We start from the raw sequence: 57,671 nt of genomic DNA, 5'->3' as shown, positions 1-57,671 counted from the left end.
GTTGGCGTATTTGGACACCGCTGCAAGCGACGAATCAAAGTTTCCGGAAACGACAGCGAGTCGTGCCTTAATCGAATCTTCAATGCGATCGACTTCCCGCGATGCTCGAATGTACTCGGCTCGGGCGGCGGAGATATTACCTTGGTTCTTGTTGAACACCGGGATGGGGGCGCCGATCTGAACGTTGATCATCCCGGAGTCCGTGCCGTTGTCGTAGCCCGACGCAAACTGCAAGTCCAGGTTCGGGATCGGCTGGACTTCTTGACGGCAAATGTTTGCTTTCGCCTGGGACACGCGGGTTTGAGCAGCCTGGTATTCAGGGCTTGAGCAAACGATCGTCGACGCCACGCTTGCCCAGTCCAGCGGTTCGGCTGTCGTGGGAAGTTCGCCCACAAGCAAAGCAGGCTCCATATACGGCACTCCAGCTATCGCGACCAATTCCCGCCAGGCCGCTTTGTACCGAATCTCGGCCTGCTGGAGTGCTAGATCGATTTCGTTTTTAAGCACTTTCGCTTGCACGACTTCCAGTTGAGAGCCCTCTTCGGCTTGTTTCCGAAGTTCGGCAAATTCTAATCCTTTGTCGGATACCGAACGGAACTCTTGGATCAGCAAAACGCGTCGCTGCGCCGCGAGAGCGTCGTAGAACTTGGTGCCGATATCGGTAGCGATCCGATACTTTTGGGCTTCCAGTTCAAGTAGTTGCGCTCTCAATGCTTCGTTTTGGACTCGGCGATTGAGCTGCAATTTGTCCGCGGTGATGATTGTTTGCGAGATGAACACCGTGTGTTGATCCGTCCCACGATCAGCAAATTGCGATCCGGCATAGCCGACAACGGGATTGGCTCGCAGAGATACCTGGGTGCGGAAGCCGGCCGCCTTTTGAGTCGTTGCAACCAGTTCTTGGATCGTGGGGTTGTTGGCGAGTGCCAACGCTTCCATCTGGGCCAAGCTTATTCCAGAGGCCGCCGCATCCGTGGTCCCTATCTCGCCGGTTGAATGAATCGGGGCCGAATGGATTGCGGTGCTGGAACCATCGGTCCAAACCGAGTTCTCGGAGCTTGATGTTGTCGTAAGCGACTGGGATGACGTCGGGGGATCCAGTGACATCAAATGGCCTAACGAAGTCTCGGACGCTCTTCGCAGCATCGACTTGTTTGGATCATCGACGACAACCTCATCAAACACCACTTGGCTGACCGGTGCGTCGGAGACGTTGGTCGATTTACCAGATGCAGCGAACTCGCCACCGCTAGCAGTTGGGCTAGCCGTTGTGGTTGGGTTGAGCAGGTGTTGATCGGTTTGTTGTTCGCTGTCGAGTTTCCCGCTCACTAGTGAGTCGTATTTCTGCCCACCGATCGGCTGCGCCGGCGATATTTCCCGAGATGCGAACATCCCTGGTGTTTGGCACCCTACCGTGAAACCCAAGGCTGCTAATAGCAACAGACGCCGTGCTCGGCGGGAATGGATACCAGCCTGATTGTTCGCGATCACCGCGTGTCCCTCCATGATTTAATAGACCAGCCTGCGTTTCTCTTCGGTCTATTACATCGGGAAGATCTGCTTCAAATCGCATAACCAGTCTTGGATGCATCCGCCACCGGTTCAGTCGTGACGATTATTCGGCATGTGCGGTGAAGCACATTTTTCACGACTGTCCGGTGAAACTGCAAAACAGGCTCACACGCACGAACGCCTGGTCAACAGGACTTATTTCGTCCTTTTGATATCAAATTGGTAATGACCGCTTCCTACCTTCAGACGGCGACCGGGAACCAAGATCTCAATCCCATCGACTTTGTCTAAAGTCAGGCCGCTTTCAGTAACCGTCTCTGAAGCGATCGGTAATTCGACGATTGCGAGCGTATCAGGCGGTATCGTGATATCAAGATTGATCGCTTCGGGCGTTGATTTCCAGTTCGACTCAACCAGCCCACGGACGGTTTGGTGCGAGCACTTGACCCAGTCCAGGTTCGATACAACTTGAGGGCTGATGACCAAACGATCTGCACCGACCGCATCCGGCGAAATTTGGATGCCACCGAGCCAGCGGAAGAACCACGCCGAGATCGAACCGAACATGGGGTGGTTGTTCGAGAACGTTCCGTCGCTACCGGCCCAGTGTTCCCAAAGAGTGGTCGCATCGTTGTCCAGCATCCATCCCCATGATGGGAAAGTGTTGCGATCGGCCAGAGCATATGCCAAGTCGGTTCGCCCGTTCTTGGACAACTCTTCCAACACCATTCGTGTGCCGAAAATCCCCGTTGTCAAATACGGGCCCGTGGGTTGATCGGTGCCGGCTGTCTTCAGTGGAATGGGAGACTGAATTGCCGAAACCAATTGCCCGAAGATCGCTGGTCGTTTGGCAACCGGAGCGGCACCGAATCCTAAGGCCAGTGATTGTCGGGTTTGTGACCCGTCTTCCACCTTCCCTGTTGAAGGATCCAAGAAGGAGTCAGCCCACGCTACGGCGGCATCGTCTGCCATCGCGTCAAATCGATCCGCGTCCGATGTCTGTCCAACGATGCGTGCGAGGCGTGCGACCCGGCGTGCCGCGTCAATAAACATGGCAGTCGTGATCACAGGGCCGCCCGAACGGCTTAGTGCTTCGTGATCGCCCAATCCCTTGGTGACCAATCCCTTTTTGCGGGTTGAGTTTTCCAGTTCGAGCCACCGGATCGCAACGGGCAATTGTTGTTCGATGAGCGATTGATTGCCGTAATGTTGATAGAGTTGTTCCATCAATAATGGGTGTGCCATTGCCCAACCCACACCGCAGTACTGGATCCCAACAAACGGTGCCGTGTCGGTTAAGTTTCCGTCCGGGCGTGCGGAATCGGCCCAGTCGCGAACCGTCTTAGCATAGAAGCCAGACATGTCAAAGTTCATCAGAAACGCTTCGCTGGTCGCGGCGATATCCCCGCCATATCCGAACCGTTCGCGGTGCGGGCAATCCGATTGCACACCGACGACGTTGGCCAGGAAGGTTCGCCGAGTCATTTCCTGGATCGCATTAAGCTGGTCATTGGAACAGGAGAAGTCGCCGACCGACGCAAGGTCGCTGCGTAGTGGAATACCTTTGATGTTCGCTAGCGAAACGGCTTCGCCTGACTGAGGAAGTCCAGTCATTTCCATGAACCGAAAACCATGGAAAGTGAACTTTGGACGATACGTTTCTGGTCCATCGCCGCGACAGATATATTGATCCGCTTGCCATGCGATGGTGGGTGCGCCGGGACCCCCTTTCGAAACAACCGAACCATCAGCTAGTTTGCGAGATCCCTTGATTTGGCCGCTAACGCTTGTCATCGGATTGAGCGTTCCGTCGGGATACAGCAATTCACCAAAACGAAATTGAACTTCGGTTCCGGCCGGAGCATCTAGTGTGATCTCGGGAACACCGGTAAAGTTTTCGCCGAAGTCAACGATTGACACTTCTGGTTTAGGCTGGGTAATGGCAACGGCATTAATCGATTTTCCAGCGCGGATCGGCGGGGTCGTTAGCGGTTGCAGTGGTTCCATCGGCGCTTCCACAACGTGAACTGGTTTCCAGTTTTGGGCGTCGAACCCAGGCGTATCCCATCCGGTTTGGTTCAGTCGAGCGTCGCGTTTTTCGCCGAGATAAACACTGTTGAATTGCGTAGGGCCTTCAATGAACTTCCAGTCCGGACCTGTCGTGATCGTCGCTTGGGTTCCATCGTCGTAGTCAACAATCAAACAGGCGATCGCTCGAGGACGACCGGTTTCGACACTGCCGCGAATATTGCGGTGTCCCCACATGCGAAGCGGTAACGGATTGAACCAACCGTTGCCCAATTCCACGCCAATGCAATTATCGCCAGGTTGAAGTTGCTCGGTCACGTCAAAGGAACTGAACAGGATTCGTTTCGCGAATGCGGTCCAAGCGGGATCAAGTTCGTGATCGCCGACTCGGTCTCCATTCAGTGAAGCGGTGTACCATCCCAAACCGGCAATATGCAATCGAGCACGTTGAATAGGTTTGTCGACTGCGAACTCGTAACGTAATCTTGGTGCAGGATCGTTGTCATAAAATGCGGCATCCTCAGTCGGCATCGCTTTCCCGTCGTCTATCCAATTTGCCCCGAGCCAATCCGATGGCGTGCTGGGAGCCGTTTCGAAGTAAGCCGGTTCACTCCACGATGTCGCATCGATCTGGTCAGTGTCTTGGGTGTCACCCTGGTGGTAGCCGGTCGCCCAACATCTGACTTGCCAGTGGCAACGTTGGCCCGCGGCCAGTGGATTGCCTGCGTACCGAATTTGTGGCGAGCGACTGGCGGTGACCTTGCCGGAATCCCAGAGGTCGCCATTGCCTTCGCGAAGTCGTTCGGCGGTGCTTGCCACGATGACCTGCCACGCGGTTTGGGTGACGTTACGTTCGGTTGAATCAAGACGCCACGATAGGATCGGTGCGGGCCCCGTTCCGATGGGGGTGATGTTGCCATCGACTCGCAAGTCCATCGGCCGCAGTTCGGTTGGCTGCAAATTTTTAGGGGCCATCGCCTGGATGGGCGATGTTACCAGAGCGAATGCGGACACTACTAAAACAAGCGTTCTTAAAACCATCGTGATCCAGCTTTGCGTTTCGAAGATCTTGTGAGCCTGATCGGATGCCATGAAAGACTTCGATCTGGTTTTTGATTGAACCTATTGCATGCCTCTGCGACACGCAACTATTAAGGTCTACCAAAACATTCTATGTAAGATCCTGTCGCAACAATCAAATTCATGGTTGTGAATTCAAGCGTGAGACCTAACAGCCCGCCAAGGTTGGACTCGCTCCCGTTGAGCAATTGGATGTTGTGTTCGCTTGCGAGGAAGGCGACTTGTTGTTCTTATTCAAAGCAACCACGGCGGGAATGCTCAATGTCACATATGGCTAAGTGAAAATGCTTGTGCGCATTAAGTATGTTTGAACGCGTTGAAAATACAAAACAGCACTCGGTGAGAAAACTTATGAGTTTTTTAGTTGGTCGATTCGTGGAATGGGATTCGAAAAGAGTTCGGTCAATCGGAGTGCCGCTGTTAGTTTTAAAAGCCTTTTGTTGCTTAATCGACGTTGCTAGACCGCTGGGATCGCGAGTCGGTTCGTTTGGGATGACGAGAATGCATTGCAGGAAGCCCACAGTGCTGTTGTGGCTTTTGCAGGCCTGTTTGGTGGGGGTGTTTAGCGTCGCTGCGCTAGCCGCTGAGCAATCTGGTTACACTCGGCATTCGGATAGCCCCCGAACCCGCGAGAACTTCGATCAAGGCTGGGATTTTCATCTAGGTGAACTAAGTGGTCAGTCCATCGAAGAAAAGAGGCAGGATCAAGAGGGTTGGGAATCGGTTGACCTGCCACACGATTTTGGAATCGCCGGACCTTTCGACAAGGCCAACCCCAGTGGCGGGCCGGGCGGCTATCTGCCGGGCGGTATTGGGTGGTACCGAAAGTCGTTTCGATTAGCTGACGACGCTATCGGTAAGTCGGTTTCGATTTGCTTCGACGGCGTCTACATGAACAGTGAAGTTTGGATCAATGGGCACCTTTTGGGAAAACGTCCGTATGGCTATATCGGATTCCACTATGACCTGACTCCGTATCTAGTTGCTAATGGTGACAACGTCTTGGAAGTGCGTGTCGACAATGCCAAGCAACCATCGTCACGCTGGTATACCGGGACGGGGATCTATCGACACGTTTGGTTGACCACAACCGATAAGTTGCAAGTGGCACCGTGGGGCGTTCAAGTGAGCACGCCAAGTGTCACGCCTTCTCGTGCCACTGTCGCGGTCAACACCACGGTCAATAATGGAAGTTCAAGTTCGAAGAAGGTGATTGTTAAGCAGCAGATTGTTGGTGCCAATGGCGAAATTGTGACCGTCGACAGCGATGTGGTGAACTTGGTTGCTGGAGCGAAGGAGGTTGTGTCGCAGATCGTCGAGCTGCCGGACCCCCAGTTGTGGTCGCCGGATGCTCCGGATTTGTACACATTGCGAACTCAATTAGTCGATGCTGGCGAAGCAGAAGCGGGGTCAGATGACGAAGGTCGAGAGGGGCGATTGGCTGATCAATATGACACTGCCTTTGGCGTCCGTGAGATGCGGTTTGATGCCGATAACGGCTTCTTTCTAAATGGAAAGAGTTTGATCTTCAAAGGAGTTTGCAACCATGACGATCTCGGGCCGCTCGGCGCTGCGTTATGGGATCAGGCACTCGAACGTCGTTTGCGAATGCTCAAAGAAATGGGATGCAATGCGATTCGGACCGCACACAATCCACCGCCACCGGAGTTGCTCGATCTATGCGATCAAATGGGATTTCTGGTTATCAACGAAACGTTTGATAAATGGCGTTTCGGGTGGGGATTCGAAGATGGTAAGTTGGTCTGTGGTCGTCGGACGAAACAAGGTTACGCGGGTTACATCGACGAGTGGCAAGACAAAGACTTGACCGACCATTTGCTGCGCGACCGGAATCATCCATCGGTGATCATGTGGAGCATTGGCAATGAATTGCCCGAAGCTCAAAAGAATGGTGAGTTAGAAACCGTCAAACGAATGAGTGATCTTTGTCACCAGCTCGATCCGACTCGGCCGGTCACGGCGGGGTGTAACCAGATCTCCGGCGTTAACGAGACTGGCTTTGCCGAACTGTTGGACGTTGTTGGTTACAACGGTGGTGGCCGTTCTTGCTTCCAGTACGAGGCGGATCACGAGCGATTCCCGAACCGATTCATTTACGCATCGGAAGTTCCGCATTCGCTGCAAACTCGAGGGGAATACCGAACCCATTCGCGATTCCGTGAAAAGCAAAGTCAGCCCGCACCACTGACGCCTGACGAAGTCTTTACCGAAACGAACGGTCGCTATGAATCTTCGTACGACAATGCTGGTGTGCGGATCACGGCAAGGGATTCTTGGAGATTGACGAAGACATTGCCATTCGTTGCAGGCGAGTTTCGTTGGACGGGATTTGACTACATCGGTGAATCAGGCGGTTGGCCGCGAGTGCTGGGCAACTTCGGGATCATCGACTTGTGCAATTTCCCGAAAGACACCTACTACTTCTATCAAAGCCAATGGACTGACGAGCCGATGGTCCACTTGCTACCGCATTGGACTTGGCCAGGAAAGGAAGGCACGGAGATTCCGGTCTGGTGCTACACGAATTGTGACAGCGTTGAGTTGTTTCTTAATGGCAAGTCGCTGGGAAGTCGTGAGTTCACCGTCGAACACGACATGCACATGGAATGGCTCGTGCCTTACCAGCCTGGCGAACTGAAGGCGGTCGCGACGAAGGACGGGAAAGTCGTTCGCACGTCGGTTAGGCACACCGCCGGAGACGCCGAATCGATGACGGTCTCGCCGGACCAAGCTGAATTGGTTGCTGGCAACAGCGATCTTTCGTACGTCACGATTCGCGTCGATGATGCGAACGGTCACTTTGTTCCCAAGGCGGCCGCGAAGGTCACGTTGGAAGTGGAAGGTCCTGGACGTTTGCTAGCCGTGGGCAGCGGCGATCCGATGAGCCACGAAGACTTTCAAGGAAACGTTGTCACCACGTTCAATGGCCTAGCATTGGCGATCATCGCCGGTACGGGCGAACCTGGCGAGATCGTGCTGAAAGCTCACGCCGACGGATTGCCATCGGTCCAGTGCCAGATCACGGTGACAAACGCGGAACCGCAAGCTAAGTGAACTCAGTTTGCGGTTGGAGGCAGGTGGATGCATCCCGAGGCGACCGCTCCGGTGGAACAGGATGAGAGCGTGTGAGGATGATCGGCCGCAGGCTGACGTTTATGGATTGGATGCGAGCCAGCGGTCGCTAGTCACGCACCGGACGCCCGCTTGTTTCATTTTCGCGATGGCTACGTCGCAGTCGCCCTTGTGCAGATCGACTCCGCGGCACGCGTCTTGGATCAACCAAGTGCGGAAGCCCAGGCCCACTGAGTCTAAGGCGGTAGCGCGAACGCAGTAGTCGGTGGCTAAGCCGACGATGAAGGTATCCGTCACGCTGTGTTCGCGAAGGTAAGTTCCCATACCCGTGTCGTGGGTTCCGCCGTTATCAAAGAAACCGCTGTAACTATCTAGACGCGGATTGGTTCCTTTCTGGAATACTTGCGTGATTGACGCGGTGTGCAGTCGATCGTCGAACGCCGCTCCATGACTGTCTTGCACACAGTGATCTGGCCACAAGACTTGATCAATGCCTTCGAGATCAACAACGTCGCCGACGGAACAGCCCGGGTGTTGGGAGGCAAAGCTCATGTGGTTTTGCGGGTGCCAATCTTGCGTGGCGACGACGATCGGAAAGAACGGCTGCAATTGATTTGCGATTTCAATCACCTCGTCTCCTTGTGGGACCGCTAACGCACCACCGGGCAAAAAGTCGTTCTGGATGTCGACAAGGATTAACGCGTTCACGATTGGTTTCTCGCATCGAGGATCATCGCAGCTTTCGATTCGTAAAGTGATCGTTCCAGTCCGACAGGGTACAAGTGTGGGTTATCAAAGCGTTTCACTGCCGCTGGAGTTCGGCTTAGTTGGTCGCTCACACGTTTCCGGATTTCATCAAGGGACGGTTGTGAATGGACGTTGGCTCCGTTTCGAAAAGTGGGTATCAACAGATCGGATGATCGGGATTCAGCACCGAAGTGTTTTTGGCGAGTTGCGTCAGCGGGATCGACCATTGTCGCACCCGACGATATGCCCTTGACCGTGTCGATGTTGTAGATCATGTCACCGCGATGTTCGGTTGCGTTTTCAAAACGCCGGACCTGCAAGATGCCAGGGTTGCTGACCTTGATGGATTGTTCCGACAGTTTGATTCGGTACTGCCATTCGCCGTGTTCGTCTTGGATTGCACCCAACTTGTACACACCGCCAAGGGCCGGTTGATCGAAGGCGGTGGCGAGCTTCGTACCTACACCCCACGTATCGATTTTGGCACCTTGGTGCTTCAGGCTCACGATCAATCGTTCGTCGAGATCGTTGCTGGCGACGATCGAAGCGTCTGGGAAACCACCTTTATCCAGAATCTTGCGTGCCTCGATACTCAGCCAAGCTAGATCGCCCGAATCGAGACGAATGCCCAACATTTCATGCCCCGACGCTCGCAAGGCTGTTCCGATTTCAACTGCGGTGCGTACGCCTTCCAGGGTGTCGTAGGTGTCAACAAGAAAGACGCAATTGTTGGGCATTGCTTGGGCATAAGCTTCAAATGCTTCTCGTTCACTGGGGAAGGTCATCACCCAGCTATGGGCATGAGTTCCGACAACGGGAATTCCAAAATGCTTGCCTGCGAGTACGTTGGACGTCGCCGAGCAACCACCGATATAAGCGGCACGCGAAGCAGATAGCGAGCCATCGATGCCTTGGGCTCGTCGCAAGCCAAATTCAATCACCCGGTCACCGTTCGCAGCGGCGCAGATGCGAGCCGCTTTGGTCGCGATTAGCGTTTGGAAGTTGATAATGTTCAGCAGCGCCGTTTCCAAAAGTTGGCACTGCAGAATCGGGCCCGTCACTCGCACCAGCGGTTCGTGAGGGTAAACGACCGTGCCCTCGGGAATCGCGTCAACTTGGCAAGTCAAACGCAGTTCGCTGAGATAGTTTAGGAAGGCCTCGTCGAAGAGCGGCTTGCCATCGGCACCGGATAGAGAGCCTAGGTACACCAAATCGTCAGAGCGAAATTGGAAGTTTTCCAAGAACTCAATCGCAGTCTGCAAACCGCATGCGATCGAGAAGCCGCCTTCAAACGGATTCTTGCGAAAGAACAGATGGAACACCGACTCACGTTCAGCTAGACCTTGTTTCCAATAGCCGTACGCCATCGTGAGTTGATAAAGGTCCGTCAGCATCGCCAATGATGGACGATAGAGTTGGTCGAGGTGATTCATGGCATCGATTCTTGCTGGCGAGACCCGCGGATTGATTCGCTTCGATAGAAGTCCGCGCGGGCCGAGCCCTACCCGTGCATGATTCAGCTTATCCGATCGCCGCGAGCGATTGGAGCGTTTCGCCAGGCTGCTCGCTTGGCGGATGTTTGTCACCTCGATGATGTAGGTGCGGCACGTCCGAGCTATAGGTGCATCGGCAAGAAGCGTCTTTGCTCGTCGTCACGCTTTTCTAGGGGAGGATCAATCCAGGGTAGCTTTTCACCGGATTGGACTGCGGCTTGCAAAACGGCTTTGCACATCGGGACCACCTTGCCCAATACTGCGGGCTCGGATGCACCCTCGGCGGTCAGGTCTGGCAGGTTTGCAACGCGAGCACTGACGTTCCCCTCAAGCGACTTGGATAGGTAAACCACAATGCCAAAGGAAGGTGGCGGGGCTTCTGAATCAGTCGTTGGCAGCATTCGGTTGGACTCTGGAATGAATTGAAGAAAGGAAGCCTGTAACGGCGAACTCGCAACGTAACCGACCGGACGCGGAAGCAGAATATCACGACCAAATGGTCAGCCTGATTGGGCTTTGGCTTACCAGGTTTGTTAGCCTGCATCGAGGCTGACTGGGGTGCCTGTCAGCGTTCCGAATGTCAGTGTTTCGGCAATGCTATAGGTTGGTAAGAAGAATCTGTCGCCGATGTCATCGGGTTTGCATCACGATCAGTGAACAGCTTCGCTGGTGTAGCCGTTTGAGGTGAAGGTGCTGGTTCCAAATCCGTTTCTCCATTTTTGGGACATGATCTTTTCAGGGAACGTGATGTTCTCAAACAGCCTGTAGTTTTCGTCTTCGCATTGTTTGACCTCTGCCACCACCGAGCCACCCTCTCGAAACGAGACGAATGAGGGCATTCCTCCGCTACGCATGTGCCAGACCGTCGAACCTTCGGCTTCAATGCCAAGGCTTTGAATCCACGGGGTGGCGGTCACAGTCGTTTCGGATCCATCGGATGAACCAAACGATCCAAAGCGAGATTGGACATAAGTTTGCGTTTGTGATTTACCGCGGGAAGCGGATGCGTTGATGATCAGCGAACTGCTGGCATCTTCGGTCCAACCGGACTTTGTGATTGCGCTACGAATGCCCTGCAGGATGTCAGGGTGGGTGATACTAGGATCGATGCGAACGGAGATCCCAGGGCGGATGATATAGAGTTGTTCGTCGCTCACGTTAGCCATGGACGATAGCGTGGTTTGGCTCGGCACAGTGATCACACCAACGTGTATCTGAGTCGAGTCGGTCCCCTCGACGGCGGCCACGTTTAGCAATTGATTGCCAACCGGTTGCGTTAGCAGAGGCTTCAACGATCTGTCAATCTTGTAAGACCAAGTCAGTAGTCCTCGCTCGAGGTCCCAAATCTTCCTTCCGTTGAAACACCAGCGATTATCGATGACCGATGCGTTTGGGGTGATGCCCGCGCTTCGGATGTCACCGGACGTCAGCGAGATTTTTGTCACGTTTGAGCGAAGGGGAAGCAACGAGCCTCCGAAGTTGCCCTGTGACAGAACATGACCACCGTCTTGTGTGTAATAAGCCGACGGATTCCCCAGCGACGCGACGGGTTTGCCGGAGTCGGTGCTGACCAAAACGGCGCGATTGAATTGGTTGGTGCTGACGAAACGTTCGTCGGGGCTAAGTCCAATTACGTTGGACGAGTTGGGGACGACAAATTCAGCGCGTCTTGCGTCGAGATCCCACATTGTCAGTGATTTGCCGAGGTTTGTCAAAACGCGGTTGTCGCCTACGAAGCTAGCGGCAAGTTTCGGATCCAGGCTGACAAACTTGAGTGTCGGCACCGACCACTTCAGTTCAGGGATCGCCTTCTTGTCACCAGGTGCGAGTCGGTAAACGCAGTAACGACTTGCCGATCCTCTGACTTCCATCCCTTCGGCGGTGATCAATCGGTTTTGTTTGGCCGAGTATGCGAGGATCTGTTCGCCCATCACAAAGTTGGGGCCGGGCCGGACCGATTGCGTGGCCAAGTCGATCCAGTACAACGAAATCGGGTTGTTGGCATCTTGGGTTTTGGGGGTCAAGACGAAGCCCAGCAGCGACGACGAAGGGTCCGCTAGGAAGGTGGGGCTGATCGACCCGGTTCGCGGGATCGAAACACTGAAGTGGCCATCCGTCAGTGATGCGGCGATCGGCGAGGGCTCGCTCGCTTCAGCGGACGAGGCGTCGTCTTTATTTCTACCGAACTCTATCCACGACGGGATGTCTTCGAAGTCGACGCCAGCGAGGTTGAATTCCACCTCGTCGGGGCGACGGGTGAGTACCGCACGTTTGGCAAGCTCGGATTCGATGGACGGATGCAAACGTGTGCGAGGTAGGCGGGTTCGCTTTTTGCTTTCTAGCAACAGTTCGACATACTCTTCATCGTGCGTGATGTAGCGAGCTTTAACTTTGTGTTTGCCGGTGTTGTCTTTCCAGTCTGCCCAGGGGCCTTCGCCGTTGGGGTACCGCAGGTCTTCGTATTCAGCTTCGGTTTCTTCCGGACCTCGTGTGTAGGTATAGGTAATGATCGCCCCTTTGGGCGTTAGCTTGTTGACGGTGGCGGGATACCAGGTTCGGAAGTATTTGTATTCCACCTCATCTCCCACCCGCACAAAGGCCGAGTCCACGAACTCCTTTTCCGCCTTGGCGACCTTGCCGATCTGGGTTTGCAGCGATCTGGAAAGACTGGCGATGGGAACATCGACGACGGTGCCGTCTTCTTTCTTCAGCTTGACGTGAGTCTCGGATCGCTTGATCAATCTCGCTTCGATCTTGAATTTTCCGGACGCATCGCTCCAGACCATCCATGAGCCCTCATCGTTGGGGAAACGCATCTGATCGAGCGAAAAGTTGCCTTCCGTCTCGCGAACAAAGGTGTACCGAACTCGCGCCGTCCCTTTCTGGTATTCCAGGACTTCCCCCGGGATCCACTTTCGAAATTGGAGGACTTCGATTTGGTCTCCTGGCCGAACAGGATCAATTGCGAGCACCGAGCTCGATAAGACGAGCGTGTTGGCGAGAGATAGGACGCAGAAAAACAGGAGTCGCGAATGACAACGGCTGGTCTGATGCATGGGGCGGGTCCAACTTGGGGGAGCAGGCGGGAGGTCGGTATCGACCGCATTTTACGCTCCCGCACCGGTACTGTGTTGCAGTAGCTGTCGAAGAATCCGACAACCACAGTCTCAATTCGGGGGTGTTTTTGAAGCGGCCACGATCCCGAGGCTATCCAGCCCCACTGTTTCGGCAGCCAGTTCACCGGGGCAACGGTTGGCAGACCATCGTCCATGCGAATTCGCCGTTAGAAGACTGTTCTTGGGGGCAGGGGCATTCGCAGGCAGAACCCTCGGATCCTAAATTGGATTGTCGCAAAGGATAACTCGCTAAGTCCCTGGAATGTCAGGGGGTCGGCGGGTGGAAGTGACCGGCCGGGATCCGCTTTTCGCTCTGCGTGCATCGGAATGATTTTTTGGCATAATAAGCGTCTGCGGGTTTGGTCGCCCGCTATTTTTATCGTCGCCTCACCCTCAGCGGTTTCAAAGGTAGGCCGGTAGCTCCGGCCGCACGATTCAACCGGCCGTTTGCGATCCCTTGCAGCAGCAGCCAATCGAATCGGCCATTGGTGAAAGGTAGAGATTGTGAAGAGAGCGTTTGGCGACAAATTCGAGCAGGGGCCCAGCACCCTAAACACATGTTTGCAGCTGAGACCAATTTTTGTTGATCTGCTTGTCCTGTATCAGTCCAAATCGTTTGACCGACGAGGTCCTGCGGAGGTGCCAGCGACTGATTGCTATAGAACACCACGATCCTCATGCCATCGGTGTGGTCGACGGAACCGGCACTGCCAATAGCGGCAGCCATACATTCGGCGTCAAATGCCACTACAACGGCGAACGTGGCAAGGTTGAGAACGCTGTTGTTGTGGTCGCAACCTCGTACGCCACCGTGACATTTACTAGCATTGATAAATGCTGGCATATTCCTGTCCAAGGATTGGTCTGACGATCCGGCAGGTGATATAAAAGCTTCGTTCCCAATGATGTTTAGTTTCCGACCCTACAACAAATCGATTTTGACCTGAACGGGAAGACCAATCGGCAATGGTGGTCCGTCTCGAGATAAGTCCACCCACACACGACGACTGAACGTGTCGTTGCGTTCGCCAGCCCACTGCCCAAAAATCTCCTTGTGCTGCATACGCGGCTCGATCTCAACGATCTCGCCGTGTGAAATGATGCCATCAAGACTATCACTTGTGACTTGGCATTTCTGGCCACATGCCACTTTTAGTGCATCAAACTCGTCAACTTCGACAATGGCCCGTTGGTGAAGTGTGTTGCACATAACAATCAAAGGAGGCGCGTTTGGGGTTCCCGCCAACTCACCTGTATGCCCGTTTATTTTGAGCACGACTCCGTCAACCGGCGATCTGAGTTCTCCTTTACTCAATCTTTCCTTTGCAAGCATTTCATTCGCATGGGCAGCTCGCAGCAGCGATACCGCAATACTAATATCTTCTGGTCTTGCAGACTCGACGAGGGTTTTTAGTCGATTGCGAGACGCTTCAGCAAGCGCGCGTTGGGAAACGAAATGAAATCGAATTTCCTCTTGCTCTTGATCACTGATAGCGGCCCCGGCCCTAAGTTTTAACGCACGCGACAGTTTGGCCCTCGCGCTGTCTAGGCGGGCTGTCGCCGCTTCAAATTCGAGTTCAGCTGTCGCAATTTCGCTCTTCCTGGCTCCATTGCGGAGGCGATCTAATTCCGCCTTACGCTGCTGCACCATTGCCGACGCGAGTTCCAGTTCATACCGCATCGATCGCTGGTCGAGGGTCACAAGCAAATCACCCGTTTTGACTTGATCGCCCTGTTGAACGTGGATTTCAGCGATGCGTTCAACCAACTGGCATTGCAACTCAATTTCCTCTGTCAATCCAGCGATTCGTCCCGGAGCACGAATGGTTGCCTGACTCAACGATTGCTGACTGTTGGTTACCAGCGTGGGTAACGTATCAGGTTTTGTTCGATTCGTTTCGGCAACGGCCACGCCGATACAACAAATGAACATCGTAATTGTCACTACTTTGACTTGGCTCATTTCAGCCGCCCATTTTCAATCTCACAAATGCGGTCGGCAAAATCTGAAATTCGTGGATCATGAGTGACGACAACGGTCGCTGAGTTAGTGGACTGCACTAATTCACGCAGCAACACCATTACCTCGTAACCTGATTTTCGATCGAGTGCCGCGGTGGGTTCATCCGCAAGCAACAAGCGTGGTGACGTCACAACCGCCCGAGCCAACGCAACTCGCTGGCATTGCCCAGGACTCATTTGAGTCGGCAGCTGATCACGATGCATTTCTAAACCGACTTTGCCTAACATCTCCGACGCTTGATCGCGTGCATCTCTGAGAGAATGACCTTGTAGTGTCAACGGAATAGCAACATTGTCTTTTGCGGAGAGGCCGCGGATTAGCTGAAATCGCTGAAAAACAAAGCCGATGTGGCTTCGACGAATCGCAGTTCGCTCTGCGACGCTCAATTGTTCTGCTGACTGCCCAGCAAGGGTGACCTCTCCTTCGTCGCACTCCAGCAAGCATCCGATGATCGAAAGCAGCGTACTCTTGCCGCTTCCCGAAGGACCTGAAAGGAAAACACACTCACCGGCACCCACATGAAAGTCAACCCCATCCAGCACCCATCGCTTCTCGCCGCCAATGGAGTAACTCTTGCGGATTCCTTTCGCTATTAGAACCCTTTCAGATTCGCCAGTTTGAGCGGAAAGATTGCTGATGGACGACAGCGGATCGCGACCTGGCTGAACGACGGGACATTGCGGCACGTCGCCAAGGCCGCTCGATGTAGATCCAATAGCGTTCTGCATTGAATTTCTCATTGCCCTTTTTAACCTTGCAATATGGTATGAGGATCGACTTGACGAACCCGCAGGTACGGCAAGCCAGATGCAGCTAAGCAAATTACAAAGACGAGCGCCGCACTACCGGCGTAGAGACCCTGCGAGAACATGATTTCCGCTCGTGGAGTGCTGAACAGCCACTGGATTATCCAACTCATCACCACTCCGATCGAGATCCCAACAACGGCGACTAGCGAACTTTGGGCTCCTAGCAAGAGCAGCAGTTCGGATTCCGTCGAGCCGATCGCTTTTAGTGTCGCGAACTCGCTGATCCGATCCAATACCATTGCATACAGCGTTTGCGCTACCATCACTAAGCCTACGAGCAAACCAAGCGCGGTGGCGGCGCCAAAGCTGAGCCCCAGACCTGTGCGTGTCAGCCAATAGTTGACGCTCATGTCGGCAAATTGATTTGCAGTCAGCGCTGAAACGTTATCCAGTCGTCGGTTTATTTCGTCGCATACGTCTTGCGCATCGACCCCCGGTTTGGTGCGTACCAAGAAATAGGACGCCATCGATGGATTGCCACCGGAGAACTCAACCGATCGGTCATAAGTGGTGAAAACGTAGGGAGTCACGAGGAAGCTAAGAATCCCGTAACATTTCCCACTGATGACAGCTCGACGGCCGCCGATCTCGCGAATGGAACCGATTTCGGGAATTAGCAACTTGTCATCATCACACGCGTCTACGATCACGCCGTCGACATGCTCCAAAGCATCCAAGGGACCTTCGAAAATCTCGTAGGCTCGCCCGAGATCCGAGGATGGCTTTAACCCGATAACCATCGTCCCTTCATGACCACCGCCAGGAAGCGAGATCTCAGAAAAGCTAATTCGCATCGGTTGGGCTTCGGCAACTCCTTCAATGCTGCGAATCCGATGGACCCAACGTTCGGGAATATCATGGGGAAAGTCGACATTGTGCATGCCACGATGCCCCACCCAGATATCAGCGTTTCCTTGATCGACTAACAGGCTCGCCTTTCGTATCAAACCGAAAAACAATCCCCCCTGCACGTTTACTAGCACAACGGAGAATATCACTCCGATGAGCCCAGCCATCAGTTTTCCACGATCGTGAAACAGAGTGCGGAACGCAATATTCCAAAGCATGGCACTCAACTAAATCGAAACTGAACACGGATAAGACCACCATTGGAGTGGTATCGGTTGTTTCAACCTCGAACTTCATTCCGTTTACTTTGGCACTTTTCTTAAACTGGGAAAGCTACTGTTGAATTCTAGCCTCGAGCTTCTTCACTTTCGCTTCCAGAAATTTAATCCGATCATGTAAGCGAAGCACCAACTGGTGTAGATCGCCTAGGTCTATCCTTGAATTTCGGGGGCGTACCATCTCAACGCCTCTATCGACGGTGGATTCTTTGAGATCCAAGAAAGGGTTTTCGCCTTCCGATTCTTCCGAGCTCCAAGCACGCAGTTCCCGGAGCGTGTCGTCGATCTGTTTATCGATGGCAGGAATTGTTGGGTGCCTGTCTCCCAGCGTCGCGCGTGTGCGGCGGAGATTCTTAAGATCATTGGCCAAGCGATGCCCACGGTCTGTCAGCAGTGCTGCAGGCGGAACTTCATCCCCCTGTTGCAACTGACGACTCTGTACTCCCAAACCAGCGCCGGATCGTGCCGCTTGAGGGGACTGGGCGTGCGCTGAAAGTACAGACGAGATTAGCATCGCAACGAGAACGCAAAAACCAATCCCACGAGACACGATCTGGATGATGGAACGATTCATTTCACTATCAGAGGATTTGCAGATTTCTCAAACCAAAAACCAGTAGACAATCAGTTTGCAGTACTCGATCCAAATCGGATAGTGGGTCTCTGCACTCTCGGAAGGGCTTGATGCAGAATACACCGTCACGGTTGCGGTCTCAGCAAACACTCTCTCAAAACACATTAGACTTCGCCTTGTGTGTGGCGCAGATGTGACAACGACGATTCGTCGCAATTGCGGTTGCTCACGGCGCAAACCAACCGCTTCGCTGTGTGAACTAAGTAGGTCACCGGGAACGGGACTGACGGCGATAATGGCTTCATCAGGCACGCCCAATAATCCGAGGTAGTCGATCTCTCGCTGTATCCGTGTGTTACTCTGCTTCTTAACGAAGTTGTAGCTATCGGTTCGTTGCTCATCGAGCAACGCGATGTTCTTGACACGGTGCAAGTGATACAGATCCGAAGCCGCATGCAGCCTCTCCCAAACCGCGGGCCCATCTGCCATCACATACGCTATCTCGCCAGAAGCTTGGCCATGGTGAACACACAATGGCTCTATCAACCAGCCGCGGACGGTCGCGAATGAAGTCGCAATCCCAATGGAGATGAACAGGAAGCTCGCCCACCAAAACCGTCGTCGCCACGGCACGACTGCGGGGCTGACAATCATCGGTTCCGGTTTACAGTCGGCCACGTCAAAGCAATTGGTAAGGGTGGGGTTTCGGCCAAACGAATGTCATGAGACGACCTGCCTGACTTAGCATACTTGCCAATGTCCCGTTGGCACGTTGATAACCAAAACCGATGCAAAACAAGTCCGCCGACGTTCTCACGAGCGATCAACGCTTCATTCAGCTGTGACAGCCGTAGCAATGTCTGACATCCGCCCAATCATAAAAAGTGATTCAGCTCTCTGGAATCACAGCCCAGAATCCTACTGACGGAACAGCTGCTGGATGCCGTACGTGAAGAATGAGAGTATGCTGAAATTCAAAGCTTCCTCACAGCAACTGTATCGCAGTAAAAGCTTGTCTCCAGATTGAACCAGCAACCGATCGCGGTCGCACTTGACCGCCCGTTCGAGGTCGACCCGAATGCTGTACTCACGTCCGTCCTCGCATTCGCGGAATATAAAAAGTTCAGTTGGGATAACGCCTGTCGATCCTGGTCCGATGCTCCCACCGCCGGAACTGGCGCTATTGCCATACGAATACCCCGCAATCGCCATCGCCTCAAAGATATCAACGTCGTAGTCGCGTGGCAGCAAATGTTCGCCCCCCGGTAGCATCCCCGCCGTGTAGAACACCTCCGTATCGCGGTTGGCGATATAGACGATATCTCCGTCATTAAGAATGACATCTTGTGGACTAATCATGACCTCGGTTCCGCGTTCGACTCGCAACGGAATCGTTCGAGCTGGTCTCGCTAATTTCTCGTCGTGTCCCAACTCCAGTTCTGCGTTAGGAGGAAACATATCCGAATCAATCACATAGCCAGGTTGATATTGGTCGGCGGAAGGACGACGGTAAATCCGAACTTCGTTCTTAGCTTGCAAACCCGGCAATCCACCGCTAACCAATAAAGCATTCAGAACGTCGTTTTTATACGCAGGTAGCTGATAGATGCCACCATGGGAGTCCTGGAAGTTCACGCGTTCGCTGCTCTCGCCGGTATCCTCGCGGATGACCATCACACTGGTCTGCCTCGAATGAATCAAGGTCACGATGGGCTGGGTTGCTTTTGCACTCAGCACTTCTTGTGCTTCGTACTTTTCTTTCAACCGGTCAGCTGCCTCGATCATGGTTAGCCCGGCAAGATTCACCCGGCCGATAATCGGCAACGTGACGATTCCGCCTTCCTGAACCATCACTGGAACACCTAAAGCAGGAGCGAGGTCTTGGTCCCCTTCCCGAAAGTGCACCGGAGGAATTTGCGGCGGTTCACCTTTGGCGTAAAACGGCAACACCCCATCGATGACAAGACCGAGTACATCGCCTTCTTCAATGCGGTAGGCGTCAGGCCTGGGCTGACTCAATAGAGAAACGTCGATGGGCACTAGATTACGTTTCGACTTGGCAAAATAGGCTTGTGAAAGCTTGTGCGAAGGCGTTGCATCAATCGAAAACGTGAAAGAACTGCATCCAGAGGCGAAAACCATGCAAACAAGAAGCAGAAATCCGTTCCATACGTGCGAGCGGCCGAGATCGCTGGGTGCAATCAACATGTCTACTTCCCTGCAAGTGTATTGAGTCGGAGAATCAATGCCTGGAAAATCCTTTCTCAGGCCAGCTTGATATCCCCCCGCTTAGTGATCGACAGTGAGGCAGAGATGTTTGCGACCAATCATTTGTCGCGGTAAATCTAGATCAACCTGCAGAACCGGCACCATTCAATCCGGCGGTAAGCCCGTTTGCTTTAACGCATGTCAATAGACGGTCGAGTTGAGGGAAAAGGCAGCCCAGACATAACGGGTTGCGCGATGAGCGTTGAACGTTCAATCATTCTCGCAATCGAAGTCCCTGCAACTAAGAATTGCTGGCCAGACGCTGATCCGTTCAAGGAATACCACGCACGATGCTGGGGCCAATTATCTTAGTCAGCCACACCGGCAACCGCTGCCAGACTTGCACTAGTCTCTGCTTACCACCCGCGTCCGGTCGCATGTCGTTGGGATCTCCTTTCCGCACGTAATATTGCCAACACGCAGGATGCGGGGTCGCACCCCATTGAGCCTTAAATTTGTAGGTGCCGCTACCCTCGCTACTGCGTCCAAAATCAAATACGCGGCTCCCCTTAGCAATGGCTCGCTGTAGGAGATGTCGGTACATCAACATGTTCGCATTGGTACGATTGAATTTACGCAGGCAACTCGCACTCGGGACCTCGGTACTTCCTTCACAATGGACAAGCAATCCGCCCGCAATTGTTTTGTCTTCCTTGCGAACGACACAAAATTCAGCGTCTCCTGCGAAGTGCTCGATAACACAACGAAACAATTGTTTCGAGAATACAGGCGTCCCCAGATCTCGCATATTGTGAGCGAACACCGAGTAAAAATCATCGAGAAACTCGATTCCGCCCAATTCGACTGCTAGACCGTGCTCATTGGATTTCTTGATCTGGCTTCGCAATTTAGACTTGAAAGATCGATTCAGCTCCTCGTCCGTCTCAGGCAACGAAAGCCGCATGTGTACCTTTTCGGTACGTTGGAAATTCAGCCTTGTGTGCTCGATAGGTTGTTCGTGCCGTAGTTCCAAATACTTGACATCGAGTTCATCTGCCAAATGGCACGCATGGTCGATCAGGGCGGTCGCAGCCTGTGACGTACTTGCCCAAACGCCTCCCGTATTCAAATAGGGAAGACTAACCAAAAACTTACCGAAGATCGGACCACTCACCAACATCAGCGGAAGCATCCCTACCCGCTCGCCGCAAAGGTTCGCCTCCAGTATGAAGGCAGAATGATTCAGTCCGCCGGTCAAACTCCGCAACCAAGTTTCTCGGTGTCCGGCAAGGCGTGAATGTTCAAGTTCACTTGCTGCCAAGTGAGCAAGACAGGGCCAATCGCACGGCCATGTGCTGCGAATTACTTCCACGAGATCTTCTCCATCGAAGACGCAGGAAACCAATGTGGATTATCACCTTGCGTTTGTTCTGTTGCGAGAGGGTCCAACGCCAACTCTCTTGCCGAAATTATGGTTGTGGCTGTTTGACTAATCAAGCACTTCTCGCATTGGAAATAAGTCCATCAGCGAAGATTGCGACTGTCCACGTAAAAACAAACACTTTCTATCGAATTGTCCGACGAATCCCCGGGAAGGCAATCGGCGGTGACCGTCGCAGCGATTTTAGTCTTGTCTTTGTCGGCTGAAACGAGACCAGCTTTCGTCGTGAAAATAGCCTTTCAAATCGGTGCCAAAACAAATGCCAGCAAAAGAATGCGACTGGAGCCGCGCTGCCACTTTGCGAAGTCGCTAACGCAACAAATCCGGTATGACATTCACGCTCCGGATACCAGCAATACGCAATTGTGCTGCGTCAATCTTAGATTTTAACGTTGGCGGATATCTGTAGGTCCGGTTCCTCACGGACGATAAGCCATATTTAGTCGTCCGGTGGGAACGGGACCTACCCTGAATTTAGAAGTTGATGACACATTAGCAGCCCGATGCCTTCATTTCTTTCAAATGCACCTTTGGCATCGCAACGTGGTCGTGCAAAGTCGATTTGCACTCATATCGACGACACTCGCACACACTCCAGTCTCGAATTTTTCCAGAGCAGCCATTTTTATTGTCAATCTAAACAGGAGATGTCGTGGCTAGCGCTCTTTGTACGTCAGCGATTTTGTGGAGCCGCGCGTGAGATATTGGCGATACTAGGATCCAGAGATGCATGAAGGCACCTCACAACCTGCTTAACACAACTGAGTGGTTCAATTCCTTTCGCGTTAGTCGACGATGTCTCCATTCCCATCAACTCCGCACAACGCGAGGAAGGCTGACCACCAACTCAGAATTGCTACGGCTACCTACCCAAGCGACAGCTTCACCGCGTCAGACGGCGAGATCCAAGTCCGTACCGCCCGCACCCGAAGAGAGTTCGACGGCGCCTTTCGATTGCTTCAAAGACGGTATCAAGAAGTCGGGCTAGCGGCAGCCGATCAGGGAAGACCAGCATTACGAGTCATGCCCTGCCACTTGCAACCGGAGACACAGGTCTTCGTGGCGAGTTTGGAAGACGCGATCGTGGGAACCGTCACGCTCATTCTCGACGGGGCAGCACCGTTACCGATGGCATCTAGCTACCCAGATGCCGTAGCACGTTGCCAACGACGTCATCGACTCGGCGAGATTTCCTCACTCGCAGTCGCTCCCAGCTTGGCGAAGCCACGGGGCGTTTTTATGGAATTGACGCGTCTGTTGGCTGTATTTGCTCGCAACTTTGGGGTGGAATACCTAACGGCCACGATCCATCCACGTCACGCAAAATTCTATCAGCATGCGATGGGCTTCGAGATCATTGGCGAAGAAAAGAAATGCGAAACGGTGGGTGGTCGCCCTGGTATTCCCGTCCTGGGAAGTGTCAGCGACCCGTCGGGCGCCAGGGCGAGCATGCAGGCCTTCTACTTTAACGGCGACTTCACAGCCGAAGAACTCGCTCATCGCCCGATGAGAGAAATTGACCGAATCCATTTCCGACGTTGGTGCCCCCTCCCACCAGCGCAACAAATTCGAAGCATCACAATCGGGCAACACGGACGAATTGCAGCCTAATCGCAAGCAGTGTTGTATGGCCGACGAATGCACCATTCCAACCAATTCGGATTCTGTCGAATTGGTTAAGTATTGTGATCGACAGCAAAGGAGCGAACGCAGAATTACCGGAAGGGACAGACGGCCCAATCCCGACTTGATACGATCGCCAGAACCACACGATCGCATCAAGTTCGCTTAACTCGGCTCCGTGAAATACCGATCTTTAGCAAAGTCGGATATTAGCGAATTCCATAGACGTTCGCAGTTACAAGTACCGATTCGCGGCATGCAAGCGAAATCCCCAATGATTGGTTCATTGAAGAGCTTGCGATCTTCCCAAAGCGAATGTTCTATTTTGCGACGTCGCATTGTGATAACAATTGCAAGTGATTCGCCAATGAACGATTGACCCTCGCAATAGGCCATTACTGATGATTGCTAAAAACATTGACGTCACCAGACTTCGGCAGCAAGTGCAGGGAGTTCAACATTCATCCGAATTAGCATCGATTCTCGTCCGCGTCATTGCCCAGATTGTAGGCGAACAAAACGTTTCCGCATCGCTTGAGACGCGAAGTCGCTATAGCCAGACAACGCTGCCTCGAGGCACCCGTCCATGCTGCGTTGTCACGCCGGCGACGGTGGAAGAGGTTTCCGCGTTGATGCTAACGCTTGATGCGTTGGAACTTCCTTGGAAAGCGATATCACTCGGAAAGAACTACGGTTACGGTGACCGGTGCGCATCGGAGGATGGTGGCGTCATCATCGATCTAAATCGAATGAACCGGATCATCGAGATCAATGAAACTCTCGGATACGCCGTCATTGAACCAGGGGTCTCGCAAGGCAAGCTTGCCGACGAATTACGAACCCGTGGCAGTTCGCTCATGCTCGATGTCACAGGGGCTGGCCCCGACGCATCCATTGTAGGCAACGTATTACAGCGAGGCTTCGGCCATACACCTTATGGCGATCGCACATCACAGAGCTGCAACCTGCAATACGTCAAACGCGATGGTTCAGTCCACCACACTGGCTTTGGAGATGTGGATGGCAGCGTTGTAGGGCACGTTTATCCCTATGGCCACGGCCCCAATTACCAAGGCATGTTGGCTCAGAGCGATGAGGCGGTCGTCACCCGAATGACGATATGGTTGATGCCACGTCCAGACAAAGTGTGCGGCTTCGGATTCAGGACCAACGATATCGAAGTATTTGGACAGGTGCTGGAAGTGATCAGCCGGCTTCGGCAGGCGGGGACGATCAACGGAGTGGTCCATTTTGCCAATGATCTGCGTGCCCTGTCATCACAGCCACTGATAAGGAAACATCCGAGGAAGACCGGCCACTTCACTCCAGACGAACGGGCCTCATTGCGACGGCTTGGCAGTGTGGGGTGCTGGAACGCGCTCGGTGGACTCTACGGAACTAGAGAAGAAATCGCGGCCAAGCGAAAGGTAATCCGGCGATCCCTTCGTGGCCTCTGTCATCCACGTTTCTTTGGGAGTCTTCACGTCCGCGGTCTGCAAGTAGCAGCGAAACACGCTCCTACTTGGCGATCATTCGACCGCGTTCGCAGCTTCGCATCCACCATCGGCGACGTTTACGAACTGCTCAACGGAGTTCCCACACCCAGCCATCTTGAGGGGGCTTTTTTTCGAAACCGCCCCGACTCGGGTGAGGTCATTGACGCGGGGTTGATTTGGATCGCGCCGGTGATCCCTTGCACCCGCGCGGATGCGATTCGACTCGTCGAGAAACTTGAGCCGATCGCAAACGACTATGGTTTTGATTTACCGATCACCATCTCTCCTGTCGTTGCACGCGCCGCCGTTTGCATCTCAAACCTGAGCTTCGACAAGAACGATGAACCACAATCAGCAAACGCCAGTGAGTGCTACTCGGCGATTAGCGACGCCCTCGCTCAATTAGGCTACCCGCCCTACCGAAGCAGCAGTATTTGTCTCAATCCCTAAACGCCATGACTCAAACGAGCATCGATGCAGGTGACCGGCCCTTCGCCAACCGTTCATCTGCTTTTTGATTACTGACTGGGACCGATAATCTATCGCTCGATGGCACGGTATTCGTCGACCACTTTTTGCATCCGCCGTTTGAAACAAAATCGTTGTTCGACGGTGCTCCTTCCGGCCAACCCGAATTGTTTTTGCACATCGATGTCCTGCAATAATCGATGTAGCCCACCCTGGAGTGACTCCAGATTGTCCGGTTCGATCAGGCGACCATTGACGCCACCCTTGATCAACGTCGGCATCCCCGCCACTTTAGTTGCCAATACCGGCACCCCCATCGCCATCGCTTCAAGAACGACATTCGGCAGCCCCTCGCGACGACTACTCAGGGTATAAACGTCTGCAGCCCGATAAACCAGACGAGGATCGGCGACGAACCCGAGCAGGCGAATTCGATCCTGATGCCCAGTGCGATCAATCAACTTTTGCAACGATTTACGTTCGGAGCCGTCACCCGCGATCGCCAATCCGACATCAGTCCCTGAGTCGATTATGTTGGCGACAGCTCGGACCAACAGATCGAATCCCTTTTCATTGGACAGCCGCCCCACGCCGACCACGAGAGGCACACTCGGGTCCACTCCGAGCGATCGTTTAGCATCGCATGAATCGAGTTCGATTTCATAGTCATCCAATGCGATCGCGTTATCGATCAGCGAAAGCCGGTCTCGAGGGACACCCACTCGGACACAGTCGTCGTATAGGTCCTGAGAAACGCAGATCACCTTTTGATAGCGAGGCAAGCATTGACGATCGATGAAGTAGTAAAGCGGAGTCTTCCATGTTTTTTGAACCCAGCCGTGAACGGTTGTGACCATCTGCATCGGATGATTGCGACGCAGCATCAACCCCAGCAGATTGCTCTTGTAGTCATGTCCGTGCCAGATTGTCGGTTGATAACGCTCGATTAATTCGTGAAGTCGGGAGACGACACCGAAATCTTTAATGCCAAAGTCATCGACCGCCTCCAGCGGCGCCTTGCGGACCGCCGCACGTTCCTTGATTACCGAAAACCCATCATCGCGTGGGTCACGCAAATAAACGCAGACGCAGCGGTACCCCAACGGACTGAGGAAACGAGGTGAATTCAGGATCGTTTTGTCCGGACCGCCCCCGGTCCCACTGACAACCCGCACATGCATCACTAGCGGCTCGTCACTCGTTGGGTCGAAGTCTACTGTCATCGCCATCAAATGAGCACTCGCTATCGATGAAGCAGGAGCAAAGGAGAGCTGCGACTCGCTCCAGGGATGTTACTCGCAAACGTTGCGAAATCATGATTCAACGACGCCCTGAAAACGTCTTGGCTCAGTAAAAATGAAGTCTGATGACTCCTATCATCGACCTCTACTTTTTCGCCAAGAACGCTGGCATCTCTAATCGTTGCTTAATCACGACGCTCGTCTGCAATGGAAAATGCAAACGCCTCAGCTTCCCTCACGTTTTCTGACGGATGGCCTCCCCAAGGTTAGAATTTGCGATCCCCGGGAGACATCATTCAATAATTACTGGCAAGCTACCTCGGTTCAAGCCATATGCCACGAACAAAAAACGCTCGTCTCACCTAAGCAAAACGAGCGTTCGTATAACACGCGAAAACAGGAGTTTATTACCTAACGGAAACCGCTTGAACCGCCTTTCGGCGACGACGTCTGGCACCAACACCCAAGACAGCAATTCCAGCGAATGCCAACATCGATGCCGGCTCAGGAACTACTCCAACCTGAACCGAGGCAGTTTGGTTCAAACTGACGATGTAGTTCGTCCCAGCTACTAACGACACTGGGATCCGAAACTCGGTCAGCACCAACTCGAGAATGCCGGGGCTACCCGATGGTGGAATCGAAAGAAAATTGTTCAGTGCGCTCTCAACAGTCGCGATTGCAGTACCAGTCGCAGCCGAGCTTGAGCCAGTGATAGATGCTGAAAAACTTGTACGCCCTGAAGTAAGGAAGTTCGGGGGCAGGAAGTCGTCTTGCAAACTGATCAAAGCCGACGCATCGAAAACAAACTCGACATCACGGTCCGTGGCAGCGGTGAAGCTGAACTGAGACGTGTTACTAACATTCGACGATGCCCCCCCTGATAGGCCCAGCGTATCGACATCGAAACTAGCGGAATTGATTGCGAAGCCACCAATTGGAAACAGGGCAGATATCCCACCACCGATTGGGGTCAAATCAACAAACGACCCACCAAAGCTGGTCTCTGATTTCGTAAACTCAGCGCCAACACTCGCCACAGCATCGCTTACAGTGTTTAAACTACCCGTTGGCCCAGGTAACAAAACAGCACTCCCGTTCTGGGTCGGAGCAATCACAGCACCAAGAGATGCATTATTAGTCGCGGTAGTAATGACACCACTGATAGTGATATCACCTCCACCGCCGGCGAACGAACCTGTCAGTGCATTAGCGTCAACATTGGCGGCACCCGCATCAACTACACGAATATTCGTCAGACTAAGCACTGACGACCCCATAACACCGGCATAAACCGAGCTAATCGGCGATACAACCAGCACGGCTAAAACCGCAAACTTCAAAAGTCTCATTTTATTCTTCCTAAAACTAAATTTGCAAACATTCATAATCTCAATCAAAAGTCGTATGATTGGGAGAATATCTACGAAGGTTTCAGGAGGCCTTCCGAGTCCGGACTAGGGGGGAGACACGAGTTGGACAACGCGACCCGCCATAGCGGAGTTGGCGATGCCAAGAACAGCATCTCAGAGCATACCAATGCGTGCCCGCCACCGGTCTGCACGCTTGTCAGCGCAAAACCGGCCAGAGTGCCCTCGTGCCCCCATTCCCAAGAGGGCGGCAATTTATCGCTCTCCTGAGACGCGATCCAGTCCGAAACCGCGTTCAGCGACTCGGAGGACGAATACGCCGCATCATCGACCGACCGATCGACAATCACACCCGCATCCGCGCAGCTTGCACCGGCGAATAAGAGTAGTACGGCAAGGAGAAAACGAGGGCTCATAGAGGGGATTGTAATCACTGCCTGGGGGGGATGCAAGATAGCTATTTGCGAGTTCTGCCGTTTTTTTGGATTAGGGCGGCTTTAACCGGAAGAAGTCGTCAAAACCCTCGGCATTTGCCTCCGCGAACCAGAACTCTGGATGGTTCCCGCTGCTCGCAACCGAATCGAGCGGACCGGACTAGACACTCTGACCCTGCGACCGCAATCACCATCGCACACAAATTGGGGGTGTCTATCAGCGTGCTGACACAGGCAACTGCGGCGGCCCCCAACAGCGAACCGAGCACCACCATTCGCTCCAAAGACAAGCTTCGTCGTGCACGCCAAACACTGCCCATATAGGCCAGTTGCAATCCGAGCACACTCAACAGTCCAACAATGCCGTGTTCGTAAAGCAGGTGTACCCAAGCGTTTTTGGTTCGCCAGATCAGATGGTCGTCGCAACTGAATGCCCACCCAGCCCAGCTGGGCTCCTCATCAATATTTCCAAAAGCGAGATCATGCGACGTTTCAAACCGAACCTCCGAGATTGCAATGCTCCCTTGCTGAACCGAAAGCCAGCAAGATTGCGGCCTCAGACGGGAGAACGTGCTGCCCAAGTTCGACTGGGACGGCGATTCAAAACGAAGGGGCGACTCGATGGCCATTTTCCCGGGAAGAATTTTCTCATGACCGACGTCACCCTCGTAGGACTGCAATAAATCTTTGTAGCAGCGACCGTACATAACACTTGCAGGTGCCCCGACATCTTCATTAACAACCTGGACGTTGGCGAGACACCGAATTGCCCCCGGATTGGTCTGGATGAACCTTCGCTCCAAAAAAAACGGCCACCCGGGCTGCATCACGATCGTCTGAGACGCTGGGTTGTTGAGCGGACGCACGATTGGCTCAATCGCTGGAAGCTACCCAATCATTGTTGAAAGATGGTCTCCCTGAGGGCAGAATCTGCCTTCTGCAACTTTCCAATTTTCGCCGGGTGCAACCGACGGCGAGACCAACATGAATGAAGTTAGTCTTTTGCAATCTCTTGGGCAAGTTTCGGCGTCAGAAATCGGGGAAGTCTTTCGAGACTTCACCCGTGGCCACGTCCCTGATTTCGTGCACTCTGGGGAACCAAGCGAGCAAACTGCGTTCGAGTTCTTCAGGCTTGTTGTGCTTGAGGATCGAATTGAACCTGTCGTGCGAAGGAACTCCCGAACTCCGATCCAGATACTTCTCAAATCGTCCTTCTTCGTGTTGGCAAAGTGAGCAATGGCGACGAAGTCGTCGGCACCGGCGATCACCGTACAGATGGTCATGAAGAGTATGTTGGTGAGTGGATTAGTGATCGCTCCGGTTTGTGGATCGGTGACGTTGCCGAGATGCTCGGTGAGGTTGGCGGAACGTTCCATGTGATGAAGCCAGTGAGAGATGCATCGCTCTATTGTTCCTCGAACAACGTCAAGAAGCGATGTCTCACCAAGCTTCGCAGATCACCTATCGCGGCGCACTCGCCCTGTCCGGGATGCGCATCGCTATGGCGTGATTTGCATACAGTCGAATCGGGGCCTTCGGATAGGCGATAAAAATACGATTAGAAAAACAAAGCACACGTGAAGGGAAAACTGATCCTTCATACTCTCGCTCTCCGAGATCAGCATCACATATAAACAAAATCATCGAGCCACCATTCGCCATGACTCAAGCATCGCTAAGGTCCTTCAAGAAGCTGCAACAGGCCGCGCCAATTGCCCCCCAATCATATTGCTCACGCGCCAGCTTGGCTGAATTCTTAATGTAATGCTGACGCAACGACTCATTTTGAAGCAATTCTATAATCGAGGACGCCATCTCGTCACGAGATTTGATACAAATATGCTGCCCATCTATCGCATTAATCCCCTCTGCGCCAACCGCAGTACTAACCACGGGAACTCCTGCCCCAAAGGCCTCTAGGATCTTGAGGCGGGTTCCACCACCGGAATCCAAAGGCACTGCCATCACTAGCGCTTCAGATAGATACGGCGCAATCTCTGGAACGGTTCCCGTAACGGTAACGCCCGGCAAGTCGCCCAACATACGAACCGCGTCAACAGGATCTCGACCGACTAGTTTCAGTTGGGCTGATGGAACAGCTTGACGCACCTCAGGAAAAATCTGCTTTGCCAAAGATAATGCTGCCAGCACATTGGGCTGCCAATTCATTGCTCCTAAGAACAGCACAATTGGCAAGGTCGCATCGCCATTTTTACGATTTGGAACAGCTCGAAGCGAAGCTGATAAGTCGACGCCATTAGGCGCAACATGAACTCGACGGGCCCCGAGAGATTTGAAATGCTCCGCTTCTCGGTCCGAAACAGCTATCACCGCATCGACAGTTGCACAAATCCTGCGTTCAATCTTCCGCATTCTCGCCGCTTCAACACGCAAAGCAACACAACGTGCCGCTGAACTTTCATCAGCCAAGCGGTCCAGAATGAATGAGTAAACGTTGTGAAGATCAATTACAACAGGCACACCCGTTGGCCATGGACTACGTCGATACAAAAAACTGTCGACATGATCGAGCCATACGAAATCGGGAGTTTCCGTATTCAAACGATCCCTCCATTGCCTGGACATCCTGAGATGCCAATGGCGGTGATACATTGCATAGGGTTCACGACGAACCATCGCCGACGTCGCTCGCTTCGCTTCGGCCCACCACGTCCGCTCTGGCACAGGAACCCTAGTCCACTGAAACTGTGTCGATGTCGGCATTTCCTCGCACTCATTACCCTCAAATTCGGGTACCATCAAATCCACATCAAATTGACGAGCTATCGAGCTAAGCAGATGGTAGGTTCGCAGGTGTCCACCGGAGTTCAATGGCCATGGAGCTTGGCTGGTAATCGCCTGAACTAACGGACGTTTGTCTTGCGAATTTGGCATTTAATTATCGCAATTCGGCATCGTTACAACCAATAAATTGATTTGAAAACAAAGCCTGACCCGGAAACCCACATTACTCCCTGGTCTTCGAGGGCCGCACGACTGGGCAACGAGATTTGCCTATACCAATAGTCGTCGGGAAGACTTCGCAACTGCTTCTGCGACAATGCAATGATTCGTGAGGGAGGCAGTCGCACGAAATCGTCCATCGATAGCTTTTGGACACTCTGGTCGCTAAGCAACAGAACTTGCTCCGCATTTAGCAAGGAAAGCATCCCAGGCTTCGACCAGTCAATGCCATTAATTTGGCTTTGATCTAATGCCCACCGTTGTTGCTCCGAGAGTCGTGCAAGCCAATAGCGATCCGGGATGGACCGCAATTGAAGCGGCGTGATTGCGTTCATTCGCTCAATCGGCACGCTTCCAAGCATTGTGTACGGTAGTGTTGCGTACTGCTCATCGCTGATCCATTGTCTTTGTTCTGGTGTTAATAATTCAAGCATCCCGGGCTTTGCAATGTTCAATTGACTTAACTGGAACTGCGTTAGTACTCGGCGTGAATTTTCCGGGATCTTACGAAGCCAGTAAGCATCAGGAATCGCACCAATCTGCGTGGGTGTTAAAAAAACAATCTCTTCAGGCGCAAGGTCTGCAAATTGATGAAAATGAAGCTGTGTGATCCAGAATCCGGGCGGTTTTGCTGTAACCGTGACTTCCACGATCGCTTCGTCAATTAGGCCCACTGAATCGGTAACTCGCACCTGCAAATATCGAACTGGGACATTTGATGCATCAAGAACATGCTGGCGAGCCAAGCTCAATCGCCCTGTATCTGGATCGATCGCAAAAACGCCATCCTCATTGCCACCCACAATTGAATACCGAAATGCCTCATCCAAATCTTCGTCGGTGGCGGACACGGCGCCCACGTATGCCCCAACTTCTGCGTCTTCGGCAACTGATGCAGGGGATGCTAGCAACTGAGGCTTGTTGACATAAATTTCTAACTCGTAGACATCGCTTTCTAAAGCGTCACTACCTATAGAACGCACAAACAATTCGTGGTGCCCAGGTAATAATGGCTGGCCAGTTATGTCAAAACCCCACAACCCGTGCTTATCAGCTACAACACGGCCCAGGAAATAACCACCGTCAAACACTTCAAGAGTTTCGTTCGCTTCTGCAACACCGTGAAGGACAATGCTGCCTGAAGAAGTGCGATGATCCCCCGGCGTCCCCGAATCAGGCGTGATCGACAGTATCGCTGGATCGGCGGACGCCCGAACGAGTGGAAAAGCTAACCCCAGAACACCTGGAATCCGCAAACGTGAACCATTTGCTGAGTTGCCGGGAGCAACTTCCCCTCCGACAGCCATTCCAAACTGCTGCCAGAGCTCGGTGTTTGTTAGCCCGCTCACGGGAGCTCCCACCGGCGAACTTGAGCCATTTACTCCAGATCGCGGAACAACGAAATCAGGCGACTGCTGTTCGTAGTACAACTGGAAATTCACCCTTGCGTCACGGTTGTAGGAGACCACTTCCACAATGTCCCGCTGAACAATATTGGTAAATCGACCGTCGCTATATCGCATCTGGATATTTAAATTTCCGGCATCAACCCCGAGGGGATCGTCATCGAAATCGACGTTTTCGATCAACGTGTAACGTGGAGCAGCCTGCCCAATCGCATCTTCGTGCGGCGTACGCACCTGGATATTAATTACATTACGAAGCTTGGAGTCGAGAACATGAAAAGGAGTAATTTCAGAGACTGGTAAATCTCTATCGCGAACATCTACGCGATAAGGCACCATCACCCCGACGCGATAATTCTCTATCACTGAGTTTACGATGGTGACATCCTTCACTCGGAGCACCTCAAAGCCTCGTGAAACACTATTGGGGTCACTCATAAGTTTCGAATTAACGAGACGAAGATTGTCGAATCGAACATTATTCGCCTGCTCTCCGAAAACACCCGCAAATTGAATATTCCAAGCATCAAAATTGCTGATTTGTGTTTCGGAGACGGGCTCGTCCGCTGGATCGTAGTAGGACTCGTAACCCAAGTACCAGAGCTCTAACCCCATCCAGCTAGCGTACGCCTCGTTATTGTCAAATGACAACAAGTGCATGGTGCGAGGCTGAGCCAACCGATACGCACCGTGATGATGTGGATCAGCTCCCTTGAAGGCCGGCACACTAATTGCGCCGGCATCCGTATTCTCTCCGCCGTAGACGGCATAAGCCGCTTTATGAGCGCCTGTCACAACATTTCCATCTACGTAGTTGTTGGGGCGCTTAAACCAGAACCCGGATCCTTCGCGACCATCGCTGAATTTGCCGCGATTCCTGTCGCCCGCAATTCGGCTCACAAAGTTATTACGAATCGTATTGAAACTCTCTGTGCCATCTTCGGTGACGATCCCCGCACCACTAAAGTTGTAAACGACGTTGTTATCAACTAATCCGTAGTGAGATCCGTGAATCGTAACCGCCCACTTGCTGGTTCGATCGGTTGTGTTGTGAACCGAGTTTCCTGAAAAACGAAACTGCGGCTGGTCCGCTGGCAAGTCCTCACGTCCGATCAAGTGATGGAAATGAACCGCATAGCGGCTCATCTGGTTTGTCCCAACATGAGTCGCTTCCCCGGCAGCATCAAAGACGGTATTGTCCAATGCTTCATTGCTGGTCCTTCCAAGATCTCGAAATTCCACATAACGGATATCAATATCCGCTCTTCCGATGTACATCGTGTGCCCACGCGTCCCCGCGGGGTTTTCTGAGCGGATCAATACATTCCGAGTCAAATTGGCCACGTGCGGCCTGAACTGAAGTCGATCGTTGGCGTCACGACCGCCCAAGTGATCAAATTGAAGCGTTTGGTCGAATCGAACCATCCCCGGATCCACCACAGCAATATTTTTTGTTTCATATTGAGTCAAACTCTGACTCGTGCTGGCAGTGTAAAATAATTGCCGCGTATCAGGGACCAATAACTGATCCCCAACACGCCAATCCTCGATCCCCGAAGCCTCAATGGCGGTGTCACCCGCGTAGAGCTCGCCATGTGCAGCGACAAAGGTCTCGCCAAGTTCAATCCCATGCATCTTCACGGTTCCAAAGGCGACGAGACCATTGCCATATTGCCCTGGATCCAACTGGAAATCAAAGGGCTCGTCCTTGAACACGATCTCGGCGAAGCCACGGTGGGGTGAATTTGGTGTTCCAATTTCAAGCGTTCCCGCCAACATCACCTGCAGGTTGACGACATGCAGCGATTGATGACCGCTTGGGTCAAACCGCAAACGCGCCCCAGCGTCGATGACAACTGAATGTACATCGGCTAGGGAATCGAACAAAATGTCATGCTGAATCACAATGACGTCGTCTGTTGACGCATTGGCAAACTGATCGGCCCATGCCCCGTCACGCTCCGACTCCCAGACCTGACGTCCAGCGGTTTGAGCGGGGGAGGCAAAGTCGGGCAAAAAAGGGTCATGTTGATTCGGAACAAACGCAAAATCATGACCGCTCTGCTGCGTCGAACCCGCATCCATGCTAGCAGTCTCGTAATGTTCAGCCATGACCGATTGTGTGTCATCGCTCGGCCCGACCTCCGCCAACGTCGTAAGCATTTGGCGTGAATGAAGATGCTCAATCGAAAGAAGTCGTTTTGTGGAACGACGCATACGTTAGCCCAGCTGGTTCGAAGAATTGTCAACGGAAATGATGGGAGGAGCCGCCCCCGAGAAAGAGAGGGCCGTTTGATGCCCCGTCACGACGTGACGCTGTCCTTTGACAGTGGAACACCGCCACTATTGGAAGCCTAGGGGGCCCCCAATTTGCGTCAAGTGCGTAATCGGAGCACAACTATCGAAATGCGGATTGCCGCTGAATCGGTCGTTTTAACCGCAGGGAGCCTTCTGTATTGCCTGCTGCTGAACCAGTATCTGTCATCAGTCGATGGCGTATTCAACGATGACAGGATAGGCCTCTGGGCCGCCATGGGACCAAGCCCGCGAGTAGACCACGTTTAACAATTGTGTCGTATTGTCCCACCATAAGCCTACCGGGCGACTCAGCGCTGGGGACTCAATCGGCATGGCATACCATTTTCCGCGAACTTCATGCTCGCGAAGCTCGCCGACCGCCACTTTTGCGAGATCCATGGGGTCATATACATACAACGTGTATTGTGTCGATTTGGAAAACACATCGCCTTGGAGTGAATACTCCAGCGTCCCGGTGGGCTGCAACACGATCGCAATAAACGAGCTGACAACATCGTTATGCACCCACGCAGTATCTTGAACACGGTCGACGCCAAAGAACCCCACTCCGGCGACGGGGTTTGGCTGCCAACCAACATTGCCGGCATTGTAATTTGCATCTCGACGTTCGCGTTCGTCCTTCGCCGCATTCCATTTACTGTGCATCAGCACGGTCGCTGGTGCGTCTCCATATGCCGCCAGCGTCGGACTAGTGGCTGAAGCTTGCCCTGACTCGTATCCCCCCTTAGCGAGTCCGATCGCATTGCCTTGGCAATACTTATCAGCAAAATCTTGAGGGATATCAACAAACCCGCCACCGAACGGCTGATTTGGCAACCCAGGGGCGATAGCCGGCTCGACAACGAGTGTTGAACCGACATCGACTTGAACGAGCCAATTGTCTTTATTGAACGTGGTGTTGTACCAACTACGCCCCGAAACGAGCAAGCGATCTCGCTGGGGACACCAATGCACTCCATGAATTTGACAAGCGTTATCCAAAGCATAGAGCTCCGCGTAAACCTGGTCGATATTGCGAACGTGTTCGCAAATCGGCCATCGGTTTATCTCGCCAAGATCAAACCCTCTTGCTGCCGGTGCGATAAATTCCGCGACAGCAGTCGACGTTGCATGATGCGACATCCACAGTCGCAAGCGACCGTTTGGTTCGTGCTTCCCAGTTAGCCCGCCATTGCTAAATGCCATTGATTTTGAGCCGAGCAGTGCCATGGGTATACGATAACCACCGACCATCCGAAGCAGATCTGGCGTAAGTAATGTGCGAGAATCGTGCGTGGGTGAAGGCACAGGGGCCGTTTCCCCACCGAACGGGGTGGCAGGTTGATAAATACCTGCTTTTGCCGCAGCGGATTTGCTAAACCCAGGATCTCCTAAAGGGATCTGCTGCACCTTTCGTTTACTCAACGGATCACTGCCCGATGGTATAGGCGTGTCGCTGAAACTGTCCAACTGCTCCCGTAATGACTCAACTTCCGCAGCAACGCTTGGTCGCGAAGGATGCTTAGAACCGAGTCGGTCTAAAGCTTGCTCGGCTATTCGAAGCCGCGTACGGAGCCAGCTCGACTCGTTGCGCAATTGCTTAACGTCGCTCTGAGCCTCTGCTCTTGCCACAAAGCTTGTGCCTCCAGCAATAACGGCGTAGACAATTACGACAAACAGAAGAAAGAAAACGTGTAGTTTCATTGCATCTCAACCGCACTTTGAACAGCATCGGGCCCCTGGCCCCCATGTCGATCTTCTTCAAGATCACCCATTACGCTTCTAATCGATACGCAGATACGCTGCGCGAAACAATCGATTGAAAAAAGCTGATCGTACGAGGCCCGGGATTGCCGGAAGATCTCATAAGGGCGTTGCCTGAGCTGCTCGTATGATTCACGAATGGCCGCAGACATTTGACTTTTGTTCGTCGGATCAACAAATCGTACGGTAGGAAGATTCTCAAAGTATTCTCGAGTCACCGGAGTTGACGTCACAATGACCGGCTTTCCAGCGGCCAAGGCATGCATTACTACCATCTGCCCCGCTGAAATTTCTGGATCAACCAGTGGAATAACTACTAATGACGCCCTAACAAGTTCACTACTATAGGATTCACCGTAGCAATTCCTCAAAATTTCGATTTTGGTACTCGCAAAGCGTTCGGGACAACGATCGACAGAATCGCAAACGATTCGGCATTTAATGTTGGCATCCAAATCTCCAATCGCGCGAACGAGCGTTGCATAATCCCTTGACGATCGGCCTCCGCTGAAAACGTAAAAGTCATCGACCTGAAGATTGTTTCGGTCATCGAGGAGCGATTGGTCGCGAGGGCTGCTCTCTGCGGCGATGGTCGCGGCGCAATGATTTCGAATTGAGGCATGATCGCCAATGCCATAGTGGATATGCTGGAAACGCGGCTTTTTGCCGCCGTACCGAGAAACTAAGTTTTGCTGCTCAACTTGGGAATACACAAAAACTGTGTCAATCGGTTGCAGTGCAATCCTAAAGTAAAATTCTCGCAAGGTTCGCATATAAATACTAGAACGTGGCGTATAGATAAAACCAAGATAAAGAATTTTTGGCAATCGCTTTCTCGTCCAAATTCGATGGCACCATGCAACGATGACATATGGCCAAATCTGCAAATGGTCGTCGACAACGACAGCGTCAGGATGATGTTCGGAACGTATAGACTGACAGGCGAGACCAAAAGCCGCAATAAGCAGCCTTGGCCAGCCAAAAAACGCCAATGCGATGCGTCTGCGATAGCTCAAGTCTACAGTTTTTGCAAACACCTTGATATTTGCATCAGCAAAGTGGCTTTGTATTTTACGATACAGTGGCCAATCCGCTGCGTCGCATGAATTGTGATTGAGGAAATGCAATATCATCGAATAAAGAAGCACCAAACGACCCATGCAACCAACAGCAGGGCGATCATCACAACCACCGCGAGCAACTTAAACCGGTTTATCGCAACGTCCCGTTGCGGACTCGGTAATACGGGTGGGCCAAATGAAACCCCGGTCATCTCACATGAAAAATCAGTTTCTGCATGCGCACAAAACCAATCTCGTTGCCAGCCAAAGTTTAACAAAATGACAACCGGGCGGCAGAGCGATCGTGTCGAAAACGCGCAAAGCGAACCGCACACTTCACGATAAATCAACTCGGACTTTTTGAGCATCGCATTTTTTGCTCTTACGTTAGGCTCGAATATGGCTGCATGTCGGATAACATGCCACTTTCGCATATCCTGAGCGGCCCATGTTTCGGTTGGAAACTGTAACTTATCAGGTTGCGTGAGAGTCATTCTTTCGTTGACGACCATCCAATTTGCATAGTGCAACAGGGATGCGACCGCGTACCTGTAGCAGTCATCTTGCTGCCCCAAATACTTTTTGTAGTCAACAAGGCGTCCTAATGCCTGCAGATACATGGTGTAGAACCAACGCAGCTCCGCATTCAGCAGATCAAGCGATTCTAAATCCTGGTTTGGATGCACGGTACGTCGCATCAGCACATCTACACGCTCTAAATACTTATCATCCCCGGTCAGCTCGTGACCGGTTAACAACGCATGAGTCGAATTCGCGGCGGCGCGTCCAGGCCCAAAATAACCTGCAGAGCTACAGGTCGAGTCCCACGTGTCTCCGCGGCAAAGCCACCTAAAAATTGTCTTGCTTCCGTCATCAATTTGCATGACATAGTTGGCAGCATTGATCGCAGCGGTACGATATCGCTCTTGGCCGGTTAGATAGTAGGCGAGCATCCACCCGGTACTGTAATTGTGGGCCGCCGCAGGCCCACCACCGATAGCATAGTTCTTGGCAAGCTTTTCGCCGGTTTCGCCAAGCTCTTCGAGATCTTGACCACCCTCGAACGACTGCGAAACGCGAAGCCGTTTCGGGTAGCTGCGATGGGTCGCCGTATGAGCGTCGGCGTAGTGGTACGTGTGCCAGAAAAGTCCACCGTTGTAAAGTAGCTTGTCCTGGTCAGTGTGATAGGTGTCGATGTCCCAAGCGTGATCCGCCATTTGAGTCATCAGATCAAACCAGCGGCGATCTCCGCTGCGCAGGAATTGGATCGCAAACCCGAGCGTACAGTCGTATTGATTGTTGTAGTGGGAAACCATAGGTTCGTCGCCACGATGGAAGACCGCTTCGTGATCCCCGTAGATGTCGCCAAAATTCCGCCAACCGAATTCGTCTATTGTTTCCGATTTGGCAGCGAAAGTATCTCCACCGTCAATCGCTTGGTTCACCAGTCCCTCGTAACAGCAATGGCTTTTTTCCGTTTTGGGCACCAAATACGGCAGAACCTCGGCGCGGGCGTAATCTTCCGGCGAAACTCGGAAAAGGGGAGGATAGAGGCAAGCATCGATACCTGAAGGAACATTCACTGCCTTAATTTCGAACGCAAACTGATGCGTCTTCTGTTCGCCCCCCTGCAATTCGGTTCCACCGGTCACTTCGGCGGGAAATAGCCCAATCCTTAACCCGCCCGAATCTGCTGCCAGTGCCTTCGGAAAGTTTTGCCAAAATTTGTGATAGCCGATGGAACATTCGACTTGCTCATCAGTCGATCGTAGAATCGGTTCAGCGCGAAGCCCGGTATACCCTACTCCGTCCGCGTCAACTTTATACCCCCGAAACTCCAGTGGGACTTGACCGTGACGATCTATATGATTTGGACTCTTCCAATTTTCACCCCCGCTTGACGCCTGAAACACCAGCAATCGCTCGTTCGATTGGATCCTCTGGCCACTATCCAGTAAATCCACCGAAAGAGACTTGCTTCGAGACGAAACTGGCACTGAAAAATGCACCGACAAATCGTCAATCACTACTGAACCGGACGCCCCCAAGTCCCAATTTCCACCAGGATGGTCCATCGCTTGAGGGTTTTGTATGACAAATTCAAAAGTCACGACCGACGCGCCCGAATAAGAGCTTGCGATCAACTTGCCGACCAACGGAGATCGGCGCAGCGCTCGGTAGGATGATTGATCCGGATCGGCATCAAATCGACATCTCCATTGCTTTGACCAACGAATCGGCCCGATTTCAAGCGACTCCGGAGCCTCTACAATCCCACAAAAGTCAGTTTCGTTATGCCGAAGCCGTAATTCCATAAAAACGGACTGTGCGGTGGATTCGTGGCGCAACTCGATCTTGTTGGCGATACGCTCCGCATTCGGCACTGCCAAATCAACTGCCGGAACTGATCTCCAGCCCGGCATATCTAGATCCGCCCCCTCCCAAGCCCCGGTTGTTTTAACCACCAGTTCAGCCCGGTAGGTCATCGACGGCGCACTAATAAACTCGACTAAACACCAGCGGATTGATCCATCAGGCCATCGACTGAGCACCTTTGGCTGGCACTTTTGCCGAATGCCATCTCGGTCGGTAATTTGAATTTGCGCAGCCTCGAAAACTTGGCCACACCTAAAGGGCAGGCTTACCCCCGCAGGGCAAGCCATTGCCGTTGCGGTTATATCACCGCAGTCGTCGCGAATTAGCTCCATGGGCGTTAAAGTTTTGCTAGTCATTTTGCTCTTAGCGAAGACAGCCCTAAGGCTCCTGCCCGCTCCCAAGAGTAGTGTTCAACAACCCAATCCCTCGCCTGCTGACCTAACTTGTCTCGCGCGGCAGTGTCGTCCAACAACCTCGAAATCTGACTGATCCACTGGACTGGATCACGTGCGACCACGCAGGGCTGCCCGTTTTTCAAGTCAACCCCATTGATCGCTCGCTCGCTGGCGATAATGGGTCGAGCGAGCGCGGCCGCTTCCAGGAATTTATTCTTGATACCGGCTCCGCTAACAAACGGTAGCACAACGAGACGATATTTCAGGATCTCAGGTCGTAAATCTGGAAGATCGGGAACCAAATTGAAATCATATTTATCTGCCATCCGTTCGACTTTCGGTCCCGCTTGAAAACCGTACACGGTCCACCGAATCTCAGGTCGGGCGCGGCGTAACGAAATCCAGACATTTTGGCAAAACCATTCAATCGCATCCAAGTTTGGACCAAAGTCCAAACGCCCCCAAAAAACCAAGTCCGAGGAATCAACCATCGTTGGGTCGGCGATCGACATCCCAGGATCAAAATGGCTTGCATCCACGCCATTGGCAATCACATCGACAGCAGAACTTGGCATGATCCATCGAACGGCTGCTGCATCTTGGTCGGAAACAACCCAGACCCGGTCCGTGCAACACGAAAACGCGTATTCGTACAATCCCTTGATGAGGCCAAGCTTTAGCTCAGGCCAAGTCTTTGGTTTACCAAAATTCACTTGTGACCAATGATGCAACAACCATTCGTCGGCGGCATACCAGATGCGATTGATGCAATCGGGAACTAGAGCCAAATACGGGAGAACATCGAGTCCGACCACCACGACCGCGTCAAAACCTTGTTCTCGAACCAAATTGGCAATCTTTGTTAATCGACTCTTATCGGTTCCCCAGTAAGAACAGAATTTTTCTTGCAGCCGAGATAATTCTACAGGACGATTGTTGTCAGGAAGATCATGAAAATCCCATTGCGATTCCAATGTGAGCCCATTCGTCGCTGCGGCTTGGCACCGATACGCCGTTAATAGCGATACACTGAACCCATTGCTCGAGAGCGCTTGCATCATATGGAAACAATGCACGTCATGACCGCTAGAACGTGGCCACACTAAACTCTCTTTGATAAATAGAACTTTCACTTCGAAGATCGACAAGTTAATTCTGGGGAAATATTGGTCTCGCGACCAATGCAAATAAAAAGTCGAATTCGAGGAAGTTCGGCAACAACATTGCCCAATGCCCCGTTTTTAAGACCACATTCATACAACGAAGTGTTACCTAATAACATGGCAAAAGAGGATTCAAAATCGGCTGCGCTAACTGTTCAAAATGTCTTGATTCGAATCATGCATTTCATCATTGGAGCGACTCGTGCTCACTGAGTTCCTCATCCAACTCGTTTTCCACTTTTGCCGTCTCGCGTTCATCAACCGCCAGCGAAGCCGTCGCCAAAGCGATCAATAAATACGGGCTCTCGATCAGCGCTCCGCTGGAAAACATACTGGACGCCCAGTAACCAGGAATACCACAGAGCGTCGCTAAGTTGATGATGCGCATCCATTCGGGCTTCTGATTTCGGTAAAGTCGCCACAGCCTGTAATGCTGCCACCAGGGAATGAAGAACGCAAGTACGTAACAAATTAGTGCTGGAACACCAGACCCTGTACCTACCTCGAAAAACAAATTGTGCAGTGCTTTCGATGTCCGTCCACCTAAATCGCCCTCATAATAGCTGGGAACAAGCAATTCCCCTGCCCATGGGCCAACACCGAGAAGGGGATAGTCTCGCATGATCCCAGCCCCTGCCTTCCACAAAAGGTATCGACTTTCCGCAGATGAATCGAGCTCGCCCTCCGCTTTGAAACTTGAAGAAAACTCCTCTACGACTGAAGGCCCTGCTAAAATAACTCCCGCTAGAACGCCCCCAAGCACGAGTGTCAAACTTTGTCTGTTTTTAGGCATGAAAAAGATTGCCAGAACAGTCAACAACAAAGCTCCTAGCATCGTCCCCCGTGATTGCAAAATCATCAATTGATGCATTTGCAATACAAAAATCAGGCCCGCTAAGAGACGTCCGTAACGATGCGTGGACGTTACCATGATCGCAAAAGCGATCGCCATGATAGGGACTGCCGAAATGCAGTAAGTATTGTTGTCTAAAAAATTCCAAGTGAAATAATTAACGTTAATCCCGCGTTGATAATAAAGCTGGTTGATGTTAAAGGCGTTCCATCCTTGGCTAATAACAATTACCCAAGAAAACGTTATTAGGTGTTTGGGTTCTCGCAATATGAACGTGGCCAAGACCACCATCAGGATCATTTTCCATGAAATGTCCAAATAGAGTGCACTTTTTGACGGGTTTATCGTTTGCTGAGTGCTGATAAATGTCAGCACTAGATACCCCACTAGCGCTGACATCGCTAAGGCTCCTGCGCGGGTTAGGCGTTGCCGCGTCAGGCCCGATATCAACCACCCCAGAATTGTCGCTCCTGCTAGGAATTTTTGATAATCCCACACCGGCAATCCCCATCGCCAATTCCATGTTGGACATAACACTGCAAATCCCGCGTATCCGGTTACTCCAATCCAAGGGAATTGAACCGCACGAACGATGAGCACGAACCATAAAAACAGCAGCAGAGCGATTCCTTTTGTCATGGCGATTGCCGTTCGGCTTGAACGCTCCAGAAATCGTTCACTCGCCCACCTCGAAAACGCCAAACCGCTGCGCAAACTCGGTCTAGTAGAAGTGAAGCCCAACTCACTTCAATTGGCTGTCGCCCTAATCGTTGCGTAAGCGCGTCAGCGACTCCAATTGTAACAGCCTCCGCTCCCTCTCGATTATTCAATTCACTTTCGTGACAGTACAGATGATAAGCATGACGGAAATAAGCACACACCGCCCCCACCCGACTGCGACGTCCGTTGACACCACTGTGCCGAATTAACAGCGTCCACAAATTTCGAATTCCGTAATAACGCTGTAGGGGTTTCCCCGCCCGCGCGAACGAAACCGAATGCTTGTGATAGACCAAGCTTTGGTGGATTACTCCACACCGAAATCCGGCAGTTTGTGCCCGTAAGCAAAAGTCGGACTCTTCGCCAATCAGGAAAAATCGATTGTCGATCAAACCGATCGAATCAAAGACCTTTCGCGTGATGGCAACAGCACATCCGTTCACAATATCAACCAACGTGATTCCTCCTGGTTCGCCTCGGTCGACATGAATCGGCTGGAAAAAGTCACATGAGTTTTTCGGGTTGAACCGCACGCCTTCGGTCTGCACGATATTTCGATCACTGTATTCATTAATCACGGGGCCAACGATATCAAAATCCATCCCGAAACCATGCCGAAGCTGATCAAGGATCGTTGGACTGACCACCGTGTCGTTGTTGAGCAGGAAAACTGCGTCAGCCGGACGCACATGATGGTTCTTAGGCAACCAACGTCGCAGATCAGTCGCTGCCGCTGGAGTAAGAGCGTGGCGAATGCCAATATTATTGCCACCGGACCAACCGGTGTTTTCTGGACTGGCAATGACAGTCACCCAGTCGAACTGCGCAGCAATCGATTCCGCTTGATTGCCCTTCGATGCATTATCAACTACGACGGTTTCAAGCTGGTCGTCATTGATCAACGCTATCGATTCTAGGCATTCGATCGTGTCAGCTAAACCATTGAAGTTAACGAGAACAATCGTAATTAACAAAACGTCTTATCCTTCATCAATCCAACTAACCGAGCAGGAAAATGTGAAATCATCCAGTACATCAAGACTCGCAAGTCTTTCGGATGGTCCTTCCAATAATCCCACAGCATGGTTCGAGCAGATGAGAAGTTTCGTCGATAGTATGCCAAAAGAACTGATTCACGATATCCACTCCATAAATCAATGTCAGAGATACCGGCTTGATAAAGCAAGTCTCGGTGATTCTGAATAATCAATTCCCTCGCACGCTTGCCTCCCATGACTCGGCGAGTTTCATCTTTGGTGACTTGATTGTCGTGAATGCGGTACCATACCAGCGGAAGGTCGACCCCTACTATTGGCCCCTGATTAAGCAGTTTGATGTACATTTCCAAGTCTTCGCCATTGGAGAGACCTTCAGCAAACCCTCCTACCTTTCGGAGCACCTCGGACCGGACCATCAAAGTCGAGGGAGGAAAAAACAGTTCACGCCACAGGAGTCCCGCCATCGAGGGCGGGTCGAGTTGGGACTCAGGGTAAGGACCAAAAGGGAAAAAACCCTGCGAGTCGACGCAGCGAGTGTAACACGCGACCGCATCTGAGTTCGCAGTGAGACATTCCTGTTGAAGCTTGATCTTTTCGGATGCCCATTTGTCATCCGCGTCTAAAAACGCAATGAAATTTCCCGTTGAACGCTTAATGCCTTCGTTGCGAGCAGCCCCAAGCCCCTGGTTTCCTGTACGCACCCATTGCAACGGCGGCCCTACCCAACTACGAGGCTCCAAAATCGGTTGGGGAGAACCATCGTCAATGACGATTAACTCCGCAGCGGAACATGTTTGATCGGCTACCGAACTCATCGCCTCTGCTAAATACCGATCCTCTCGGTAACACGGAATTACGACCGAAGTACGAGCGTCAGTGCTTTTCCCTAAGTTCATTGCTTAGCTTCTGCTTTTTGTGCGAAAGCCCACACCATCACGGGAAAGTTCGGTTCATTGTGTAGCGAATGGTGCCAGCGACGGAATCGGGGCACTTTCGAAAAACCACCGGCCACTGCTTGGCGATTTCCCCACGAACCTGTTTGAATTAAATCAAGGTCAAAGCCGCCCTCAGCCAACAAGTGTTTTAATCCCATCTCCGTCCATCGGGAACAATCAATCGGATAAGCGTGAATCTTTACAAGGAAGGGCGTTGTTACCATTGCCCACCCGCCAGGACGCAGCATCTTGTAAAGATTTTGAACCGCCCGATATGGCCACAACACATGCTCCAACACTTGCTCAAGCAAAACCAGATCGAATCCCTCTTCGCAGTAGGGTTGGTCACAGAGATCGTATTCAGGATAGTCAATTGTGGTGTAGGAACGAAAGCCACCTGCCATCCAATTTTCGCCGCCAATTTCAAGTGCATCGAGTTGAGATGGGCCAATGCGATCAACAAATCCAGCAGTTGCCTTATTCATCTGAACACGCACCCAAGCGGTCTCGCTGCTCGCGCTGTTCGTATTGAACCGCTTCAGTCCCGATCGAAGCCGCCAACCTATCGCATCTGTTACACAGCGACTTATATCTTGGATTGCCACGATTGCTCCTCTCCCGACGACGGATTCAAATTTTGATATTCGCTCAACAACCAATACCGATCATCTTGGTCGCGGCATAGTTCGCGGCGCACAAGGAATTGATCATAGGGTCGAATTGACCTTGAAAAGGTTTTGCAGCGGGGCAATACCTCCATCGTGATCCAACGGCTCACTAACGGTCGCATGAACGATCCACGACATGTTTCTTGCCCGAAAATCACAACTGAAGCGTTTGCTGCGGTCGCCGAAGTTTGATTAAAATGGTGAACGACTTGCCGAGGACGTGTACTGCAATCGGCGAGCCCAATCGCCTCAATCTGCTGATACCAAGCCGTTCCTCTGACGCAATCGACGCGATCATTTCCCTGGGTCCAGGTCTCAACAACATCAAGTGGCTTGCAAGTCTTTTCAAACGACGACGGCCGCACCTTCGTTGATACAGCGTGTCTCCAGGCACGGAAGCGGTCTCGCAGGACATGCTTTCGATAGCTTCCACGATTTGCAAATCGAAACGGGATATCCCCGCAACAAGCGTGGATGGGAGAAATTTTATCGGCATACTTGTGTGCGATAAACGCATTTGCCTTGTCCAACCCCGCACGGTTAGTGGAAGGGGAATCATGCCAAACTGGCGCCGAAATAACGTAATTTTTGTGCCCATCTAAGATGGCTTGGCAACAGGCATCGACACCGTAGACATGCCAAGTTTTTAATGTTTCATCGAAATATTTTCCGGGCTGGCGACGGTGAATTAGTACCACTTCATCCAGTACTTGAACTTCGCGAACCGTGTCAAAAGGTTCCCCATAAACCCCGTCACGATCTCGCAAAAGCCCCTGCCACAGCCCGTCCCAGTCACGACCAACAACGCCGCACCAACCGGTTGGCTGAAACTTCTGCAGTAGACGAAAAATCTGAGCTGACCATTCCGGATCAAGAAGCACAACATCTTGATGAGCAAACACGACCCAATCGTGCATCGCTTGCTCGGCCCCCCAATTCAACGCAGCTGACGCTCGGTCAAATCGTGAGTTCGAATTATCAACCCCGATCAACTGAATGGAATGATTCTGCGTTTCCACGCTTGCAGCCAAGCATCGCTGGTAGATTTCTGGCCGGTTATAGACACATACGAGGGAAATCATTGTTCGAATAAGATCAAATCCGCAAACGACATACGCCAGCCCCTCATCTCGAATCCCATTTGGCTTTGATGGCACGTCCCCAATGGGCCGAACGAGCATACTGCCATGCATCAGCATTTGATCGCCAAGGGACACCCGAGCAGGTTGCTTGATCGATCAGTCTCCAGTCAATCTCGCCGGTGCGACTGGCAATCTCGACCAGCTCATCAAGCAGCGATCCTCCCGTCGAAAGTGATCGCCAAAAGTGAGCAATCTTTGCAGATCGCATTAGCTTCGGGCGATGCATCACCAATGCATTCCATTGATTGGCAATTGGTACAACGTCAACTTGCGACTGGTGGAGTGCGGTCCAAAGGCTGGGTTGATCCATCGGGTTTTCCTGTAGACCGACTTCCCAAAGCTCCGGCCACAGTTCACCTAGTCTCTGCGTTGCCTTGCACGGGCGAATAACCCATACACCACTGTTGTACGCTAGGCTATCTCCAACAGGCCAATCCATCTTCTCATAAAAATCACGAAGGACCGCCTTGTGCCGAAGAGGGCGTTGTGGCTCGTTCCCATCGACAACGGCCAAGAACTCGCCCTCAATTTTTTCTAACTCAGAAAGATCCCGTAGAACGAGCGTGTCTCCGTCGATGAACAATGTCTCATCACGCATCCAAGAGATCAGCCGAGTCTTTATCCAGCGACTCTGTATCATCGCTGAACCGTCACAGGTATCACACTCGATTAACTGGCATCCGTCGAATCGACTATCGCCGCCCAATTCTCGATATGTGATTTTGTCGGCATAGATTTGCACGAGCCAATCTGGATGATGCCTAAGTAGCGTTTGGATCGAGATCCAGGTCATCGTCGTCAAGTTCCCCCGAGCGGGATCCACCAATACGTACGCTACATTCATCGGCTAACTGACTATCGGTACAAGCACTCGGAAAGAAGTTTGCGCAACGGTTCAACGCACTTTTCCCATGACAGGTCCCTTCGGATATTCGCCATTGCCTCCGCGCACTTCTCGTCACCGATGGCGGCGGCGCGGCGGATAGCATCGGCGAAGGAATGTGGTTCGTCTGTTTTACTGAGAACAATAGCCCCCTCACCAAAACGTTCAGCGTACTCTTGGAAATAAGGCAAAGGTGTCGCAACGACCGTCTTACCATACGCCCATGCGAGACTCAGAACACCGCTCGTTGTGATGTGGCGATAGGGCATGGCAACAACATTTACGACGCTCATGTATGCAGCTAGCTCCCGATCTGTGAGCCACTTCGCAACGACGGTCGATGACGAAGTTTTCAGTGCATCTAGTTGCCTTTCGTCCAACATCGCACTATTTCCTGCGATCAAACAATGAAATTCGTTCTTCATTTGGGAAACCGCATCCACAGCGAGTTCATAGCCTTTGTATGAACGAATAAAACCCAGGCACCCGACCACATATTTGCGGTCAATATCTACGATGCTCTGCCGAGCCGCGTTGATGTGTTCGGAATCGGCAAGCTCAGGCAAATACAATCCGTGATCAATCTGACAGATTTTCACAGGAGTTGCTCCCATCTTAGACGCCGCTTCTGATGCTTCCTTGCTGTGAACAATCACCACATTTGCAAAACGGCAGAGCAGCCGATATCCTATCCCATCAACAAATTTCGCGTCATCATGACGCCGCGAATTATGCATCGTCCAAAGGACCGTCAATCCATATCGCCGGCAATCCCAGAGATGACGCGCAAACCCAGCAAGCAATCTAAGGGATTGAATTGTGTGCTTCCCCTTCCACAAGTCTTCGGGCCAATGTACGTGCAGCACGTCGCCCGGTTTTGCAGCGGCAAGCAACTCGCGTGTGGAGGTTGGTGCGAGTTGAACCGCTTCTTTGGTTACCCCAAGACTTTTATAGAATAATTCCTGATAGGGATTATTCGAATACAAAGGAATTACCCAGAATGCCACGCTACGTTCCAATGGGATGTGGCTTCCATTATCTTCAACATGCGCATGCTCTTCCTCCAACAACATCGTTTTTTTGGCGTGAACGTTTGTTCTGGTCATTGAAAGCTGAATCAATCACAATGCGATGCTTACGAACACACTTAAAGATACTGCTGATCTTTTCGCGAAAAAATAACATCGGTTTTTCCAATAGGAATTTCTGTAATCCGCGTCGGTGGCAGCACCGGACTTGGGTATAAGTAGCTCCTGATATCGTAGTTGTTCTCCACTTTGTATGCATTAAAACCCGCCTTCCGAAGAATTTCATAGCCAACGTTTCCAGTTTCATCGACATCCAATTCTACGACAACTTCACAATGACTTGACAGTTGATTCAAAATACTAGCCATACCTTGAATCACTTCAGGCTCAAACCCTTCTACGTCAATTTTGACAATCCGTACTTTGCTCAGGTCTGTCTCACATAAAATTTCTGACAGAGGAAGTCCGGGAACGTGCTCAGCGGTTCTAGAAAGATCTCGTGTTGTCGACGTGTTTCCGATATTATTCCTAGGACCATGGATAATCCCAACGTTAGTGCGTACATCTGTGGCAGCAACATTCTTGCAAAGCACATTAGTTACGCCATTGATATCGAGGTGACTTTGCAAAACATCGTAAATTGGACGACATGCTTCTATCGCGATAACAGATCCTGTTATCCCGACTTTCTGAGAAGCCAGCAGCGTGAAATACCCAATGTTTGCGCCGACGTCTACAAACGTCTCACCCTCGGTTAACGTCCTTTTAATCCATGCCGTCAGATTAGGCTCCCAAATCCCAAAGTAGTAAATGCATCGCTGAATACTATCACGTGTTGATCCTGTTAATGCACATCCAGTGCGAGTTCTCGCAATGAAATTATCTTCCCTCCAATGTAGTCGGTCCCAGAGAAATCCTCGACCAGTCGTTATTGGCAGGTATCGAATCCATTTTCGTGCTGTGGTTGCGCAAATTTTGCTAAATGTTTTATTCATATACTATCTATGCCAACTGCTTGATGTTCCATCGCTCGTTCGTCAACACTGCTGCACGATACAGAGGGCTACCGTTACCAAAGTAATCAGACGGAAGCACATCGATTGCGAACGCATGCTCCTTAAAGTCCAATGCATAATTTCGCGTCTCAAGCTTCATCGTCACTAAATATTTTCCAGGATATAAATTTAGCTGCGATAGTTCACACCGAAACTCGAGGTGCCCTGCCGGGAAAAATGTTTGAATGCCATCACCATGACTCGAGTGAAGTGTTAATACTCGATTGCCATCAACAGAATCAAAACCAATCCCCAACGAAAGTTCGCGTTGGGGTTCTGCTAGGTAGCATTTCACATGAACAGCGACGGCGCTTCCCACGTCCCACCCAAATGCATCGTTTGTTCCGTCTACAGTTTTAACGAATGCTTTGGAGATACAACCTCCTGCCGTCGGAAGTGACGCTTTATCTCCCTCGAATCGATCTGTTGCCTTTCCTTGGTCCATGTACTTGGCGATCGCTTCTGAGATGATCATTGGGCAACTTGATTTACCAGCCTGCATAACAATGCCAGTTGAGCATAGTGACTGCACTGCTGCCAAATTGTGGCTTACAAACAATACCGTGCGTCCTCCGTCTGAAACATCTTTCATTTTGCCAAGGCACTTCTTTTGAAATTCGGCATCGCCAACCGCTAAAACCTCATCAATGATCAGAATTTCCGGTTCCATGTGAGCGGCAACGGCGAATGCCAGCCTAACTTGCATGCCGCTTGAGTAACGTTTTGTCGGAGTGTCCAGGAACTTTTCTATGCCGCTGAATTCGACAATTTCCTCGAACTTACAATCGATCTCTCGCTTTGTCATACCGAGAATTGTGCCGTTCATGTACACGTTCTCACGACCTGTAAGCTCTGGGTGAAAGCCGGTGCCAACTTCAAGCAGGCTACTCACCCGACCCCGGATTACGGCGCGTCCGCTGGTCGGCTCAGTGATTCGACTTAGTACCTTTAGCAAAGTACTCTTACCGGCACCATTCCGTCCCATGATTCCAACCACATCGCCTTTATTGATCTCGAAAGAGATGTCGTTGAGAGCCCAGAGTGTTTCGTCATCGACTTGCAATTTACTGCCTGATTTCGATGATAAGGTCGATGTATTAAGTCCTCGTAGATTTCTAAGGTTCTTAAATGGCGCAGTTAACACGCCCTTGGCTGCTCCGATAAGCGTGTCTGGAACTTCTTCTTTTGCTCCTATTCGATAAGCCTTGGAGAGGTTTTCGACGGTAATGACGGGACGGGACATTGGGAGTAAGGAGTAAGGAGTAAGGAGTAAGGAAACTTAAGCCACGTCGGCGAAGACCTTTTCTTTGCTGCGGAAAAACGCGAGGCCCGTCACCAGCGTTAATGTTCCACTAATCATGCCGACGACCAACAGATCCCAGGGAATAGGTTGCGAGCCAAGCAGGCCTGCGCGGAAAGTCTCAATCACGCCGACCATTGGGTTTATAGCGTAGAAATTTCGATACTCGATTGGGATTAGACTGGCCGGATAAACGACGGGGCTAGCATACATACCCATTTGGACCAGGAAGTTCATGGCATGCTTGACGTCTCGATATTGAATAGCAAGTGCAGTTAACCAGACACTGACTCCGGCAGCAGTGACGACCATCAGAATGATCGCCAGTGGCAATACGACAATTTGCAACGATGGAATCTGCTGGTAGAACAGCATGAGGACTGCCATAAGGACAGCTGCGATAAAAAAATCGACTAGCTTTGCCACCACGGCGGACATCGGTAACAACAGACGCGGGAAGTAGATCTTTCTCAGCATGTTCGCTTCGCTGACCAAACTTGCAACACCATCCGTAATCGCGTTACTGAAGTATGTCCAAGGCAACAAAGCTGAAAGGCTAAACAAAGCGTACGGGACTCCATCGCTGTCTACCTGTGCCAATCGCCCAAAAATGATCGTAAAGATGACCATCGAAAACAGAGGCTGGATGATTGCCCAACCGATGCCAATCGCGGATTGGGCGTAGCGGACTTTGATTTGACGCCAAATGAGAAAGCGAAACAGATCGCGATAAGCAACCAGTTCTTTCCAATCAAAGAACTGAAGTCCTTGACGGCGCTCAATGATCGTAATGTGCTCAGAAGGATCACCGATCGCCACAACTGGATCGGACATCGGCGCTAATGACTTCTCTTGGACAACCGTGGACATAATTAGATTCAACAATTCGCGAGGGGCATATCCGGCAACAACTTTGAATTAACTGATCTCGTTAACGCTCAAGGTTGATGAGGACTTACATATTCGATGAAGATAGTCGCCATATTCGTTCCTCATTGCACTCGCAAGCGTATTTAGCTCACAATCCGATATGAACTGCATTCGCCAGGCAATTTCTTCGAGACAACCAATCTTGAGCCCTTGGCGTTTTTCAATCGCCGCTACAAAGTTGCAGGCATCCAAAAGCGAATCGCGAGTTCCAGTGTCCAACCACGCAAAGCCTCGAGAAAATACTTCAACGTCTAAAGTCCCTTGTTCCAGATACGCCTTGTTAACGTCGGTGATCTCCAACTCGCCTCGCGGCGACGGCCTTAAATCTGCAGCGATATCAAGCACATGGTTGTCGTAAAAATAAAGCCCTGGAACCGCGAAGGATGACTTTGGATTTATCGGCTTTTCTTCCAGTGAAATGGCATGCCCGTCGGCGTCAAATTCTACGATCCCATATCGCTCAGGATCTTGAACACGATACCCGAAGATTGTGGCACCGCTCTCTTGTGATCCTATTCGCTGCAAGAGCTTGCTGAAGCCTTGGCCGTAGAAAATGTTGTCACCGAGCACCAAAGTCACGGGATCCTTGCCGACAAAGTCACGGCCAATGATAAATGCTTGAGCCAGTCCTTCGGGATTGGGTTGCTCGGCGTAGCTCAAATTCAAGCCCCACTGCGATCCGTCGCCGAGCAGCCGTTCGAACCCAGGCAAGTCGTGTGGCGTTGATATTAGGAGGATCTCGCGAATCCCAGCGAGCATCAGTGTCGACAACGGATAATAGACCATCGGCTTGTCGTAGATCGGAAGCAACTGCTTGCTTACGGCCTTGGTAATCGGATGCAAGCGAGTGCCTGAACCGCCGGCTAGGATGATGCCTTTTCTCATGCGTTTCGAGATGTGAGTTTGGGGTGGCGAGTCAGATAGATCATTGGAGTTGAGGGGTGAAGAGATTTTGCTGAGGCGAATTCCGAAAGGTGGCTGCTCGCTACTCGCCGCTCGCCACTCCTAATCGTTCGCGTTGATAGTTACCGCTGGTGACTCGATCGATCCAAGCCGTGTTGTCGAGGTACCACTGCACCGTTTGGCGGATGCCATCGGAAAAGTCGGTTGCTGGTGTCCAGCCCAGTTCACGTTTGATCTTTGATGCGTCAATCGCGTAACGGCGATCGTGGCCGGGACGATCTTTCACGAAGGTGATCAGGTCTTCGCAACAGTGATTCAGTTCTGGCAGTAATTCGTTGACGGTGTGGCAGATCGTTTTGACGATGTCGATGTTGGTTTGCTCGCAGTCGCCCCCGACATTATACGTTTCCCCGATCACACCCTTGGCGAGTACGGTTTCGAGAGCCGTGCAGTGGTCTTCGACAAACAACCAATCCCGCACGTTCAACCCATCGCCGTAAACCGGGAGTTGCTTGCCTTCGATCGCATTGAGCGTCACCAACGGGATCAATTTTTCGGGAAATTGATAAGGGCCATAATTATTCGAGCAGTTTGTGATCAGCGTCGGCAAGCCGTAGGTACTTTTCCAAGCCCGGACCAGGTGATCGGATGATGCTTTCGAGGCGGAATAGGGTGAGTTCGGGGAATACGGGGTGGTCTCGGTGAAGTGGCCGGTGGCCCCCAATGAACCGTAGACCTCATCAGTGGAAACATGCAGGAAGCGGAATTCACATCGCTTGCTAGCGGGAAGCGATTGCCAGTACTGCAGCGAAGCATTGAGCAGCCGAAAGGTGCCGTTAATATTAGTTTCGATAAAGTCACCGGGCCCATCGATCGATCGATCGACATGCGACTCGGCGGCGAAGTTGACCACCGAGTCGACTTCGTGTTCGTCAAGCAGTCGCGAGACAAGCTCGCCGTCGCCGATGTTGCCGTGAACGAAGCGATGGTTGGGGCCCTCTTCGGGGACCGAATCAAGATTCCCCGCGTAGGTCAACGCATCGAGATTGATGATTTTGTATTGGCCCGATGCCACGGCATTGCGAACGAAACAGCCGCCGATGAATCCGGCGCCGCCGGTGATGAGAAGAGTTTGCATAACGATTAAAGTGTGGCGAGGCGAGCGTGATAAAGTGCGTTTCTAAACGGTCTTGAAGTTTGCTAGTGGACGCTCGCCATAGCCTCCAGTTTCCAGCTTTCTAATGCGTTCTGAATCGAGTCACGAACCGGCGTTAAATGGAGGCCAGCCGCGATCGCCTTGGAACTGTCCATCACACAGTTGGAACGTGGGGTTTTTGCCGCTTTGCACATAAACTCGCTTTCAGAGTCGAAGAATTGAAAGTCTTTGTGCGAGACCCCCGAGTTCCGAATCAAAGAAACGACATCGCTGGTTGTGACGCTCCCCGGGTTGGTCAAGTTGTAAATTCCGAAGTCGACGTTCTTCTCAAAGCAGTCTAATGCCGCAGCTACGAATTCGGGGAGATTGGAGAGGCTGTTCTCTGCTTCGAGCAACGTCTCGTAACGCATCAGTTTGCTGAGATAATTGCGTGGAGAGTCGAGATTGGAAAACGGAATTCGCAGTCGCCACAAATAGCAGCGGTCGACATCTGCAAGCACTTCTTCTCCCAGGGCCTTGGTCCCTGAATAGAAGCTGCAGTTGTTTTGGCGAAATGAAAAGTTGGGTGCGTCGGTCTCCGTAAATCCGCCCCCGTCAGCTCGGCGACCGGTGTAAATGCAGCCTGACGAGACATGCCCCCAGGTGATGCCGAGACGGTCACAGGCTTGGGCGATCACACCGGGCAAGACAGCATTGCCCGCCAAGCAGTTTGCCTTGTCCAATTCGCATGCATCCACATTGGGCTTGCCGGTATACCCGGCGCAGTTGACGACGATATCGGGCGAGGCGTTGGCGAGGCATTTTGCGAGCGAGTCGACGCAGTAGAGATCGCAGTTCTGACGACCCAGCCGGGTTAGGTTGTAACCCCGGTGCTCTATTTGTCGCGAAAATTCCTGGCCAACGTAGCCGGTCGATCCGATCAGGGCGAAGCGCGTCATGTTGATACTCAATTGCGGTTTCATGAATTCGCCTGGAAATTCCAAGCTTCGGTTAATGGGAGGGGATCGCGTTTCCGGATGACGCGGGCCGGGGCACCCACGGCGATGACTCGTCTGGGAAGTGGCTTGGTGACAATGCTTCCAGCGCCGATCACCGACTGCTCGGCAACGTCCGCCAGTACGATGCTTCCAGCACCGACCCAACTGTCGCGGCCAATTGTCACGGGCCGCTGTTGTCCTACTTGCATCCGTATGGGAACGTCCAGTCTCGCTGTCCCGTGAGTATGAGGACCGCTGGGGATCTGGACCCCAGGCCCCAACAACACATCTTGTTTCAAGCTCACCAAACCCAACATGCAACGCGGCCCGATGTAAACGTTCGCTCCAATCCGAGCACCGACCTTGGAAAACAAGACGCCAAAACTAATCGTTGCTGAAGGATCGCAGTGCTGAAGCGACAACCGATAAAAGGCGACCCGCACATAACTACCGATCATGCCAGGGATCAACGATAACATCTGCGAATGCGATTCGAGCGAGGCGTCTGCGCCGGTGAATCGACTGAGCAAGAAGTGGGTCAGCGCGAGAGGCAGGATGGCTAGGGTTGTGAAAAGACGGAATGCTTGTTTTAAGGCGGACTTCAATTTGATGGGAAAAGCTGGGAGTTGGGAGTTTGAAAAAGCTCAATTGTAAAATTTAAATTGAGGGACCATTGTTGCTGATCTCTCTTTGAAAGCCACGGCGACTTATGCTACCTGCGAAGAGCTAAAGCTTGAAAATGCTTTGCGTATTCGCTGATCACGTTCCTTAAATCAAATTGCTCGATCACTTGTTGCCGTGCCGCCTTCCCAAACATAATTGACTTCGACGTATCCGAAAGTAACTCGACCATCCGGTCGGCTAACGCAACGGCGTCACCTCGCGGGACCAAATACCCATCCATCCCTTCTCGCAAGTGCTCGGCGTTTCCGCCGACGTCGGTCACTACCGATGCACACTCACTGGCCATCGCCTCGAGCAGCGTTAGCGATGCCGCCTCGCTGACGCTGGTGAGCGTAAAGACGTCGACGGCTCGCAGAATGGCCGCGACGTCGTGCCGGATGCCTAGGAATTCGATTGAGGAGGGAAAAGAGGGGGGGCTGGGAGTGGGGGAGTTGGGAGTTGGGAGTTGGGAGAGCTGCTTGATCAGTTGTTCGATGTTTTTGCGTTCCGGGCCGTCGCCGACTAGCAGCAATTTGGCGTTGGGGAGTTGTTGGTGGACGCGATGCCAGCCTCGGATCAGTGTCGCGTGATCTTTAACCGGATGAAAACGGGCCACGCAGGCAGCATATGGCCGACCGACATCGAGCCCCAAACTGCCTCTCAACTCGGCTTGCTGCTGCGCGCTGCCACGTGGGGGCAATTTGGCGAGATCGACTCCGTTGGGCAAGGTGAATGTTTTGGGAAACCCTTCAATGCGGCGGACCGCCTCGGTACTGAAGTCGCAACACGCCGTCGCAACGTCGGCATAACGACTTAACAGCAATCGATTCACCCAGCGACGCTTCCAACTGACCACGTCGGGGTAGTGACGACCATGCTCGGTGAAGATGATTTTGCATCGGGCACGGCCAAGCAATCTCGCTAACGCTGAATAGAAAAATGGTGTGTATTGGTGCGCGTGCAGTACCTCAATTTTGCGAGCATGAACTTCGGCGGCCAGCTTCTTAGCAACAGTTCGATCAAAACCAGGCTGGCGATTGAGAACTACAACGGGAACCCCAGCATCAAGCAACTGCTGGCCCAATTCACCTAGTGCATCCAAGCAAAACACGGTTGCTTGAATTTGATCGCCAAGCCGTTCGATAATTTGTTTCACCAATACCTCGGCGCCCGCAACCTGCATCACATGCATCACGAAGCCGACACGGACGGGAACTGGGGGCTGGGAGTTGGGAGTTGGGAGCTGGGAGCCGGGAGGCTCGCCTCCGGCGGCTGGAGCGTTCACGATGCGAGTCATGACACCCCCGCAAATTGAGGGAACGAGCGGGATGACAGATCGTTACGAAATCCTGCATCGATGATCGACACCAACTCGGCCACGCGTGCGGGCCATGAATATTCTGCCTTCACCAAGTTGCGAGCCGCATCACCCATGCCTTGACGTCGATTCGGGTCAGCCGCCAACTGGGACAGGGCATTGCACCAATCATCCACCGAATCGGCAATCGTAAATTCCTGACCGGACACCGCATCAATGCCTTCGGCAGACTGCGAGGTCAGCACGACTGGTAACCCGCAGGCCATGGCTTCGAGCACTTTGTTTTGAATTCCGCGAGCTAGTTTTAAGGGCGAAATCGAGACATCGGCGTGATGCAAGTAAGGACGAACATCGGGGACTTCGCCCACGACTTGAACCCCGAAGACTTTCTCCAAGTCAAGCACGCGCCGACACGGCCGGCGTCCGACAATTGACAACTGCACGTTTAGTTTGCTTCGCAACAGCGGCATCACCTTGCTGCAGAACCAGACCATCCCTTCCACGTTGGGCTTGTAATCAAGAACGCCGGTGAAGACGAGGGAAAACGCGGGAGTAGGGGAACAAGGGAGATGGGGAGACGGGGAGTCGGCAGACGGTGTCGCGGGGCGGAAGTAGTCGGTGTCGACGCCATTGCTGATTCCGAAAACAGGCGTTTTGGCATCAACTCGAAGACGGAAAAGTTTGGCTTCGTTGTCACTGACTAGCGCGACGGCGGTGGCCTGCTCGGCGATTCGCTGCTCTAGCTTTTGCACGCGTCGGGACTCGATTGCGTACACCAACTTCTTGAGCAAGCGAGACTCGCGACTCATCTGCTGCCACTTGAGACTATCGA

At 52.2% G+C, this 57,671-nt stretch carries 43 protein-coding genes and 5 pseudogenes (2 of these 48 only partly in view); 7 read left to right on the top strand and 41 right to left on the bottom strand.

Features of this window, described 5'->3' with window-relative positions; genetic code table 11:
• Window positions 1-1,491 carry the 5' portion of a TolC family protein gene (locus tag ACR3ZL_RS19790; RefSeq protein WP_473651373.1) on the bottom strand. It extends 255 nt beyond the left edge of the window, so 1,491 of the gene's 1,746 nt are visible here — the first part of the coding sequence; its start codon is at window positions 1,489-1,491; its stop codon lies beyond the left edge, outside the window.
• A gap of 216 nt (window positions 1,492-1,707) precedes the next feature.
• On the bottom strand, window positions 1,708-4,632 hold the full coding sequence (locus tag ACR3ZL_RS19785; RefSeq protein ID WP_473651374.1) for a family 78 glycoside hydrolase catalytic domain: 2,925 nt from the start codon (window positions 4,630-4,632) through the stop codon (window positions 1,708-1,710).
• A 510-nt stretch (window positions 4,633-5,142) separates the two neighbouring features.
• On the opposite strand from ACR3ZL_RS19785, the gene ACR3ZL_RS19780 reads away from it, so the two are divergent.
• Window positions 5,143-7,695, top strand: a complete 2,553-nt coding sequence (locus tag ACR3ZL_RS19780) for a glycoside hydrolase family 2 TIM barrel-domain containing protein (protein WP_473651375.1) — start codon at window positions 5,143-5,145, stop codon at window positions 7,693-7,695.
• Between the two features lie 99 nt (window positions 7,696-7,794).
• On the opposite strand, the gene pncA is transcribed toward ACR3ZL_RS19780, so the two are convergent.
• The 4 genes from pncA to ACR3ZL_RS19760 form a co-directional block, all read right to left on the bottom strand.
• Window positions 7,795-8,421: a bifunctional nicotinamidase/pyrazinamidase gene (gene pncA / locus ACR3ZL_RS19775; protein WP_473651376.1), complete on the bottom strand. Its 627-nt coding sequence runs from the start codon at window positions 8,419-8,421 to the stop codon at window positions 7,795-7,797.
• Window positions 8,418-9,893 carry a nicotinate phosphoribosyltransferase gene (locus ACR3ZL_RS19770; RefSeq protein ID WP_473651377.1) on the bottom strand — a complete coding sequence of 492 codons (1,476 nt, stop codon included), beginning with the start codon at window positions 9,891-9,893 and terminating at the stop codon, window positions 8,418-8,420. Before ACR3ZL_RS19770 ends, pncA begins: the two co-directional genes overlap by 4 nt.
• A 182-nt stretch (window positions 9,894-10,075) precedes the next feature.
• Window positions 10,076-10,354, bottom strand: coding sequence for a hypothetical protein (locus ACR3ZL_RS19765; protein WP_473651378.1), 279 nt, complete (start codon window positions 10,352-10,354; stop codon window positions 10,076-10,078).
• Between the two features lie 249 nt (window positions 10,355-10,603).
• Window positions 10,604-13,009 carry an SHD1 domain-containing protein gene (locus ACR3ZL_RS19760; RefSeq protein WP_473651379.1) on the bottom strand — a complete coding sequence of 802 codons (2,406 nt, stop codon included), beginning with the start codon at window positions 13,007-13,009 and terminating at the stop codon, window positions 10,604-10,606.
• A 643-nt stretch (window positions 13,010-13,652) separates the two neighbouring features.
• Between ACR3ZL_RS19760 and ACR3ZL_RS19755 the strand changes: the two genes are divergently transcribed.
• Window positions 13,653-13,937 carry a hypothetical protein gene (locus tag ACR3ZL_RS19755; protein ID WP_473651380.1) on the top strand — a complete coding sequence of 95 codons (285 nt, stop codon included), beginning with the start codon at window positions 13,653-13,655 and terminating at the stop codon, window positions 13,935-13,937.
• Between the two features lie 54 nt (window positions 13,938-13,991).
• Here the strand turns inward: ACR3ZL_RS19755 and ACR3ZL_RS19750 are convergent, their stop codons facing one another.
• The 7 genes from ACR3ZL_RS19750 to ACR3ZL_RS19720 form a co-directional block, all read right to left on the bottom strand.
• Entirely contained in the window at window positions 13,992-15,002 is a 1,011-nt protein-coding gene (locus ACR3ZL_RS19750) for an HlyD family secretion protein (protein ID WP_486173598.1), read from the bottom strand.
• A 26-nt stretch (window positions 15,003-15,028) separates the two neighbouring features.
• The gene (locus tag ACR3ZL_RS19745; protein WP_473651382.1) at window positions 15,029-15,820 is read right to left on the bottom strand and encodes an ABC transporter ATP-binding protein; all 792 of its coding nucleotides are present in this window, start codon (window positions 15,818-15,820) and stop codon (window positions 15,029-15,031) included.
• Between the two features lie 20 nt (window positions 15,821-15,840).
• Complete coding sequence (locus tag ACR3ZL_RS19740) at window positions 15,841-16,968, bottom strand: ABC transporter permease (RefSeq protein WP_473651383.1); 1,128 nt, start codon at window positions 16,966-16,968, stop codon at window positions 15,841-15,843.
• A 661-nt stretch (window positions 16,969-17,629) separates the two neighbouring features.
• Window positions 17,630-18,280 (bottom strand): YdcF family protein, encoded by a 651-nt coding sequence (locus tag ACR3ZL_RS19735; protein WP_473651384.1) that lies wholly within the window; start codon window positions 18,278-18,280, stop codon window positions 17,630-17,632.
• A gap of 240 nt (window positions 18,281-18,520) precedes the next feature.
• Complete coding sequence (locus ACR3ZL_RS19730; protein WP_486172910.1) at window positions 18,521-19,810, bottom strand: polysaccharide biosynthesis/export family protein; 1,290 nt, start codon at window positions 19,808-19,810, stop codon at window positions 18,521-18,523.
• A 142-nt stretch (window positions 19,811-19,952) separates the two neighbouring features.
• A complete protein-coding gene (locus ACR3ZL_RS19725) occupies window positions 19,953-20,084 on the bottom strand; it encodes a hypothetical protein (RefSeq protein ID WP_473651386.1) in 132 nt (43 codons plus the stop codon).
• A 57-nt stretch (window positions 20,085-20,141) separates the two neighbouring features.
• A complete protein-coding gene (locus tag ACR3ZL_RS19720) occupies window positions 20,142-21,182 on the bottom strand; it encodes a FemAB family XrtA/PEP-CTERM system-associated protein (RefSeq protein ID WP_473651387.1) in 1,041 nt (346 codons plus the stop codon).
• Between the two features lie 864 nt (window positions 21,183-22,046).
• Between ACR3ZL_RS19720 and ACR3ZL_RS19715 the strand changes: the two genes are divergently transcribed.
• Together ACR3ZL_RS19715 and ACR3ZL_RS19710 are read left to right on the top strand one after the other, a co-directional pair.
• Window positions 22,047-22,862: an N-acyl amino acid synthase FeeM domain-containing protein gene (locus ACR3ZL_RS19715; protein ID WP_473651388.1), complete on the top strand. Its 816-nt coding sequence runs from the start codon at window positions 22,047-22,049 to the stop codon at window positions 22,860-22,862.
• 413 nt (window positions 22,863-23,275) lie between these two features.
• Complete coding sequence (locus tag ACR3ZL_RS19710) at window positions 23,276-24,820, top strand: FAD-binding oxidoreductase (RefSeq protein WP_473651389.1); 1,545 nt, start codon at window positions 23,276-23,278, stop codon at window positions 24,818-24,820.
• A gap of 89 nt (window positions 24,821-24,909) precedes the next feature.
• Here ACR3ZL_RS19710 and ACR3ZL_RS19705 read toward each other — a convergent pair whose 3' ends face one another.
• The 3 genes from ACR3ZL_RS19705 to ACR3ZL_RS19695 form a co-directional block, all read right to left on the bottom strand.
• On the bottom strand, window positions 24,910-26,067 hold the full coding sequence (locus ACR3ZL_RS19705; protein ID WP_473651390.1) for a glycosyltransferase: 1,158 nt from the start codon (window positions 26,065-26,067) through the stop codon (window positions 24,910-24,912).
• Between the two features lie 419 nt (window positions 26,068-26,486).
• Window positions 26,487-27,431 carry a PEP-CTERM sorting domain-containing protein gene (locus ACR3ZL_RS19700; protein WP_473651391.1) on the bottom strand — a complete coding sequence of 315 codons (945 nt, stop codon included), beginning with the start codon at window positions 27,429-27,431 and terminating at the stop codon, window positions 26,487-26,489.
• 71 nt (window positions 27,432-27,502) lie between these two features.
• Window positions 27,503-27,865, bottom strand: coding sequence for a hypothetical protein (locus ACR3ZL_RS19695; RefSeq protein WP_473651392.1), 363 nt, complete (start codon window positions 27,863-27,865; stop codon window positions 27,503-27,505).
• Between the two features lie 806 nt (window positions 27,866-28,671).
• Here ACR3ZL_RS19695 and ACR3ZL_RS19690 point away from each other — a divergent pair.
• Window positions 28,672-28,770: pseudogene (locus ACR3ZL_RS19690) on the top strand (IS5/IS1182 family transposase); the annotation flags it as partial.
• Window positions 28,771-28,813: 43 nt separating this feature from the next.
• Window positions 28,814-28,969: pseudogene (locus ACR3ZL_RS19685) on the top strand (IS256 family transposase); the annotation flags it as partial.
• A gap of 167 nt (window positions 28,970-29,136) precedes the next feature.
• Here ACR3ZL_RS19685 and ACR3ZL_RS19680 read toward each other — a convergent pair.
• From ACR3ZL_RS19680 to ACR3ZL_RS19670, 3 genes and pseudogenes are all read right to left on the bottom strand, one after another.
• A pseudogene (locus ACR3ZL_RS19680) lies at window positions 29,137-29,259 on the bottom strand (hypothetical protein); the annotation flags it as partial.
• Window positions 29,260-29,548: 289 nt separating this feature from the next.
• Window positions 29,549-30,778 carry a glycosyltransferase family 4 protein gene (locus tag ACR3ZL_RS19675; RefSeq protein WP_473651393.1) on the bottom strand — a complete coding sequence of 410 codons (1,230 nt, stop codon included), beginning with the start codon at window positions 30,776-30,778 and terminating at the stop codon, window positions 29,549-29,551.
• Between the two features lie 23 nt (window positions 30,779-30,801).
• Window positions 30,802-33,531 (bottom strand): cadherin domain-containing protein, encoded by a 2,730-nt coding sequence (locus ACR3ZL_RS19670; protein ID WP_486173597.1) that lies wholly within the window; start codon window positions 33,529-33,531, stop codon window positions 30,802-30,804.
• 315 nt (window positions 33,532-33,846) lie between these two features.
• Between ACR3ZL_RS19670 and ACR3ZL_RS19665 the strand changes: the two genes are divergently transcribed.
• Complete coding sequence (locus ACR3ZL_RS19665) at window positions 33,847-33,996, top strand: hypothetical protein (protein WP_486173616.1); 150 nt, start codon at window positions 33,847-33,849, stop codon at window positions 33,994-33,996.
• On the opposite strand, the pseudogene ACR3ZL_RS19660 reads toward ACR3ZL_RS19665, so the two are convergent.
• The 22 genes and pseudogenes from ACR3ZL_RS19660 to ACR3ZL_RS19555 all read right to left on the bottom strand — a co-directional run.
• Window positions 33,934-34,338, bottom strand: a pseudogene (locus tag ACR3ZL_RS19660) (G8 domain-containing protein); the annotation flags it as partial. The gene ACR3ZL_RS19665 and the pseudogene ACR3ZL_RS19660 sit on opposite strands and share 63 nt — an antisense overlap.
• 399 nt (window positions 34,339-34,737) lie before the next feature.
• Entirely contained in the window at window positions 34,738-35,757 is a 1,020-nt protein-coding gene (locus tag ACR3ZL_RS19655) for a hypothetical protein (protein ID WP_473651396.1), read from the bottom strand.
• A 494-nt stretch (window positions 35,758-36,251) separates the two neighbouring features.
• The gene (locus tag ACR3ZL_RS19650) at window positions 36,252-37,475 is read right to left on the bottom strand and encodes a glycosyltransferase (RefSeq protein WP_486172909.1); all 1,224 of its coding nucleotides are present in this window, start codon (window positions 37,473-37,475) and stop codon (window positions 36,252-36,254) included.
• Window positions 37,445-39,862, bottom strand: coding sequence for a glycoside hydrolase family protein (locus tag ACR3ZL_RS19645; RefSeq protein WP_473653594.1), 2,418 nt, complete (start codon window positions 39,860-39,862; stop codon window positions 37,445-37,447). The genes ACR3ZL_RS19650 and ACR3ZL_RS19645 overlap by 31 nt, the downstream gene beginning before the upstream one ends.
• A gap of 39 nt (window positions 39,863-39,901) precedes the next feature.
• A pseudogene (locus tag ACR3ZL_RS19640) lies at window positions 39,902-40,039 on the bottom strand (RIFT barrel domain-containing protein); the annotation flags it as partial.
• A gap of 65 nt (window positions 40,040-40,104) precedes the next feature.
• Window positions 40,105-41,208, bottom strand: a complete 1,104-nt coding sequence (locus tag ACR3ZL_RS19635) for a glycosyltransferase family 4 protein (RefSeq protein WP_473651398.1) — start codon at window positions 41,206-41,208, stop codon at window positions 40,105-40,107.
• Window positions 41,209-41,497: 289 nt separating this feature from the next.
• Window positions 41,498-42,802, bottom strand: coding sequence for an O-antigen ligase family protein (locus ACR3ZL_RS19630; RefSeq protein ID WP_473651399.1), 1,305 nt, complete (start codon window positions 42,800-42,802; stop codon window positions 41,498-41,500).
• Window positions 42,799-43,857 (bottom strand): glycosyltransferase family 2 protein, encoded by a 1,059-nt coding sequence (locus ACR3ZL_RS19625; RefSeq protein WP_486172908.1) that lies wholly within the window; start codon window positions 43,855-43,857, stop codon window positions 42,799-42,801. Before ACR3ZL_RS19625 ends, ACR3ZL_RS19630 begins: the two co-directional genes overlap by 4 nt.
• Window positions 43,851-44,777 carry a glycosyltransferase family 2 protein gene (locus ACR3ZL_RS19620; RefSeq protein ID WP_473651401.1) on the bottom strand — a complete coding sequence of 309 codons (927 nt, stop codon included), beginning with the start codon at window positions 44,775-44,777 and terminating at the stop codon, window positions 43,851-43,853. Before ACR3ZL_RS19620 ends, ACR3ZL_RS19625 begins: the two co-directional genes overlap by 7 nt.
• A complete protein-coding gene (locus ACR3ZL_RS19615) occupies window positions 44,774-45,301 on the bottom strand; it encodes a class I SAM-dependent methyltransferase (protein WP_473651402.1) in 528 nt (175 codons plus the stop codon). Before ACR3ZL_RS19615 ends, ACR3ZL_RS19620 begins: the two co-directional genes overlap by 4 nt.
• A gap of 101 nt (window positions 45,302-45,402) precedes the next feature.
• Window positions 45,403-46,566 carry a glycosyltransferase family 2 protein gene (locus ACR3ZL_RS19610; protein ID WP_473651403.1) on the bottom strand — a complete coding sequence of 388 codons (1,164 nt, stop codon included), beginning with the start codon at window positions 46,564-46,566 and terminating at the stop codon, window positions 45,403-45,405.
• A 43-nt stretch (window positions 46,567-46,609) separates the two neighbouring features.
• Complete coding sequence (locus ACR3ZL_RS19605; RefSeq protein ID WP_473651404.1) at window positions 46,610-47,470, bottom strand: glycosyltransferase family protein; 861 nt, start codon at window positions 47,468-47,470, stop codon at window positions 46,610-46,612.
• 11 nt (window positions 47,471-47,481) lie between these two features.
• Window positions 47,482-48,615, bottom strand: a complete 1,134-nt coding sequence (locus ACR3ZL_RS19600; protein ID WP_486172907.1) for a glycosyltransferase — start codon at window positions 48,613-48,615, stop codon at window positions 47,482-47,484.
• 41 nt (window positions 48,616-48,656) lie between these two features.
• Entirely contained in the window at window positions 48,657-49,532 is an 876-nt protein-coding gene (locus tag ACR3ZL_RS19595; protein WP_473651406.1) for an FkbM family methyltransferase, read from the bottom strand.
• Between the two features lie 7 nt (window positions 49,533-49,539).
• A complete protein-coding gene (locus tag ACR3ZL_RS19590; protein WP_486172906.1) occupies window positions 49,540-50,835 on the bottom strand; it encodes an ABC transporter ATP-binding protein in 1,296 nt (431 codons plus the stop codon).
• Between the two features lie 36 nt (window positions 50,836-50,871).
• Window positions 50,872-51,762: an ABC transporter permease gene (locus ACR3ZL_RS19585; RefSeq protein WP_473651409.1), complete on the bottom strand. Its 891-nt coding sequence runs from the start codon at window positions 51,760-51,762 to the stop codon at window positions 50,872-50,874.
• A gap of 48 nt (window positions 51,763-51,810) precedes the next feature.
• Window positions 51,811-52,707: a glucose-1-phosphate thymidylyltransferase RfbA gene (rfbA, locus tag ACR3ZL_RS19580; RefSeq protein ID WP_473651410.1), complete on the bottom strand. Its 897-nt coding sequence runs from the start codon at window positions 52,705-52,707 to the stop codon at window positions 51,811-51,813.
• 100 nt (window positions 52,708-52,807) lie between these two features.
• Window positions 52,808-53,863 (bottom strand): dTDP-glucose 4,6-dehydratase, encoded by a 1,056-nt coding sequence (gene rfbB, locus ACR3ZL_RS19575; protein ID WP_486172905.1) that lies wholly within the window; start codon window positions 53,861-53,863, stop codon window positions 52,808-52,810.
• Between the two features lie 62 nt (window positions 53,864-53,925).
• Window positions 53,926-54,819, bottom strand: coding sequence for a sugar nucleotide-binding protein (locus ACR3ZL_RS19570; protein ID WP_473651412.1), 894 nt, complete (start codon window positions 54,817-54,819; stop codon window positions 53,926-53,928).
• Window positions 54,820-54,839: 20 nt separating this feature from the next.
• Window positions 54,840-55,337, bottom strand: coding sequence for an acyltransferase (locus ACR3ZL_RS19565; protein WP_486172904.1), 498 nt, complete (start codon window positions 55,335-55,337; stop codon window positions 54,840-54,842).
• Window positions 55,338-55,570: 233 nt separating this feature from the next.
• Complete coding sequence (locus tag ACR3ZL_RS19560; protein ID WP_486172903.1) at window positions 55,571-56,818, bottom strand: glycosyltransferase; 1,248 nt, start codon at window positions 56,816-56,818, stop codon at window positions 55,571-55,573.
• Window positions 56,815-57,671: the 3' portion of a TIGR03087 family PEP-CTERM/XrtA system glycosyltransferase gene (locus tag ACR3ZL_RS19555; RefSeq protein ID WP_486172902.1), read on the bottom strand. Its footprint extends 436 nt past the window's final position; the window shows 857 of its 1,293 coding nt (coding positions 437-1,293); its start codon lies beyond the right edge, outside the window; it ends in the stop codon at window positions 56,815-56,817. Before ACR3ZL_RS19555 ends, ACR3ZL_RS19560 begins: the two co-directional genes overlap by 4 nt.

Source organism: Rhodopirellula sp. J20-39, assembly GCF_057365095.1.
This window is presented reverse-complemented; position numbering and strand designations above follow the sequence as displayed.

Excerpts from the sequence above, each read along its gene's own strand:
- ACR3ZL_RS19620 (WP_473651401.1), bottom strand. The coding sequence starts at position 44,777 with ATGAACTTAGGGAAAAGCACTGACGCTCGTACTTCGGTCGTAATTCCG.
- ACR3ZL_RS19710 (WP_473651389.1), top strand. The coding sequence starts at position 23,276 with ATGATTGCTAAAAACATTGACGTCACCAGACTTCGGCAGCAAGTGCAG.
- ACR3ZL_RS19770 (WP_473651377.1), bottom strand. The coding sequence starts at position 9,893 with ATGAATCACCTCGACCAACTCTATCGTCCATCATTGGCGATGCTGACG.
- ACR3ZL_RS19665 (WP_486173616.1), top strand. The coding sequence starts at position 33,847 with ATGTGCAGCGACAAAGGTCTCGCCAAGTTCAATCCCATGCATCTTCAC.
- ACR3ZL_RS19615 (WP_473651402.1), bottom strand. The coding sequence starts at position 45,301 with ATGAATAAGGCAACTGCTGGATTTGTTGATCGCATTGGCCCATCTCAA.
- ACR3ZL_RS19570 (WP_473651412.1), bottom strand. The coding sequence starts at position 54,819 with ATGACGCGCTTCGCCCTGATCGGATCGACCGGCTACGTTGGCCAGGAA.
- ACR3ZL_RS19760 (WP_473651379.1), bottom strand. The coding sequence starts at position 13,009 with ATGCATCAGACCAGCCGTTGTCATTCGCGACTCCTGTTTTTCTGCGTC.
- ACR3ZL_RS19565 (WP_486172904.1), bottom strand. The coding sequence starts at position 55,337 with ATGTTATCGTTGATCCCTGGCATGATCGGTAGTTATGTGCGGGTCGCC.
- ACR3ZL_RS19785 (WP_473651374.1), bottom strand. The coding sequence starts at position 4,632 with ATGGCATCCGATCAGGCTCACAAGATCTTCGAAACGCAAAGCTGGATC.
- ACR3ZL_RS19745 (WP_473651382.1), bottom strand. The coding sequence starts at position 15,820 with ATGCAGAACGCTATTGGATCTACATCGAGCGGCCTTGGCGACGTGCCG.
- ACR3ZL_RS19585 (WP_473651409.1), bottom strand. The coding sequence starts at position 51,762 with ATGTCCACGGTTGTCCAAGAGAAGTCATTAGCGCCGATGTCCGATCCA.
- rfbB (WP_486172905.1), bottom strand. The coding sequence starts at position 53,863 with ATGCAAACTCTTCTCATCACCGGCGGCGCCGGATTCATCGGCGGCTGT.
- ACR3ZL_RS19730 (WP_486172910.1), bottom strand. The coding sequence starts at position 19,810 with ATGTTGATTGCACCCAGCGATCTCGGCCGCTCGCACGTATGGAACGGA.
- rfbA (WP_473651410.1), bottom strand. The coding sequence starts at position 52,707 with ATGAGAAAAGGCATCATCCTAGCCGGCGGTTCAGGCACTCGCTTGCAT.
- ACR3ZL_RS19610 (WP_473651403.1), bottom strand. The coding sequence starts at position 46,566 with ATGATTTCCCTCGTATGTGTCTATAACCGGCCAGAAATCTACCAGCGA.
- ACR3ZL_RS19645 (WP_473653594.1), bottom strand. The coding sequence starts at position 39,862 with ATGACCTACCGGGCTGAACTGGTGGTTAAAACAACCGGGGCTTGGGAG.
- ACR3ZL_RS19765 (WP_473651378.1), bottom strand. The coding sequence starts at position 10,354 with ATGCTGCCAACGACTGATTCAGAAGCCCCGCCACCTTCCTTTGGCATT.
- ACR3ZL_RS19605 (WP_473651404.1), bottom strand. The coding sequence starts at position 47,470 with ATGAATGTAGCGTACGTATTGGTGGATCCCGCTCGGGGGAACTTGACG.
- ACR3ZL_RS19655 (WP_473651396.1), bottom strand. The coding sequence starts at position 35,757 with ATGGCATTTAGCAATGGCGGGCTAACTGGGAAGCACGAACCAAACGGT.
- ACR3ZL_RS19740 (WP_473651383.1), bottom strand. The coding sequence starts at position 16,968 with ATGCTTTGGAATATTGCGTTCCGCACTCTGTTTCACGATCGTGGAAAA.
- ACR3ZL_RS19675 (WP_473651393.1), bottom strand. The coding sequence starts at position 30,778 with ATGCCAAATTCGCAAGACAAACGTCCGTTAGTTCAGGCGATTACCAGC.
- ACR3ZL_RS19600 (WP_486172907.1), bottom strand. The coding sequence starts at position 48,615 with ATGACCAGAACAAACGTTCACGCCAAAAAAACGATGTTGTTGGAGGAA.
- ACR3ZL_RS19560 (WP_486172903.1), bottom strand. The coding sequence starts at position 56,818 with ATGACTCGCATCGTGAACGCTCCAGCCGCCGGAGGCGAGCCTCCCGGC.
- ACR3ZL_RS19700 (WP_473651391.1), bottom strand. The coding sequence starts at position 27,431 with ATGAGACTTTTGAAGTTTGCGGTTTTAGCCGTGCTGGTTGTATCGCCG.
- ACR3ZL_RS19595 (WP_473651406.1), bottom strand. The coding sequence starts at position 49,532 with ATGAATAAAACATTTAGCAAAATTTGCGCAACCACAGCACGAAAATGG.
- ACR3ZL_RS19695 (WP_473651392.1), bottom strand. The coding sequence starts at position 27,865 with ATGAGCCCTCGTTTTCTCCTTGCCGTACTACTCTTATTCGCCGGTGCA.
- ACR3ZL_RS19630 (WP_473651399.1), bottom strand. The coding sequence starts at position 42,802 with ATGACAAAAGGAATCGCTCTGCTGCTGTTTTTATGGTTCGTGCTCATC.
- ACR3ZL_RS19705 (WP_473651390.1), bottom strand. The coding sequence starts at position 26,067 with ATGGCGATGACAGTAGACTTCGACCCAACGAGTGACGAGCCGCTAGTG.
- ACR3ZL_RS19650 (WP_486172909.1), bottom strand. The coding sequence starts at position 37,475 with ATGGGTCGTTTGGTGCTTCTTTATTCGATGATATTGCATTTCCTCAAT.
- ACR3ZL_RS19715 (WP_473651388.1), top strand. The coding sequence starts at position 22,047 with ATGTCTCCATTCCCATCAACTCCGCACAACGCGAGGAAGGCTGACCAC.
- ACR3ZL_RS19750 (WP_486173598.1), bottom strand. The coding sequence starts at position 15,002 with ATGTTCATTTGTTGTATCGGCGTGGCCGTTGCCGAAACGAATCGAACA.
- ACR3ZL_RS19590 (WP_486172906.1), bottom strand. The coding sequence starts at position 50,835 with ATGTCCCGTCCCGTCATTACCGTCGAAAACCTCTCCAAGGCTTATCGA.
- ACR3ZL_RS19635 (WP_473651398.1), bottom strand. The coding sequence starts at position 41,208 with ATGATGCAAGCGCTCTCGAGCAATGGGTTCAGTGTATCGCTATTAACG.
- ACR3ZL_RS19670 (WP_486173597.1), bottom strand. The coding sequence starts at position 33,531 with ATGTACATCGGAAGAGCGGATATTGATATCCGTTATGTGGAATTTCGA.